At 70.9% G+C, this 40,375-nt stretch carries 34 protein-coding genes (1 of these 34 cut by a window edge); 10 read left to right on the top strand and 24 right to left on the bottom strand.

The window, feature by feature from the left end:
• Positions 1-133: 133 nt before the first annotated feature.
• From J5V96_RS07240 to J5V96_RS07230, 3 genes are all read right to left on the bottom strand, one after another.
• Positions 134-2,287, bottom strand: a complete 2,154-nt coding sequence (locus J5V96_RS07240) for a DEAD/DEAH box helicase (RefSeq protein WP_208502153.1) — start codon at positions 2,285-2,287, stop codon at positions 134-136.
• Positions 2,288-2,451: 164 nt separating this feature from the next.
• The gene (locus J5V96_RS07235) at positions 2,452-3,114 is read right to left on the bottom strand and encodes a hypothetical protein (RefSeq protein ID WP_208502151.1); all 663 of its coding nucleotides are present in this window, start codon (positions 3,112-3,114) and stop codon (positions 2,452-2,454) included.
• 36 nt (positions 3,115-3,150) lie between these two features.
• Positions 3,151-5,439, bottom strand: a complete 2,289-nt coding sequence (locus J5V96_RS07230) for a heavy metal translocating P-type ATPase (RefSeq protein WP_208502149.1) — start codon at positions 5,437-5,439, stop codon at positions 3,151-3,153.
• A 93-nt stretch (positions 5,440-5,532) separates the two neighbouring features.
• Here J5V96_RS07230 and deoC point away from each other — a divergent pair, with 93 nt between their 5' ends.
• Positions 5,533-6,252, top strand: coding sequence for a deoxyribose-phosphate aldolase (gene deoC, locus J5V96_RS07225; RefSeq protein ID WP_208502146.1), 720 nt, complete (start codon positions 5,533-5,535; stop codon positions 6,250-6,252).
• A gap of 73 nt (positions 6,253-6,325) precedes the next feature.
• Here the strand turns inward: deoC and J5V96_RS07220 are convergent, their stop codons facing one another.
• From J5V96_RS07220 to truB, 4 genes are read right to left on the bottom strand one after another with little or no spacing between them, the layout of a single operon-like run.
• On the bottom strand, positions 6,326-7,321 hold the full coding sequence (locus J5V96_RS07220) for a bifunctional riboflavin kinase/FAD synthetase (protein ID WP_208502144.1): 996 nt from the start codon (positions 7,319-7,321) through the stop codon (positions 6,326-6,328).
• Positions 7,318-7,782: a hypothetical protein gene (locus J5V96_RS07215; protein ID WP_208502142.1), complete on the bottom strand. Its 465-nt coding sequence runs from the start codon at positions 7,780-7,782 to the stop codon at positions 7,318-7,320. The genes J5V96_RS07220 and J5V96_RS07215 overlap by 4 nt, the downstream gene beginning before the upstream one ends.
• A gap of 57 nt (positions 7,783-7,839) precedes the next feature.
• The gene (locus J5V96_RS07210; protein ID WP_208502141.1) at positions 7,840-8,208 is read right to left on the bottom strand and encodes a hypothetical protein; all 369 of its coding nucleotides are present in this window, start codon (positions 8,206-8,208) and stop codon (positions 7,840-7,842) included.
• The gene (gene truB / locus J5V96_RS07205) at positions 8,205-9,122 is read right to left on the bottom strand and encodes a tRNA pseudouridine(55) synthase TruB (protein WP_208502139.1); all 918 of its coding nucleotides are present in this window, start codon (positions 9,120-9,122) and stop codon (positions 8,205-8,207) included. The genes J5V96_RS07210 and truB overlap by 4 nt, the downstream gene beginning before the upstream one ends.
• Before the next feature lie 107 nt (positions 9,123-9,229).
• Between truB and J5V96_RS07200 the strand changes: the two genes are divergently transcribed.
• Positions 9,230-9,673: a GNAT family N-acetyltransferase gene (locus J5V96_RS07200; RefSeq protein ID WP_208502137.1), complete on the top strand. Its 444-nt coding sequence runs from the start codon at positions 9,230-9,232 to the stop codon at positions 9,671-9,673.
• 22 nt (positions 9,674-9,695) lie between these two features.
• Positions 9,696-10,559, top strand: a complete 864-nt coding sequence (locus J5V96_RS07195) for an iron-sulfur binding domain-containing protein (RefSeq protein ID WP_208502135.1) — start codon at positions 9,696-9,698, stop codon at positions 10,557-10,559.
• Positions 10,560-10,562: 3 nt separating this feature from the next.
• Here the strand turns inward: J5V96_RS07195 and J5V96_RS07190 are convergent, their stop codons facing one another.
• From J5V96_RS07190 to J5V96_RS07160, 7 genes are all read right to left on the bottom strand, one after another.
• Complete coding sequence (locus J5V96_RS07190) at positions 10,563-11,579, bottom strand: NADPH:quinone reductase (protein WP_208502133.1); 1,017 nt, start codon at positions 11,577-11,579, stop codon at positions 10,563-10,565.
• 85 nt (positions 11,580-11,664) lie between these two features.
• The gene (rbfA, locus tag J5V96_RS07185; RefSeq protein WP_208502131.1) at positions 11,665-12,114 is read right to left on the bottom strand and encodes a 30S ribosome-binding factor RbfA; all 450 of its coding nucleotides are present in this window, start codon (positions 12,112-12,114) and stop codon (positions 11,665-11,667) included.
• Positions 12,115-12,282: 168 nt separating this feature from the next.
• Positions 12,283-15,066 (bottom strand): translation initiation factor IF-2, encoded by a 2,784-nt coding sequence (gene infB / locus J5V96_RS07180; protein ID WP_208502129.1) that lies wholly within the window; start codon positions 15,064-15,066, stop codon positions 12,283-12,285.
• 61 nt (positions 15,067-15,127) lie between these two features.
• The gene (locus J5V96_RS07175) at positions 15,128-15,337 is read right to left on the bottom strand and encodes a YlxR family protein (RefSeq protein ID WP_372439931.1); all 210 of its coding nucleotides are present in this window, start codon (positions 15,335-15,337) and stop codon (positions 15,128-15,130) included.
• 99 nt (positions 15,338-15,436) lie between these two features.
• Positions 15,437-16,426 carry a transcription termination factor NusA gene (gene nusA / locus J5V96_RS07170; RefSeq protein WP_208502125.1) on the bottom strand — a complete coding sequence of 330 codons (990 nt, stop codon included), beginning with the start codon at positions 16,424-16,426 and terminating at the stop codon, positions 15,437-15,439.
• Between the two features lie 142 nt (positions 16,427-16,568).
• Entirely contained in the window at positions 16,569-21,293 is a 4,725-nt protein-coding gene (locus J5V96_RS07165; protein WP_208502123.1) for an ExeM/NucH family extracellular endonuclease, read from the bottom strand.
• Positions 21,294-21,501: 208 nt separating this feature from the next.
• Positions 21,502-23,265: a proline--tRNA ligase gene (locus tag J5V96_RS07160; protein ID WP_208502120.1), complete on the bottom strand. Its 1,764-nt coding sequence runs from the start codon at positions 23,263-23,265 to the stop codon at positions 21,502-21,504.
• Between the two features lie 72 nt (positions 23,266-23,337).
• Between J5V96_RS07160 and J5V96_RS07155 the strand changes: the two genes are divergently transcribed.
• Positions 23,338-24,780, top strand: a complete 1,443-nt coding sequence (locus J5V96_RS07155) for an RNB domain-containing ribonuclease (protein WP_208502118.1) — start codon at positions 23,338-23,340, stop codon at positions 24,778-24,780.
• Positions 24,781-24,789: 9 nt separating this feature from the next.
• Here J5V96_RS07155 and J5V96_RS07150 read toward each other — a convergent pair whose 3' ends face one another.
• Genes J5V96_RS07150 through ispG form a run of 5 tightly spaced genes read right to left on the bottom strand, consistent with a single transcriptional unit; the run spans position 24,790 to position 28,210 of the window.
• Entirely contained in the window at positions 24,790-25,164 is a 375-nt protein-coding gene (locus tag J5V96_RS07150) for a type II toxin-antitoxin system death-on-curing family toxin (protein ID WP_208502116.1), read from the bottom strand.
• Entirely contained in the window at positions 25,164-25,370 is a 207-nt protein-coding gene (locus J5V96_RS07145; protein ID WP_236014542.1) for a hypothetical protein, read from the bottom strand. The genes J5V96_RS07150 and J5V96_RS07145 overlap by 1 nt, the downstream gene beginning before the upstream one ends.
• 39 nt (positions 25,371-25,409) lie before the next feature.
• A complete protein-coding gene (locus tag J5V96_RS07140; protein WP_208502114.1) occupies positions 25,410-26,333 on the bottom strand; it encodes an LLM class flavin-dependent oxidoreductase in 924 nt (307 codons plus the stop codon).
• A gap of 58 nt (positions 26,334-26,391) precedes the next feature.
• Positions 26,392-27,015, bottom strand: coding sequence for an SIMPL domain-containing protein (locus tag J5V96_RS07135; protein ID WP_208502112.1), 624 nt, complete (start codon positions 27,013-27,015; stop codon positions 26,392-26,394).
• Positions 27,016-27,058: 43 nt separating this feature from the next.
• Entirely contained in the window at positions 27,059-28,210 is a 1,152-nt protein-coding gene (ispG, locus tag J5V96_RS07130) for a flavodoxin-dependent (E)-4-hydroxy-3-methylbut-2-enyl-diphosphate synthase (RefSeq protein ID WP_208502109.1), read from the bottom strand.
• A 228-nt stretch (positions 28,211-28,438) separates the two neighbouring features.
• Here ispG and J5V96_RS07125 point away from each other — a divergent pair, with 228 nt between their 5' ends.
• Entirely contained in the window at positions 28,439-30,397 is a 1,959-nt protein-coding gene (locus J5V96_RS07125; protein ID WP_208502107.1) for an anthranilate synthase family protein, read from the top strand.
• Positions 30,398-30,423: 26 nt separating this feature from the next.
• Here the strand turns inward: J5V96_RS07125 and J5V96_RS07120 are convergent, their stop codons facing one another.
• Positions 30,424-31,713, bottom strand: coding sequence for a M50 family metallopeptidase (locus J5V96_RS07120; RefSeq protein WP_208502104.1), 1,290 nt, complete (start codon positions 31,711-31,713; stop codon positions 30,424-30,426).
• Positions 31,714-31,778: 65 nt separating this feature from the next.
• On the opposite strand from J5V96_RS07120, the gene J5V96_RS07115 reads away from it, so the two are divergent.
• The 3 genes from J5V96_RS07115 (at position 31,779) to J5V96_RS07105 (ending at position 34,825) form a co-directional block, all read left to right on the top strand.
• The gene (locus J5V96_RS07115; RefSeq protein WP_208502102.1) at positions 31,779-32,360 is read left to right on the top strand and encodes a hypothetical protein; all 582 of its coding nucleotides are present in this window, start codon (positions 31,779-31,781) and stop codon (positions 32,358-32,360) included.
• 93 nt (positions 32,361-32,453) lie between these two features.
• Positions 32,454-33,116 carry a YcnI family copper-binding membrane protein gene (locus tag J5V96_RS07110; protein ID WP_208502100.1) on the top strand — a complete coding sequence of 221 codons (663 nt, stop codon included), beginning with the start codon at positions 32,454-32,456 and terminating at the stop codon, positions 33,114-33,116.
• A gap of 80 nt (positions 33,117-33,196) precedes the next feature.
• A complete protein-coding gene (locus tag J5V96_RS07105; protein WP_208502098.1) occupies positions 33,197-34,825 on the top strand; it encodes a Mur ligase family protein in 1,629 nt (542 codons plus the stop codon).
• Positions 34,826-34,908: 83 nt separating this feature from the next.
• Here J5V96_RS07105 and dxr read toward each other — a convergent pair whose 3' ends face one another.
• Positions 34,909-35,988 carry a 1-deoxy-D-xylulose-5-phosphate reductoisomerase gene (gene dxr, locus J5V96_RS07100; protein ID WP_208502441.1) on the bottom strand — a complete coding sequence of 360 codons (1,080 nt, stop codon included), beginning with the start codon at positions 35,986-35,988 and terminating at the stop codon, positions 34,909-34,911.
• A 2-nt stretch (positions 35,989-35,990) separates the two neighbouring features.
• Positions 35,991-36,929 (bottom strand): FKBP-type peptidyl-prolyl cis-trans isomerase, encoded by a 939-nt coding sequence (locus J5V96_RS07095; RefSeq protein WP_236014541.1) that lies wholly within the window; start codon positions 36,927-36,929, stop codon positions 35,991-35,993.
• A 145-nt stretch (positions 36,930-37,074) separates the two neighbouring features.
• Here J5V96_RS07095 and J5V96_RS07090 point away from each other — a divergent pair, with 145 nt between their 5' ends.
• Positions 37,075-37,863 carry a lysophospholipid acyltransferase family protein gene (locus tag J5V96_RS07090; RefSeq protein ID WP_208502094.1) on the top strand — a complete coding sequence of 263 codons (789 nt, stop codon included), beginning with the start codon at positions 37,075-37,077 and terminating at the stop codon, positions 37,861-37,863.
• A 3-nt stretch (positions 37,864-37,866) separates the two neighbouring features.
• Here J5V96_RS07090 and J5V96_RS07085 read toward each other — a convergent pair whose 3' ends face one another.
• Positions 37,867-38,337, bottom strand: a complete 471-nt coding sequence (locus tag J5V96_RS07085) for an OsmC family protein (protein WP_208502092.1) — start codon at positions 38,335-38,337, stop codon at positions 37,867-37,869.
• A 23-nt stretch (positions 38,338-38,360) separates the two neighbouring features.
• Here J5V96_RS07085 and J5V96_RS07080 point away from each other — a divergent pair, with 23 nt between their 5' ends.
• A complete protein-coding gene (locus J5V96_RS07080; RefSeq protein WP_208502090.1) occupies positions 38,361-39,350 on the top strand; it encodes an asparaginase in 990 nt (329 codons plus the stop codon).
• Positions 39,351-39,356: 6 nt separating this feature from the next.
• Here J5V96_RS07080 and J5V96_RS07075 read toward each other — a convergent pair whose 3' ends face one another.
• Positions 39,357-40,375 carry the final stretch of a cation-translocating P-type ATPase gene (locus J5V96_RS07075; protein WP_208502088.1) on the bottom strand. The gene runs 1,714 nt beyond the window's last position, so 1,019 of the gene's 2,733 nt are visible here — the last part of the coding sequence; the start codon falls outside the window, past its right edge; it ends in the stop codon at positions 39,357-39,359.

Below are 40,375 nucleotides of genomic sequence, written 5' to 3'. Positions count from 1 at the left end.
TACGTGTGTTTACCTATTGACATTTTCCCAACCTCGCGGGAAGCGGCAGACCACCGTGGTGGTCTGCCGCTTCGTCCGGGTGTCTGCGATGGATCGTCGCCGGATCGCAATCCTGCGGGTCCGACGATCGGTGTCAGTCGCCCCCGAGCGCGGTGCGCAGCACGTGCTTGAGCGCCGCCAGCTGCACCGAATCGCTCGAGGCGGGGTCGACCGCCTCGCCGTCGAGAGCACGCGCGGCGAGACCCTGCTTCTGGTCGATCAGCTCGGCGATCTTGGTGTCGATCGTGTGCGCCGCGATGATGCGCCAGGCCGTCACCGGCTCGTCCTGACCGATGCGGTGGACGCGGTCGATCGCCTGCGTCTGCTCGGCCGCGGTCCACGACAGCTCGGCGAGCACGACGTTGGATGCGACCTGCAGGTTGACACCCACGCCCGCCGCGGTGAGCGAGCAGACGACGATGCCGACCTCGGGGTCGTTGTTGAACGCGTCGATCGCGGCTTGGCGCACCGTGCCGGTCTGCTCGCCGCGGATCGAGACCGCCTTGATGCCGACCGCCTTGAAGTGGGCCTCGGCCTGGTCCATGACGTCGATGTGCTTGGCGAAGAAGACCACCTTGCCGACCGAGCGCTGGAGCTGGGCGGTGTAGTCGGCCGCGAGGCCGGCCTTGGCCTGTCCGATGCGACGCACCATCGTGAAGACGTTGTCGCCGGCGTTCTCGGCGGCCTTCGACTCCTCGAGCTCGCCGTGGGCGACCAGGCGCACGATGTCCTCGTCGATCTCGCCCGGCGCGAGTCCCCGGTCGCCGCGCGCCTCGATGATCCGGCGGTAGCGCGCCACCAGGCGGGCCGCGAGCTCGCGCTCGGCCTCGCGGATCGAGCGGCCGAACTCGTCGTCCAGCTGCACGGGCAGATCCGCGATCAGCTTGTCGGGCAGGTCCTTGGCGACGTCCTTCTTGCGGCGGCGCACGATGCCCATCGAGATGACGGCGTCTCGGGCCTCCGGGTAGAACGCCTTGTCGGCGGGCGTGAGACCGGTGGCGTCGAGCTTCTCCATGAGCTCGGGCCCGGGCTTGTCACCCGTGGTCCAGCCGAGGAAGCGCCAGATCGCGTCGAAGTCCTCGACGTCGTTGATGAGCGGCGTGCCCGTAAGCGCGAGCAGCAGCGGATCGCCGCCCGGGGTCTGCTCGCGGATGCTCGCGGCGAGCGCCAGCACGTTCTGCGAACGCTGTGACGAGAGGTTCTTGATGAAGTGCGCCTCGTCGACCACCATGCCGCGCAGTCCCAGCTTGGCGAGCCAGCCGAGATGACGGTCCAGGATCTCGTAGTTCACGATGAACACGTCGGCGAACGCGTCGATGTCGGTGCCGTCGCCGTTGATCACGGTCGCACGGCGGTGCGGCGTCCAGCGCTCGACCTCGCGGGCCCAGTTCATCTTCACGACGTTGGGCACGACGACGACCATCGGGTAGGCGTTCGCGACGGAGGCGGCGAGCACCGACTCGGCGGTCTTGCCGAGTCCCGGCTCGTCGGCGAGGAGGAACGTGCGGTGACCCGCGCGCACCGCCTCGAGGAAGCGCGACTGGTGCGCCATGACCTCGAGGCCCTTGGGCGAGAGGCGGTCGAACTCGGGCAGCTCGGGAAGCGGCATCGTGGCGGCACCGCCGCCCGCGCCCTGCTCGAACGCCTTGTACAGGGGGCCCATGAGCTCCCAGTCGTCGAGGCGACGGCGCGGGGTGGGACCGCCGCGACGGTGCTCGAGGTCCGGCGCGAGGAACGGGTTCGACTCGATCCGCGACTCGATCTGCGGCGGCATGACCTGACGCTCGGCCGCGACAGGCGGCACGATCGTCTGGATAACAGCGGGCTTGACGTCGGCGATCACCAGCTCCTCGGGCGGCAGCTCGGCGCCCGACTCGATGAGCCAGTCGCGGCGCATGCGGCGCGCGACGGGAGAGGTGGCCTGGTCGACCTCCAGCAGCTGGATGAGCGACGTGTCGCGGGCGGCCGTCTTGGCCAGGATCGTCGCGACGCCGTCGAGGCGCTTGAGCAGCTCGGCCCGTGCGGCATCGGTGATCTCACCGTCGGCCTTCACACGAGCGCGCTCCTCGCGCACCAGGAACGCGATGACCTGGAACTTGGTGCGGTTCGTCGGACCGAGCTTGCCGCGCTGGGCCTTGGCCTCGACCTCGCGCACCTTGCGGGCGAGGATCGGGATGAGGGGTGCTTCGTCGTCGCGCCGCGCGGACGAGGACTTTCTGCGCTGTCGCGCGGGTGCCGTGGTCGGCATGCTCCTCCTGAGCGTAGAGACCGTCGCGGCCGAGGCATGCACCTGAGCGGCCGGAGTGGTGCAGGCCTCCGCCGAGTATTACAAGAGGATCTCTCGGACGTCGATGACGCGTCGGGCGGCGGGGAGCCTGTGAGGCCAGTCTACGCCATAGGGCCGCGCCGCACCTACGGGAGAATCGCCCGCATGTCGGAGATCGCGTCGTCGACGAGGGCCTTGTCGACATTGGCAGCGTAGGTGGTCAGCAGCAGGTCGCCATCGAGCACGACCCGCTCGTACTCGTGGAAGTCCTGCTGGCGGTCGAGCTCGCGCTGGCAGTCGACCACGGCGCCGGTGGCGTCGCAGCCGGGGAAGTCCCGCGTGAGCGCGTCGCGCACGAGCTGATCGTGCTGCGCCGGCGCGATCGCGGCGTTCTGCGTGAGGAACACGTCGCCCCCGGGCGACCAGTCGCAGTTCAGGTTCGGCGCGCCCTGGATGACATCGAGCAGATCGGCGATCTTCGAGCTCCAGGCATACGGGCGGCCGGGGTTGAGCTGGGCGAATGCGGCGTGCAGCCGATCCTGCATCCCGGGGCTGTACGCCTGCGCGCAATTCGCCGGCAACCCGGCGGGGCCGTCCGTGGCGGGCGGCGCCGGCTCGGCGGTCGGCTCCGTCGGGGCCGCGGACGGCGGCGCGCTCTCGGTCTCGGTCGGCGCGGGCGTCGTCGGCTTCGCCGGGGTGGACGCTGCCGGCGTCGGCGCGGTGGTCGGCTCCGGGGAGGGCTGCGGGCTGCACGCGGCGAGCGCGAGGGATCCGGCGAGCAGGACGACGGCGGGGAGGACGCGGCGCATGGCCCCATCCTCCCCTACCTTCGCGGCATCACCCGTTCATCGGAACGACCGCAGGCGCAGGCTGTTGAGCACCACGAACACGCTCGAGAACGCCATCGCGGCTCCGGCGATCATCGGGGTCAGCAGACCCAGCGCCGCGAGCGGGATCGCCGCGACGTTGTAGCCGAAGGCCCAGAAGAGGTTGCCGCGGATGACGCCGAGCACGCGCCGCGAGAGCCGGACGGCGTCGGCGGCCGCCGTGAGCGACTCGCGCACGAGCGTGAGGTCGCTCGCGTGCATCGCGGCATCCGCTCCCCCGCCCATGGCGATGCCGAGGTCGGCGGTGGCGAGGGCGGCGGCGTCGTTGACACCGTCGCCGACCATGGCGACGCGGCGTCCCGACTGCTGCAGGCGGTGCACCTCGGCGAGCTTGCTCTCGGGCGTCGCCCCCGCGATCACGGTGTCGATGCCGACGGACGCGGCCACCTCGCGCGCCACGGCCTCGCCGTCGCCCGTGAGCAGCACAACGTCCAGGCCGAGCGCCCGCAGCTCGGCGATCGCCGCGCGGCTGTCGTCGCGGACGGTGTCGCCGACCAGGATCGCCGCCCGCGCGGTGGCGCTCATCCCCGCGGCCGAGGCCCAGCCCACGAGCACGACCGTGGACGCCGCGTCGCGCGCGACGGCCTGCAGGTCGTCGTCGACGCGCGCCTTGCGGCCGAGCGCGAATGCGAGGTTGCCTGCGAATGCCTCGCGTCCGTCGACCGTGCCGGCCACACCGTGTCCCGCGAAGCTCTTGAAGCCGGTCACCGAGGGCGTGTCGATACCGCCGGCGAAGGCGACGATCGCCCGGGCGACCGGGTGCTCGGATCCGGCCTCGAGAGCACCGGCGATCCGCAGCACCTCGTCACGGTCGGCACCCCGGCCCAGCACCACGTCCTGCACGGACATGCGCCCGCTGGTGACGGTTCCCGTCTTGTCGAGCACCACCGTGTCGATGCGTCCGGCGGTCTCGATGGCCGCGGGACCGGTGATCAGGATGCCGCGCTGCGCGCCGCGCCCCGTGCCCACCAGGATCGCCACGGGCGTCGCGAGCCCGAGCGCACAGGGGCAGGCGATGATCAGCACGGCGACGGCCGCGATGAAGCCCTGCTCGACGCTCTGGCCGGCGAGCAGCCAGCCGACGAAGGTCAGGATCGCGAGCCCGATCACCACGGGCACGAAGACCCCCGAGATGCGGTCGGCAAGACGCTGGATCTGCGACTTGCCGGTCTGCGCGTCCTCGACGAGCTGCGCGATGCGCGCGAGGCGGGTCTCGGCGCCGACTGCCGTGGCACGCACGACCAGTCGCCCGTCGACGGCGATCGTGCCGCCCGTGATCGACGAGCCGGGTGCGACCGCGACCGGCACCGACTCGCCCGTGAGCATGCTCGCGTCGACGTCGGCCTCGCCCTGCTCGACCACGCCGTCGGTGGCGACGGTCTCACCCGGGCGCACCACAAAACGGTCGCCGGGGTGCAGCCGCTCGACCGGCACGGTGTCGCCGTCGCGCCCGTCGGCGTCGGCGAGGGTGACCTGCTTGGCACCGAGATCGATCAGCGAGCGCAGGGCGGCGCCCGCCTTGCGCTTGGAGCGCTGCTCGATGAAGCGGCCGAGCAGCAGGAAGGTGGTGACCACGGCCGCCACCTCGAAGTACACGTGCATCCCGCCGCTGACGGTTACCCAGGTGCTCCAGAGCAGGGCTGCCAGGGTGCCGAGCGTGATGAGGGTGTCCATGGTCATGGCGCCGTGCCGCGCATTGCGCAGAGTGGCGCGGTGGAACGGCCAGCCCGCCCACAGCACAACCGGAACGCTCAGCGCCAGCGTGACCCACTGCCATCCGGGGAACTGCAGCGGCATGATCATCGAGATCGCCAGGATCGGCACGCTCAGCACCGCCGCGACGATCAGTCGAGTGCGCAGCGGCGTCTCGCCGGCGACGTCCTCGATGTCGTGCACGTGCCCGGAGTGATCCGCGTGGTCGTCGTCTCCGCCAGCGTGACCGGCGTGGTCGTGACCGGCGTGGTCGTGACCGGCGTGGTCGTGATCCGCGTGGTCGCGGTGCGGGGCGGCGGCCGCCGGGCGACGCACGGAGGCGTCGTAGCCCGCCGACTTGACCGCCTCGACGAGCGCGATGTCGGGGATGCCCGCCGGCACGCGCACCTTCGCGGATTCGGTGGCGAGATTGACGGAGGCGTCCGCGCCCGGCACGAGCAGCAGGCGCTTCTCGACGCGTGCCACACAGCTGGCGCACGTCATCCCGTGGATGTCGAGCACGACATCGCGGTGGTCTTCGGTGGTGGAGGTCATGGTTGTACGATCCTTCCTGAGGCTCTCGCAGGGCCGGAACAAGGATACCCCCCTGGGGTATTCCCGGCCACCCCCACGACGTACGCTGGACCCATGACCATCGAACTGACCGAGCGGGGCATCGCCGCCACCATCGACCACGCGATCCTGAAGCCCGAGTTCACACGCGCCGATGTCGACAAGGAGCTGGACATCGCCGCCGAGTGGGGTGTGTTCAGCGTGTGCGTGCGCCCGTCCGACATCGCCTATGCCGTGGAGCGACTCGCCGGCACGGGCGTGGCGGTCGGCACCGTCATCGGGTTCCCGCACGGCACCACCTCGACCGCCGCCAAGGTGGCCGAGCTGGCACAGGCCCAGGCCGACGGTGCCGTCGAGTTCGACATGGTCGTCAACATCGGCGCGCTGCGATCCGGTTTCGACGACGTGGTCACCGCCGACATCGCCGCGGTCGTCGAGGCGGCCAGCGGCGCGGTCACGAAGGTCATCCTCGAGACGAGCCTGCTCGACCTGGAGCAGATCGAGCGCGGCTCCCGGCTCACCGAGGCCGGCGGCGCCACCTTCGTCAAGACCTCCACGGGCTTCGCCGGCGGCGGCGCCACCGTCGAGCACGTGACCCTCATGCGCCAGACCGTCTCCCCCGCCGTGCGGGTCAAGGCATCCGGCGGCGTCCGCGGCCTCGAGGCGGCGATCGCCATGATCGAGGCGGGCGCGACCCGCCTGGGCACCAGCGCGAGCGCGACGATCCTCGGCGAGCTGCGCGCCCGCGCCGAGGGACGCGAGGCCTCGCAGGCACAGGACACCACCTCGTACTGAGCCCCCTGACACGTGACGAAGGCGGGTCGGCCGATGCCGCCCCGCCTTCGTCACGAAACGGGTGGGATCTCCCTCAGAGCGTGGAGGCGTCGCGGATCCAGAGCGGGGCGGCCGTGAGGGCCTCGCGCGCGCGGGCGACGTCGTCGTGCATCTGCTCGATCAGCGCGTCGATCCCCTCGAAGGCGACCATTCCGCGGATCCGTTTCACGAAGGTCACCTCCACCTGGCGGCCATACAGGTCGAGATCCGTCTCGTCGAGCACATATGCCTCGACCTGGCGATGCTGGACGTCGTCGAACGTCGGGTTGGTGCCGACCGAGATCGCCGCCGGATAGCGCACGCCCGACCGCAGCACGTTCTCGGGCGTGCGGGCGACGAGCCAGCCCGCGTAGACGCCGTCGGCGGGGATGTAGCCCTCGGCGTCCGGCGAGAGGTTCGCCGTCGGGAAACCCAGCTCGCGGCCGCGCTTGAGACCGTGCACGACCTCGCCCACGATGGACGGCGGGCGTCCGAGAAGCTTCGTCGCTCGTTCGATGTCGCCCTGCTCGAGCAGCTCGCGGATCCATGTCGACGAGACGCGCCTGCCGTCGCCGGCGCTCGCCACGTCGGCCACGACCTCGACCTCGAAGCCGAGCTCGGCGCCCATCCGACGCAGCAGGTCGGCATCACCAGACCCCCCGCGTCCGAAGCGGAAGTCGGATCCGACGAGCACACGCCGCGCCTTCAGACCCTCTACGAGGATGCGCCGCACGAAGCTCTCGGCCTCCTCGCTCGCCTGCGCCTCGTCGAAGCGCAGCACGAGGGTCGCGTCGATGCCGGTGCGGCTGAGCAGCTCGGCCTTCTGCGTGACGCCGACGAGCGAGCGCGGGCAGCGATCCGGAGCGATGATCGCCAGGGGGTTCCGGTCGAAGGTGACCGCGACCGTGCGCACATCGGATGACGCCGCGTCGACGAGCATCTTCTCGATGATGGCGCGATGCCCCGCATGCACACCGTCGAACTTGCCGATGGCGACCACCGTCGGGCCGAAGTCCGCCGGGATCTCGGCGACGTCCTCGAAGAGGATCACTCTGCCGATCCGGTCTTCGCCGCGACGCGCGTGCGGTGCGTGAACAGCCACCAGAGGCCGAGGAAGGGCAGCACCAGCGGGATGAAGACGTAGCCGATGCCGAAGCCGGACCACACGGTCGCCTCGGGGAACAGCTCGGGCACCACGAGCGAGACCGTGCCGATCGCGAGAACACCGACGAGCTCGAACACGATCGCGACCCAGGCGATGCGGTACCAGGCCTCGCGACGCGAGAAGATCAGCGCCAGCGTGGCGAGGATGTACACGAGTGCCGACGCGGCCGACAGCGAGAACGCGAGCGGGGCGTGGTCGAAGCGCTCGACGATCTGCACGAACGAACGGCCGGTGGCACCGAGGGCCATCACCGCGTAGACGATCACGAGCACGCGGCCGATGCCGGTCATGCGCTTGGCGGCGACGGGGGCCGCGGTGTGCGCGGAAGGAGCGACGGGGGTGGTCATAGCGCCCTCCAGTCTAGGCGCGCCCGGCTGTGCCGCGCCTCGGCGCCGCGGCGGCGGTCAGGCCACTTGCACGGTCCAGATGATCTGCATGCGCCACACCATCACGGCGATCGACAGGGCGACCACGCCCATGATCACGGTGCTCCAACGGCTGCGCTCGATGAGGGCCCACGCGACGCCGGCCACGGGAAGCAGCACCGCCGAGACGAGGTAGACCCAGAACTCGAGCAGGCTGCCCGTGGGCGGATTGCCGGCGAGGGGCGCGACGATGGCGATGACGACCTGCGCGATCAGCAGCAGCTCCACCAGCACCAGGGATCCGACGGTGAGGTCGCTGGGACGACGCCCGGCGAGCCCCAGGATCACCGCGAGCAGCCCCGCCGCGATCGCGACCACCAGCTGCAGGATCGTGAACCACAGGATCACGCCGTCACCTCCGGCATGTTCATCGCGCTCTTGAGGGCCTCGCCCCGTCGCTCGACGACGCCGACCAGCACGCCCTCCGGGTCGACGGCGGCGGCGAGGTCTCCCTCGAGGCGACCGGCCTGCCCCGCGAGCTTCTTGCCGTGGCGCAGGTCGCGCGCCTCCCCCGCCGTGACATCGAGCCGCCCGAGCACGCGCGACGCAACCTCCGCTGGATCGAGCAGCGCGGGAGCCCCGTCGGCGAGAGCCTCGAGCGTGTGCGCATCGGCGAGCTCGAACGGGCCGATGCGGGTGCGACGCAGCATCGTGAGGTGCCCGCCGACGCCGAGATCGGCGCCGAGGTCACGCCCGAGAGCCCGGATGTACGTGCCCGAGGAGCAGTCGATCGTCGCGTCGAGGTCGATCACCTCGGTCCCGTCGGCGAGCGCCGTCCGCCGCGACTCGCCGACGGCGAAGCGCGAGATCGTGACCTCGCGGGCCTTCAGCTCGACGTCCTCGCCCGCCCGGGCGAGGTCATATGCGCGCCTGCCGTCGACCTTGATGGCCGAGAACGTGCTCGGCACCTGCGAGATCCGCCCGGTCAGCCGCGCGACGCCGTCGGCGATCCGGCTGTCGGTCACGGAGTCGAGCGCGCCGGCCGCCGCCGTCGAGACGGTCTCGCCCTCGGCGTCGTCCGTCGTCGTGGCTGCACCCAGGCGAATCGTCGTCTCGTACGTCTTGTCGAGGCCGACGAGGTAGGTCAGCAGTCGTGTGGCCCCCTCGATGCCGAGCACCAGCAGGCCCGTGGCCATCGGATCGAGCGTGCCGGCGTGGCCGATCTTGCGCGTGCCGAACGCGCGACGCGTGCGGGCCACCACGTCATGGCTGGTGATGCCGCCCGGCTTGTCGACGAGCAGGATGCCGGACGCAGGACTCATACCCTCCAGGGTACGTGTCCACCGCTCGGCCTCCGTGCGACGGGCTGCCTGCCGCGACGCTCGCCGTCGCCGGGCGATGACGCTCCCCGCGCCCGTACCCTGGATCGGTGATCTCGTTCCGCTCCGCCCCGACCGTCGACCTCTCGCCCCTCGATCTGTACGAGATCCTGCGTCTGCGCGTCGACGTGTTCGTCGTGGAGCAGGACTGCCCCTATCCGGAGCTGGATGGCCGCGATGTCGAGCCGGCGACGATCCAGTTCTGGGCGACCGACGGATCGGCGATGCTCGCGACGCTGCGGCTGCTCACGGATGGCCAGGATCGCCGGATCGGCCGCGTCGCGACCGCCGCGCAGGCACGCGAAAAGGGCCTCGCGGCCGAGCTGATGCGCGGCGCGCTCGCTGCGTGCGAGGGCCAGACGGTGCGGCTCGACGCCCAGTCTCACCTCACCGGCTGGTACGCGCGCTTCGGATTCGAGCCCGACGGCGCCGAGTTCGTCGAGGACGGCATCCCGCACACGCCGATGATCCGGCGGGCGACGCAGCGTCGGTGAGCTGCCGACCTAGGCTGGACGGATGCCCTCCGAGATCGCCGCGCGCCTGATCCCCTGGTACGCCAGGGAGCAGCGCGATCTTCCGTGGCGCGCGCCGGGCTTCGGCGCCTGGGGTGTGCTGGTGAGCGAGTTCATGCTGCAGCAGACGCCGGTGAACCGGGTGATCCCGCTGCTGGAGGCGTGGCTCGAACGCTGGCCGACGCCCACCGCCCTGGCAGCCGATGCACCGGCCGAGGCCGTGAGGCAGTGGGCGAACCTCGGCTATCCGCGGCGCGCGCTGTGGCTGCACCGCGCGGCCGTCGAGATCCGGGACCGCCACGACGGCGTGGTGCCGCGCGACGTCGACGCACTGCTCGCCCTCACCGGCATCGGCGACTACACCGCGCGAGCCGTCGCGACCTTCGCGTACGGCGACCGGCATCCCGTCGTCGACACGAACACCCGCCGCGTCATCGCCCGCGCGGTGCACGGGCGCGCGCAGCCGGGTCCGCCGCACCGCCGCGACCTCGACGACATGGAGGCCCTGCTTCCCGAGGGCGACGACGCCGCGGCGATCGTCAACGCCGCGGCCATGGAGCTCGGCGCCGTGGTCTGCGTCGCGCGCACTCCGCGGTGCGATGTGTGCCCCCTGCTCGACATCTGCGCGTGGGTGAGCGAGGGCCGCCCCGAGACCCCGGATCTGCGGCGCCGTCAGGCGAAGTACGAGGGCTCAGACCGACAGGCGCGAGGTGCGGTGCTGCGGGCCCTTCGCGAGTCCGGATCGCTGCCGCAGCAGGCGGTGATCGGCGACTGGCCCGATCGCCTGCAACGCGACCGCGCCATCCTGAGCCTGCTCGACGACGGCCTCATCGAGGCCGAGGACGGCGCCCTCCACCTGCCGCGCTGAGGCTCACTCGGGCGCGACCTCGATCAGCACCTTGCCGATGGCGCCGCCCTCGACCGCGTCGTGCGCGGCCGCGGTCTGCTCCAGCGGGAAACGGTGCAGGGGCACGCCGTGCTCTTCGCCCACCTCCAGCGCCCCGTCGGCGATGGCGGCGGTGATGTCCTCGGTCGCGGCGGCGAGAAGATCCGGATCGACCGTGTACAGCAGCACGAACTGGTAGCGCAGGTTCTTCGAGAACGTCGCGCGCACCGACAGCGTCATCTCGTCGCCGCCGTTGTTCGCGTAGACGGCGATCGTGCCGCCGAGTGCCGCGACCTCCCTGTCGAGCTCGGCGTTCACCGCGGGCGCCACCTCGACGATGAGATCGACCCCGTCGGGGGCGATCGCGCGGATCTGGCCCGCGGCGTCGCCGGTTGTGTAGTCGACGGTGTGCGCCGCGCCGGCCGCACGCGCGAGAGCGGCCTTCTCGTCACTGCTGATCGTGGCGATCACGGTGGCGCCGGCCCACACGGCGAGCTGGATGGCGGCGTTGCCGACCGCACCCGCGCCACCCTGCACGAGGATGGTCCGACCGGCGAGCGCACCGGGCGCGAGGCGGCTCACCGGCCCGGAGGTCAGCAGGCGATGCGCCGTGATCGCGGGCACGCCCAGCGACGCTCCGAGGTCGAAGGAGGCTCCCTCCGGCAGGGGGACGGCCTGCGCCACCGGCACCACCACGTACTCGCTCGCCGATCCGTACGGCCGGCCGTGCTGCGTCAGGTACGTCCACACGCGGTCGCCGACGGCCACACCGGTCGCGCCCTCGCCCCGGGCATCGACGACGCCGCTCGCGTCCTGGCCGGGCGCGATCTCGGCGAACGCGAGCTCGCCCATCGCGCCCTGGCGGAACTTCCAGTCGGTGGGGTTCACTCCCGCGCGCACCACCCGCACCCGCACCTCGCCGGCACCGGGCTCGGGAACGGGGCGCTCGACGACGCGGAGAACGGAGGACGGACCGGGCTCGGAGTAGATCGCAGCACGCATGACCTCACCGTAAACCGGCCCGGGTTCCATGGGGCCGGGAACGACGAAGGCCGCCCTCGCAGGGCGGCCTTCGGAGGGTCGAGGATCAGTCCTCGATCTCCTCCTCCTCGGGGATCTCCCGAGGCTTGACGTAGGGATCGGCGTCGCCGGCGTACGTGGCGCCCGCCGCGATGCCCGCCACTGCGGCATCGCGCTCGCGAGCCTCACGCAGCAGCGAGTCGAGCGTGCTGGCACTCTCGGGCAGCGCATCGGCGATGAACTCGAGCGACGGCGTCAGACGGGTGTTGAGCTTCTTGCCCACCTCGCTGCGCAGCATGCCGGTCGCCGCCCGCAGGGCAGCGCCGCTGGCCTCGCGCTCCTCGTCCGATCCGTAGACCGTGTAGAAGACCGACGCGTGCTGCAGATCGCCCGTGACACGCACATCCGTGATCGTCACGAAGCCGAGCCGCGGATCCCGCAGGCCCTTCTCCAGCCGCTCGGCCAGAATCACCCGGATCCGATCCGAGAGCCTCGCCTGTCGTTCCTGACCCGCCATGGAGTCCTCCTTCAATCTGCCCCGCCGAGGGGGCCGAATGGCCCTGTCGGGGATCGAAACCCCCGACAGGGCCATTCTTTCAGAACCTGAGCCGCGCGGATGTCCGCGTCTCGACTCGCTGTGCGCGCTCGGCGGCCGGATGGTGGCCGCCTCGCTCGCACCGTGGCATCACTGGCGAGGCTTCTCGACCATCTCGATGGTCTCGATCTCGTCGCCGATCTGGATGTCGTTGTACTTGCCGAGGCCGATACCCGCCTCGAAGTCCGTGCGGACCTCGGTGACGTCGTCCTTGAAGCGGCGCAGCGACTCGATCGCCAGGCCATCGGCCAGCACCACGCCGTCGCGGATGACGCGCGCCTTGGCGTTGCGCGTGATCGTTCCCGAGCGGACGATGACACCGGCGATGTTGCCGAACTTGGAGGAACGGAAGACCTCGCGGATCTCCGCGACACCCGACTGCTTCTCCTCGAACTCCGGCTTGAGCATGCCCTTGAGCGATGCCTCGACGTCGTCGATCGCGTTGTAGATGACCGAGTAGAACCGGATGTCCACACCCTCGCGCGAAGCGGCCTCACGGGCCTTCGTGTCGGGGCGGACGTTGAAGCCGATGACGATCGCGTTGTCGATCGTCGCCAGGTTCACATCCGACTCGGTGATCGCACCCACACCGCGGTGGATGATGCGCAGCTGGACGCTGTCGTCGACCTCGATCTTGAGGAGCGACTCCTCGAGCGCCTCCACGGCACCCGACACGTCGCCCTTGATGATGAGGTTGAGCGACTCGACCTTGCCCTCTTCGAGAGCGCGGGTGAAGTCCTCGAGCGACATGCGCTTGCGGGCCTTGGCGAGCTGCGCGTTGCGGGCGGCCGCCTCGCGCTTCTCGGCGATCTGACGGGCCGTGCGGTCCTCATCGGTGACGATGAAGGTGTCGCCGGCGCGGGGCACCGAGTTGAGACCCTGCACCTGCACCGGGCGGGAAGGCCAGGCCTCCTCGACCGCATCGCCGTTCTCGTCGATCATGGCGCGGACGCGGCCGTAGGCCTGACCCGCGACGATCGCGTCGCCGACACGCAGCGTTCCCGACTGGATGAGCACCGTGGCGACCGAACCGCGACCCTTGTCGAGCTTCGCTTCGATCGCGACACCGCGCGCCGCCTTGTTCGGGTTCGCCGTGAGGTCCAGACCCGCGTCGGCCGTGAGCAGCACGGCGTCGAGCAGATCCTGGATGCCGGTGCCCTGACGGGCCGACACGTCGACGAACATCACGTCGCCGCCGTACTCCTCGGCCACCAGGCCGTACTCGGTGAGCTGCTGGCGCACCTTGGCCGGGTTGGCCTCGGGCTTGTCGACCTTGTTGACCGCGACCACGATCGGCACACCGGCCGCCTGGGCGTGGTTCAGGGCCTCGACCGTCTGCGGCATGATGCCGTCGTCGGCCGCGACCACGAGGATCGCGATGTCGGTCACCTGCGCACCGCGGGCACGCATGGCGGTGAACGCCTCGTGACCCGGGGTGTCGATGAAGGTGATCGCGCGCTCGATGTTCTCGTGCTCGGTCCAGATCTGGTACGCACCGATGTGCTGCGTGATGCCACCGGCCTCGCCCTCGACCACGTTGGTCTGGCGGATGGCGTCGAGCAGTCGCGTCTTTCCGTGGTCGACGTGACCCATCACGGTGACCACCGGGGGACGGATCTCGAGGTCGTCCTCGTCCTCGTCCGCGAGCTCCTGCTCGAGGTCGAGACCGAAGCCCTCGAGGAGCTCCTTGTCCTCGTCCTCGGGCGAGACCATCTGGATCTTGTAACCCAGCTCGTCGCCGAGGATCTCGAACGTGGCCTCGTCGAGCGACTCGGTCGCCGTGGCCATCTCACCCAGGTTGAACAGGATGGTCACGAGCGTGCCGGGCTGCACGGTGTAGCCGCGCAGAGCCTCGAGCTTGTCGGCGAAGTCGGAGATCGAAGCGCCACGGCGCAGGCGGATGATCTCGCCGTTGCCCTTCTGGACGTTGACGCCGCCGACCACCGGCGCCGACCGCATCTCGAATTCCTGGCGCTTCGCACGACGCGACTTGCGCTGCTTCGACTTGCCGCCGCCCTTGCCGAACGCGCCGGCGGTGCCACCGCGGCCGCGACCGCCGGGACCGGGACGGCCCGGGAAGCCACCGCCGGGCGCGCCACCGGGCGCGCCGCCGGGACGGAATCCGCCGCCGCCGCCGGGGCGACCGGGGCCACCCGGACGCTGCTGGAACGGAGCGCCGGGACGACCGCCGCCACCGGGACGACCGGCACCGCCGGGCCGACCGGGGCCACCGGGACGCGGGGCGCCCGGACGGGGCGCACCGGGACGGGGCGGCTGGGGCTTCGGGATGTTGCCGGGCGACGGGCGCTGGCCCATGCCCTGCGCCGAGGCGAAGGGGTTGTTGCCCGGACGCGGGCCGGCGGGACGCTGTCCCATGCCCTGCGCCGAGGCGAACGGGTTGTTGCCCGGGCGGGGACCGCCGGGCTTCGGGGCGCCGCTCTGCCCACCGGGGGCTGCGGGGCGCGGACCGCCGGGCTTGGGGGCCTCGGTCGCGGCGGGCGCCTCGGCCTTGGGGGCCGGAGCGGCGGGCGCGGGGGCGGCCGCGGGCGCGGCGGGCGCCGGAGCGGCCGGAGCCTCGGCCTTGGCGGGCTTCGCCGGGGCCGGCTTCGGGCCGGGGGTCGGCGCGCCGGGCTTGGCGGCCGACGGGCGCGCGGGACCGGGGCGACCGGCGGGCTTCGCCGGAGCCGATGCCGCGGGGGCGGCGGGCTTGGCGCCCTCGGCCTCGAACGCCGCGCGCAGCTTGCGCGCGACCGGCGGCTCGATGGTCGACGACGGGCTCTTCACGAACTCGCCGAGCTCCTTGAGCTTCGCCAGGGCGACCTTGCTGTCGACGCCGATCTCCGCAGCGATCTCATGTACGCGTGGTTTTGCCACAATTCTCCTGTCAGGGGCGGTCTACCCCTGGACAGGGGCAGACCTCAAAGGCGGACGGGTCTCATTTCGAGCCGTTCACTTGGTTTCCATAGCCGTTCAGCCATTTCTCGAGGTTTTGCGTGTCGAGCACACCCGACACGCGCAGTGCTCGTCCGAAAGCGCGGCGCTTGAGGGCGTTCTCCGCGCACTCGCGTGTGGGATGCAGCCATGCTCCCCGTCCCGGCGCGGACTTCCGTTCGTCGATGACGAGCTCGAGATCGCGCAGAACCACTCGGATGAGCGAAGGTCGGGGGGCACGCGTGCGGCATCCGACGCACGTTCGTACGGCATCCATCCTACACCTCCGCGTGCGCGACCCGCCGGGCGGGGCTCAGTCGCCCTCGACGATGCTGTCGGGCTGGATGTCGATCTTCGCGCCGGTGAGCTTGGCGGCCAGACGGGCGTTCTGCCCCTCCTTGCCGATCGCGAGCGACAGCTGATAGTCGGGCACCAGCGCGCGGACGGCCTTGGTGTCGGCGTTGAGCACGAAGCTCGACGTGACCTTCGCGGGCGACAGCGCGTTCGCGACGAACTTGGGCAGATCCGGGTCGAAGTCGACGATGTCGATCTTCTCGCCCGAGAGCTCCTCGGTGACCGCGCGCACGCGGCGGCCGAGCTCGCCGATGCAGGCGCCCTTCGCGTTGATCGACGGATCCTTCGCGATGACGGCGATCTTGGTGCGGTGTCCCGCCTCACGGGCGAGGGAGGTGATCTCGACCAGACCGCCGGCGATCTCCGGCACCTCGAGCGCGAACAGCTTGCGGACGAGGCCCGGGTGCGTGCGCGAGACGGTGATCTGCGGGCCCTTGTTGCCCTTCGCGACGCTGGTCACATAGACGCGCAGGCGCGATCCGTGGGTGTACTCCTCGCCGGGGACCTGCTCCTCGGGGGGCAGGATCGCCTCGACCGAGCCGAGGTCGACGTGGATCATGCGCGGGTTCGGGCCCTGCTGGATCACGCCCGCGACGATGTCGCCCTCCTTGCCGCGGAACTCGCCGAGCACCGCGTCATCCGCGATGTCGCGCAGACGCTGACCGATGACCTGCTTGGCGGCGTAGGCGGCGATGCGGCCGAAGCCCTCGGGAGTGACCTCCTCCTCGCCGATCACCGCGTCCTCGTCGTCGGTGACGGGGACGTAGATGCCGACGTGGCCGGTCTTGCGGTCGAGCTCGGCGCGGGTGCCGGGAGTCACATCGCCGGTCTGCGAGATGTGCTTCTCATAGGCGGTCAGGATGGCCTGCTCGATGATCCGTGCAAGCTCCTCGAACGGAATCTCCTTCTCGCGCTCGACGGTGCGCAGCAGTCCCAGATCGATGTCCATGGTGACCTCCCTATTCAGCTCTCGCCGGCATGCATCCCGCCGGCATCCCTCCGAGATTACCCGACCACTCCCGGCGCTGTCCTGAGAGGACGGCGAGGCCCCGCCGTCCTCTGGACGACGGGGCCTCGGGATGCTCGGGACGTCAGCCGACGGGCTTGCCCGAACCGACCTTCCGCGCGATGCTCCGCTCGGTCACGGGCAGCCAGCCCTCGAGCGAGCCGGTCACCTCGACCGAGAGCGCCTTGCCCGCCTGCTTCGGCGTGATCTCGAACGTCTGGGACGTCGCCCCCTCGATGGCCTTGCCGTTCGCGAACCACTGGTACGTGAAGGTCGTGCCCTCGGTCCAGTCGCCGGGTTCGGCGGTGACGGTGCGCTTCACCTTCACGGTGCCCTCGATCGTCGGGACATCCGACTCGACGGGCACGGGCTCCGCCGCGGCCTCGACCGTGAAGGGCAGGCGCACGGTGGTTCCCGAGGGCGCCACCACCAGCTCGAGCGTCTGCGCGCCCGCGCTCGTGTCCGCAGGGACCGTGACCGCGCCCGAGACGGATCCGTCGGCCGCCACCGGGAGGGATCCGAGCGACGCGCCGTTCAGGCGCACCTCGGCCGTCGTGTTCTGCGGGGCGCCCCGCGAGGTGAGGTTCAGACCCGACACGGAGACCTGCGCCTGCTCCCCCGCCGTGACGGTGCCGATCTCGGTCGCGACCGCACGAGTGCGGGCGAACGAGGGCGACAGCGGCGAGTGCTCGCCGAGGTACTCGATCCAGGCGTCGCGGTCGACCAGCCCCGAGTCCTTCGCGTCCGTGCCGTGCTGGAAGGCGAAGAAGTTGTCGCCCGCCGTGGCGGCCGGTGCCGCGAGGAACGAGAAGGTGCCCACGCGGATCTCATCGGTCGGCTGCACGAGCTCGCCGTCGATGTAGATCGCGTCGACGTGGTCGCCGGGGGCGGCGTTGACGTCGGCGGTGTCGGCCACCCAGGTGACGTTCTCGGACAGGCCGAGCGCCAGGTAGGGACGCGACGGGCGCACCGTGCCGCCCTCCGTCGTCGTCTGCCACTGCTGCTCGAGCAGATCGTCGAGCTGCGCGCCCGTGAGCGTCGTCGTCCAGAGGTTGTTGACGAACGGCAGCACCGCGTTCGCCTCGGCGTAGGTGATCACGCCGTCCTCGGTCTCCGCGCCCGACTTCGCGTAGTACAGCTCGTTGCGCAGGCCCCCCGGGTTGACGACGCCGATCTCGGCCCCGCCGCGCTCGGGCGCGGACAGCGCATCGACCAGCGAGTTGGCGACGAGGTTGCCCAGCGCCGACTCGCTCATACGATCGTCGCGGGCTCCTCCCGTCCACCTGCCATCGACGTAGGAGCCGCCGGCGAACGCGGTCGTGATGTCGCCCGTGACCTTCGCGATCGGCTTGTCGCCGACCACGGCGGCGTAGGCGAGCGCCGACTGCACGATGTCGTTCACCTGCGTGAGCACCGGGCTGGCGAGGATCTGCTCGTTCGTCGGAGCCGCGCCGCGCTTGACGTTCTCGGCCGCGTAGTCGGTGACCTCGAAGGTCTCGGGGTCGAGGGTCAGCGACACGTGGCCGACGAACTCGCCGTAGTTGCCGGTCTGGATGACCGGACGCGTCGCGTCGGTGCCCGTGATCGGGGCATCCCACGCGTACTGCTTGTGCGTGTGCCCGGTCAGGATGGCCGCCACGCGCGGATCCGTCTCGGTGACGATGGATGCGAACGCGCGACCCGCGGCGATCTCCTCTTCGATCGTCGCGCCATCCGGAGTGCCGGCGCTCGCGCCCTCGTGCACGAGGGCCACGACGACGTCGGCCTCGCCGTTGGCGGCATCGCCGTCCTTGAGCTGAGCCGTCACGCGGTTGAGCGCGGCGACCGGATCGCCGAACTCGATGTCGGCGATGCCGGCCGGGGTGACGAGCGAGGCGGTCTCCTCCGTGACGACGCCGACGAAGCCGACGTCGACGCCGTTCACCTCGACGACCTCGTACTCGTCGAGCGCCGGGTCGTCCGTGCCCATCGCGTACACGTTGGCGCCCAGAAGGCTGAAGTCGGCCTCCGTCTCGACGCGACCCGTGAGGTCGGCGAAGCCCTGGTCGAACTCGTGGTTGCCGACGGCGGAGGCCTCGAGTCCGAGGGCGTTCAGCACGTCGATCGTCGGCTGATCCTGCTGCGTCGCCGAAGCGAACAGCGAGGCGCCGATGTTGTCGCCGGCCGACACGAACACCGTGCCCTCGGGATTCTGCGCCTTGAGATCCTCGACCGTCTTGGCGAAGGCGGTGGTGTTGGCGTCGATGCGGCCGTGGAAGTCGTTGATGTTGACGATGTCCAGGTCGATCGCGTCGGGAACCAGGTCGAGCCCCACGATCTCGGGGTTGTGGTCGCTCGCGCGGAACACCGACTCGTCGTAGAGGATCGTCGCGTTGTAGTTGTACCGGCTGTACTCGTAGCCGACCTGCTCCTGCGCGTTGATCTGCCAGACGTCAACGCCCGTGACCAGCTCCACGCCGGCCTCGTTCGCGAACACGTGGTCGAGCGAGCCCGCCATTCCGTCGAAGCTGTAGGTCGCCTCGCCGCCGTTGAACTCGCCGTTCAGCTCGGTGTAGCCCGCCTCCTCGATGAGCTGCACCGGGTCCTCGGACGAATAGGCGTTGAAGTCACCCGCGAAGAAGACCGGCTCGATGCCCGTCTCCTCCTGCAGCTGCGTCGTGAAGTCGAGCAGCGCCTGCGCCTGGCCGACCCGATCCGGGTTCGACAGGCCCTGGCCCGTGCCGTCGTCCGCTCCCGAGCCCTTCGACTTGAAATGGTTGACCGACACCAGGAAGGCCTCGTCATCCGGTGCGCCCGTGGCCTTGAAGGCCTGGAACAGCGGCTCGCGCGCGTTGTCGAAGTTGACCTCGTCGATCAGGATGCGCGACTCCCCCACGGGCGAGACGTCGGCCGGCTTGTAGATGAAGCCGGTGCGGATGACGTCCTCCTGGGCGATCTCGGGACGGATCTGCGGCGACGGGACGAACTCCCACACGTCGGATCCGGCTGCCGCGTTCAGCGCATCGACGAGCGTCGAGATCGCGAAGTCGCGGTCCTTGCCGAAGTGCGCCGAGTTCTCGAGTTCCTCCAGCGAGACGATCGACGCGTCGAGGCCGTTGATCGCGTTGACGATCTTGACCTGCTGGCGGGCGAGGTTCTCCGCGTTCGCCGCACCACGCGGTCCGTTCGGCTCGCAGGTGTTGTCGGTGATCGGAGCACCCGAGCGATCGGTGTAGTAGGTGCAGGTGCCCAGGCCCGAGGAGACGTACTCCTCGCCGGTCGTCGGGAAGTAGTTCAGCACGTTGAAGGTCGCGAGGCGGGCATCGCCCCCGACATCCTGCGGGGCGAGGTTCGGCGTGCGCTCGTCGCTGAACGTCACGAACGACGACCCGTCACCCGTGACCGGGGTCGTGGGCTGGAGGTTCCAGGCGTTGAAGCGGTACTCGAGCACGACGGGGGCGGTGAATGTCGCCGTGGATCCGATGCGCACCGGGTTCTCGGGCGTCAGATACGGCAGCGGCGTCGCCTTGTTGGCGTTCGCGTTGAAGTTGGTCGTGGATCCGTCGTCGAGCGTGATCTGGCGCGCCGCGTTGTCGGCGAGCACCTCGGCGATGCCCGCGGCGTCCTTGTCGTCCTTCAGCTCGGTCGGCGTCTGCAGCTCGGACTCGCCCTGGGCGAGCACGAACGAGCCGTAGTAGTTCGCGTCGTAGTTGTCGCTGACGGTGAAGCTGCCGGAGGGCAGGATGAGCTCGCCCTCGTGCGCCTCCTTCTCGGCGGCGGTGTCGATCGCGGCCCAGTCGGTGATCGGGGCGATGTCGCCCAGCGCGTCAGGCAGCACGGTGACGCCACCCGCAGCCGCGGTGATCTCGGTGGTGCCCTGGTACTCGCTCACGGCACCCGTGACGCGCACGCTCTGGCCGATCTCGGCGCGGGCATTCCCGCCGTAGACGAACAGGCCGTCGGAGCCCTCGCCCGTCGGCGTCGGGTCCTGCAGGTAGAAGCCGTTGAAGCCTCCCGAGCGGTAGTCGGCGGTGACGACGCCCTCGACGGTGACGGTCTGCCCGGCGACGGGGGATGAATCGCCAGGGCCCTGCACCGCCGAGATCTCGATGACCTCGGTGGGGGCCGGGGTCTCGGTCGGCGTCGGCGTCGGCGTCGGCGTCGGCGTCGGCGTCGGCGTCGGCTCGACCGTGCCGCCGGAGCTCTGCGGCGTGGGGGCCGCGACGGTGAAGTCGCCGGCGTTGCTGTCGGAGTCGGCGCCCGCGGTCGTGCGCGCAGCCGAGGCGGCGTTGCTGAGCGCGGGGGTGGCCGCGGTCTCGAACGTGGTCGCGCTGCCGAAGCCGACCGCGTCGATCACGCCCGGGTTCGCCTTGACATCGCCCGAGCCGACGAACGGAGTGGTCGTGGGGAGCAGCAGCACCTGGCCGTTGGTGCCGCCCATGTTGAGGGACCCCACCTGATCCGGTGTCGGGAGAGGAGTCGTGCCGCCCGTGCCCTTCGCCTGCTGCACGAGGAAGTGGCCCTTGGCGGGGATGGTGCCGGCGAGCGCGGTGACGCCGCCCGACCCGCCCGCAGCCGAGCGATACTCCAGGCCGAACCCGTCGAGGGTCACCGGCGCGTCGGTCGGGTTGTAGAGCTCGACGAAGTCGTGCGTGTAGGTGGCGCCGCTGTTGCCGCCGCCTCCGTAGACCTCGTTGATCACGACGGCGCCGCCGCCGGGCGCGGCGAAGGCCGCCGTGGGTACGAACGATGCGAGGCAGCCGGCAGCCAGGGCCGCGCTCGCGAGGGTCGCGACGCGCCTGCGCGTCGTGCCCGGACCGATGGGGGACATACGGGATCTCCGGTGTTCGAGGGGACTGACGGGTCGTCAGAGCATCAGGGAAACACGGCCCACCGACATTGCGGAGGGCAGAACTCCCCCACCCTCTTCTCCATCCGTGTCGCGCCCCTGGCGCGGCGGTGACGAACGCCTGAACGGACCGGGACAACGCAGGAGGGCCCTGTCCGATGCTCCGGACAGGGCCCTCCTGGTGAATGGGTCAGCGCTGCGTGAGGCGCGCGACGGCCTCGGCCGTCGGCACGACCTCGCGCTCGCCGGAACGGCGGTCCCAGAGCTCGACCTCGCCGTCGGCGGCGCCGCGGCCGACGACCAGCAGCTGGGGCACGCCGATCAGCTCGGCGTCGCCGAACTTCACGCCGGGCGAGACCTTGGGGCGGTCGTCGAAGAGCACGTCGAGCCCTGCCGCCTCCAGCTGCACCGAGATCTGCTCGCCCAGATTCAGGGCGTCCTCGCCCTTGCCCGTGGCCACCACGTGCACGTCGAACGGCGCGATGGCGGCGGGCCAGATGAGGCCCTTGTCGTCGTTGTTGAGCTCGGCGATTGCGGCCAGGATGCGCGTGGTGCCGATGCCGTACGAGCCCATCGTGACCGTGACGAGCTTGCCGTTCTGATCGAGCACCTTCAGGCCCAGGGCCTCGGCGTACTTGCGGCCGAGCTGGAAGACATGGCCGATCTCCATGCCGCGCTCGAGCGTGATGGGCGTGCCGTCGGGGGCGATGTCGCCCTCGCGAACGCTCGCCACGTCGACGACGCCGTCGGCCGTGAAGTCGCGGCCGTAGACCAGCGAGTGCAGGTGCTTCTCGTGCTCGTTGGCACCGGTGACCCACGCCGAGCCCTCGACCACGCGGGGGTCGACGAGGTAGCGGATGCCGCTGGTGGACTCCTCACCGAGCACCGCGCCGTCGGCGGTCCAGGGGCCGATGTAGCCCTTCACCAGCGCGGGATTCGCGGTGAAGTCGTCCTCGGTCGCGGGCGACACCTCGGCCGGCTGGAAGGCCACCTCGACGCGCTTGTCGTCGACGTCGCGGTCACCGGGCACGGCCACGACGACCAGCTCGCGCGTGCCGTCGAGGTGCGTGAGCGCCAGCACGACGTTCTTGAGCGTGTCGGCCGCGGTCCACTCGCCGCCGCCCGGCTTCTCGACGTGCGCGTTGAGGTGGTCGACGAGCGTCTGGATCGTGGGGGTGTTCGGGGAGTCGAAGACGACCGGAGCGCCCTCGACGATCGGCAGGACGGCCGGGGGCTGCGTCTCGAACGCCTCGACGTTGGCGGTGTAGCCGCCCTCCGAGCGCACGAAGGTGTCCTCGCCGATGGGGGTCGGGTGCAGGAACTCCTCCGACTTCGAGCCGCCCATGGCACCCGCATCGGCCTTCACGATCGCGTACTCGAGGCCGAGGCGCGTGAAGATGCGCTCGTAGGCGTCGCGCTGCGCCTGGTACGAGGCGTCGAGCCCCTCGTCGGTGTAGTCGAACGAGTAGGCGTCCTTCATGGTGAACTCGCGACCGCGCAGGAGGCCGGCGCGGGGACGGGCCTCGTCTCGGTACTTGTCCTGGATCTGGTAGATCGTCAGCGGCAGGTCCTTGTACGACGAGTAGAGGTCCTTCACCAGCAGCGTGAAGGCCTCCTCGTGCGTGGGCGCGAGGAGGTAATCGGCGTCGTGACGGTCCTTGAGACGGAAGATGCCGTCGCCGTACTCGGTCCACCGGTTCGTGGCCTCGTAGGGCTCACGGGGCATCAGCGCCGGGAAGTGCACCTCCTGCGCACCCGCCGCGGACATCTCGTCGCGCACGATCTGCTCGAGCTTCGCCTTCACGCGCAGGCCGAGCGGCAGCCACGCGAACACGCCCGGCGCCTGGCGGCGGATGTACGCCGCGCGCACGAGCAGCTTGTGGCTGATGACCTCGGCGTCAGCCGGGTCCTCCCGGAGGGAGCGGAAGAAGAAGGAAGAGAGCCGCGTGACCATAAGGACTCCAGTCTAGGGAAGGCGCATCCGAATCCCTCACCGTCCTGATCGGGCCACACGTAGGCTGACGCCATGCCGGCCCGCCTCCCGCACCTGTCGCCGTCCGCCGTCCGCAGCGAACTCGCCGCCTCGCTCGCCCAGCTGCGGGCGGACCTCGAGCTGCCCGCGGAGTTCCCCGCCGACGTCCTCGCCGAGGCCGAGGCCGTCGTCGCCTCCGGCGTCGCGGTGGACGGGTCGGATGAGGCCCGCGTCGACCTGCGTCACCTCGAGTTCCACACGATCGATCCCGAGGGATCCCGCGATCTCGATCAGGCGCTCGCGATCGCCCGCGATGGATCCGGATGGATCGTGCACTATGCCATCGCGGATCTCGCGGCCTTCGTCAAGCCGGGGGGCGCGCTCGACGCGGAGACCCGTCGGCGCGGGCAGACCCTCTTCGCGCCGGACGGGTCCGTGGCCCTGCATCCGGAGGTGCTGTCGCACGGCGCCGCCTCGCTGCTTCCCGAGCAGGATCGCCGCGCATACGTGTGGCGGTTCGTGCTGGATGCAGAGGGCGTCCAGCACGATCCCGCGCAGCCGCCTGTGCGCGCCTGGGTGCGCTCGCGCCGGCAGTGGACCTACGTCGGCGCGCAGGCGGCGATCGATGACGGCACGGCTCCCGAGCCGATCGCGCTGCTCGCCGAGGTCGGCCCCGTGCTCGTCGCGCAGGAGTCGGCCCGGGGCGGCGCGAGCCTCAACTCGCCCGAGGAGGAGATCGTCGAGACCGGCGACGGCGGCTATGACCTGCGCGCCCGCGTGACGCTGCCGATCGAGAACTGGAACGCGCAGGTCTCTCTGATGACCGGCATGGCGGCGGCTGCGATCATGCTCCGCCGCGGCGCGGGCATCCTGCGCACGCTCCCACCCGCCGAGCCGGAGAAGATCGCCGAGTTCCGCCGCCGGGTGGGGGTGATCGGCCGCCCGTGGGCCGAGGACATGCCCTACGGCGAGTACCTGCGCCGGGTCGATCTCGCCGACCCTTCTGCGCCCGCGATCATGCAGGCGGCGAGCGGGCTGTTCCGCGGCGCCGACTACGACGCCTTCGATTCGGCCGCGGGCGTCCCCCTGCCGGAGGACCCCGTGCAGGCGGCGATCGGCGCCGAGTACGCGCATACCACGGCGCCGCTCCGCCGCCTCGTCGACCGGTTCGTGCTGGCGATGTGCACCGGTGCCCCCGCCTGGGCGCGCGAGGCGCTGCCCGAGCTGGCGGAGGCGATGCGCCGATCCGGATCCCTCGCGAGCCGTCTCGAAGGGGGCGCCGTCGACCGGGTGGAGGCCGCCGTGCTCGCCTCCCGCGTCGGCGAGGAGTTCGACGCGGCCGTCGTGTCGACACACAAGGGCGGGTCGCGGATCCAGATCGCCGACCCCTTCGTCACCGCGACGATCGCCGACGACCGCGCGCCCGGATCCGCCATCCGCGTGCGCCTCACCGCGGTCGACATCGCCAAGGGCGAGGTGTCGTTCGTCGCTCCGTGAGGTGCGCTGTCAGGACGGGCGGGGCCGGATGCGCTCGGCGAGCCAGGATGCCGAGGCCTCGAGCTCGGTCTGCCCGCTCGCTACCCCGAGAATGAGCGCGAACGCGTTGTCCTCATCGGCGTCCAGGACAGAGTCGTTCAGCCAGAGGAACACCTGCGTCAGCGTCCAGGCGGTGCGCTTGTTCCCGTCGAACAGCGGATGATTGCGCGCGAGTGATTCGAGGAGCGCGGCCGCCTTCTCCGCGCGCTCCGGATAGATGTCGACTCCGGCGAATCCCGACTCCGCTCGCGAGAGCGCCGACGCGAGGAGACCCGCGTCGCGCACATGCAGCCCCATCCGATCCACCACGGCCAGAGCGTTCTCGAGGCTGAGGTACCGGGTCATCAGGCGTCTTCGAGCCTCTTGAGCAGACCTGCGTCGCGTTTGAGGACGAAGTCGAGCGCCTCGGCGACCTGGGCTGCTTGAAGCCGTTCGCGGACGAGCTGCTCGACGCCGCTCAGGATCAGCGCGTGCTTCGACGTGTGCTCGGCTTCAGCGATCGTGACGAGGGCCGCGTCGAGCTCCTCGGGAAGACGAAGGGTCATGGGCATGACCCGATGGTACCAGAGTGATACCACGGATAGCCGGTGTCACGGCACGAGCGCGGCCACCTCTGCGAGGAACCGGTCGCCCAGATCGTTGAGCTTCGCCACATCGCCGATCGAGGTCAGGGGCAGGATGAACTCGTCCACGCCCGCCTCGGCGTAGGCACCCATGAGATCGACCAGTTCCGAGGCGCTGCCGCCGATCGCGGGCCGTCCCTTGGCGTTCACCGCGTGTGCCTTGGCCGCGTCGTCGAAGAAGACGAGGGCCTGCATCGTGCGCCAGAGCGACGCCGACGCCCGCCCCTCCCTCTCGAGCGCCTCGCTGAAGATCCGGTTCTTCGCGGCGAAGACATCGGGCGTCGACCACATGTTCCACTCGTCGGCATAGCGCGCGACGAGCTTCGGCATCACCTTCTCGCCCTTGCCGCCGATCAGGATCGGCAGCGTCGCGTGGGGCTTCGGGTTCAGGGAGGCGTGCTCCAGCCGGTAGCGCTCGCCCTCGAGGTCTACGAACCCGTCGCCCTCGCGCGCGCCGTCCCGCAGAAGGGTCCACACCTGCAGCGCTTCGCGGAACCACCGGATGCGACTCGGCACGTCGCCGAACTCCAAGCCGAACGCGCGGTGCTCGTTCTCCTGCCAGCCCGCACCCACGCCCAGCACAAAGCGTCCGTCGGCGATGTTGCTGATCGCGGCCGCCTGCTTCGCCACGACCGCGGGATGCCGGTACGTGTTGCCGAGCACGAGGGATCCGATCCGCACGTCGCGCACCGTCGCGGCGAGCGCCGTCAGCTGCGTGAGGCACTCGCCGCGCTCGCCGTCGTTGGGCTCGGCGGTGTTGTCCATGAAGTGGTCCTCGAGCCACAGCCCGCGCCACATCCCTGCCCCGCTGTTCGCGCCTGCCGCATGGACAGCGGCGGCGTGCAGGTCGCGCCAGGGCAGATTCGCGGGGAGCCAGAGACTGAACTTCATGCTCCGAGCGTATGCCGCCCGTTCGCCTGCGGTCAGAAGTCGACCCGGAGAGCCGCGCTCAGACCTCGAACACCGCGACGATCGCGGCCTCGACCTCGATCTCGGGGGTGGTGAACTGGATGCCGGCGCCCATATCGGCTCGCGCGAACATCGGCGTCGGACCCCCTCCCCCGTGCACCTGGCGCTCGGTGATGCTCACGAGCGCCGGCTCGGCGTGCACACCCGGCCGGATCGCGGCGGCATACGAGCGCGCGCGGCGGGCCGCATCCTGCACCGCCAGCACCCGCGCCGCATCGAGCAGCCCCTCGCGCGTGGCCTCCGACAGCTCCCAGCGCACCTGCTGCACCTGCAGCTCCGGGCGCAGCGCGAAGGCCGCGACGTCGGCGGCCAGCGCCTCGAGGTCGGCGTAGGTGGCGGTGATCGTGGAGGTCGCGTGGTGCTGCGGCACGGATCCGTCCGGGTTGCCCGGTGACAGCACGTCGCTCCAGGTCCACGGGCTGCCGACCTCGAGCGCGAGCGTGCCGCGCGCGCGGAGCTCGGTGACGACCTCGGTGTGCAGCTCGGCGTGACGCCGCACGACGGCATCGCGGTCGGACCCATGGAGCGCGACCTCGATGCCGAGCACGCCGTGCTCGGCCTGCTGCGTCAGGCGATGGACGCCCTCGACGGTGATGGCGGTCATGCTCGGAGCCTATGCCGGATCACCCTCGTGCGGGAGCGAGGCCTCAGGAGGTGACGACCTGCGCGGTGCCGATCTGGGCATCCGGGCCCATCTCATCGGCGATGCGGCGCGCCTCCTCGATGAGGGTCTGCACGATCTCCGACTCGGGAACGGTCTTGATGACCTCGCCCTTGACGAAGATCTGGCCCTTGCCGTTGCCGGAGGCGACGCCGAGGTCGGCCTCGCGGGCCTCGCCCGGGCCGTTGACGACGCAGCCCATCACGGCCACGCGCAGCGGCACCGTGACGTCCTTGAGCCCCTCGGTGACGTTCTCGGCGAGCGAGTACACGTCGACCTGGGCGCGGCCGCACGACGGGCACGACACGATCTCGAGCTTGCGCTCACGCAGGTTGAGTGACTGGAGGATCTGGTGGCCCACCTTGACCTCCTCGGCCGGCGGGGCCGAGAGCGAGACGCGGATGGTGTCGCCGATGCCCTCCGAGAGCAGGATGCCGAACGCCGTGGAGCTCTTGATGGTGCCCTGGAACGCGGGACCGGCCTCGGTGACGCCCAGGTGCAGCGGCCAGTCGCCGCGCTCGGCGAGCAGGCGGTAGGCCTTGACCATCACGATCGGGTCGTTGTGCTTGACCGAGATCTTGAAGTCGTGGAAGTCGTGCTCCTCGAACAGGCTCGCCTCCCACACGGCCGACTCGACCAGGGCCTCGGGGGTCGCCTTGCCGTACTTCTCGAGGAGACGGCGGTCGAGCGATCCGGCATTCACGCCGATGCGGAGCGAGACGCCCGCGTCCTTGGCGGCCTTGGCGATCGCGCCGACCTGATCGTCGAACTTGCGGATGTTGCCGGGGTTCACGCGCACGGCGCCGCAGCCGGCGTCGATGGCCTGGAACACGTACTTCGGCTGGAAGTGGATGTCGGCGATGACCGGGATCTGCGACTTCTTCGCGATGATGTGCAGCACATCGGCGTCGTCCTGGCTCGGCACGGCCACGCGCACGATCTCGCATCCGGAGGCCGTCAGCTCGGCGATCTGCTGGAGGGTCGCGTTGATGTCCGTCGTCGGCGTGGTGGTCATCGACTGGACGCTGATGGGAGCGTCACCGCCGACGAGGACCTTGCCCACCTTGATCTGGCGGGTCTTGCGACGCGGGGCGAGCGTTTCGGGGACGCGGGGCATCCCGAGATTCACGGCTGGCACCCTTCCAGGGTAGTGCGCCCATATGAACCCCGGCTGTGCGCGGCGATGTCACACGATGCCTCGGGCGCGGGCCGGATCCTGCTCCTGTGGTACCTTTCCGGCATGTCCGCGAACCTCGCCTTCTGGTGGCCCGCCTCCTAGGCGGTGCTTTTTCGCGAACTCGAAGAACAGACCGCCGCTCAGGCGGTCTTTCTGTGTCAGGCCGCCGTTTCTCCAGGAGTGACCCCTATGCCCGGGACCGCCAACGTCGACCTGATCCACCGCCTCGCGGCCGATCCGGACGCGCCCTTCGCCCTGATCGCCCGTGCCGACGACTCGGGTGTCGTGTCGCGCGTCGAGGTGCTGACCGGCGAGATCGCGGATGTCGAGCTGCTCGCCGACATCCCCCTGCACGACGCGTCCGGGACACCGCGCGAGGTGCTCGCGCTCGTGCCGTACCGCCAGGTGCGCGAGCGCGGCTTCGAAGCCCACGACGACGGCGCGCCCCTGCGCTGCCTGCTCGTCGAAGACCGCGCGACGGTCGACGTCGCCGAGGTTCTCGAGGGGCTGCCGCGCGAGCCGATCACCCTCGAGGATCCGGGCTTCGACATCGCCGACGACGACTACGCGGACATCGTGCGCCGGGTGATCACCGACGAGATCGGCCGGGGCGAGGGCGCGAACTTCGTGATCCGTCGCGACTACACCGCGGGCGTCGACGCCGACCCCCGCCTTGCCGCTCTCACCTGGTTCCGAGCGCTGCTGCAGCACGAGCGCGGCGCGTACTGGACCTTCGCGATCGTCACCCCCGGTCACGTCGCGGTCGGCGCGAGCCCCGAAGCGCACGTCACCGCGGTGGCCGGCGGCGACGGCGAGCCGAGCACCGTGACGATGAACCCCATCTCCGGCACGTTCCGACACCCGGCCGGCGGCGCGACGGTCGAGACGCTGAGCGCCTTCCTCACCGACACCAAGGAGACCGAGGAGCTCTTTATGGTCGTCGACGAGGAGCTCAAGATGATGAGCGCTGTCTGCAGCGACGGCGGCCGGATCACCGGCCCGCATCTCAAGGAGATGTCGCGCCTCACGCACACCGAATACATGCTGCGGGGCATCAGCCGGCTCGACCCGCGGGACATCCTGCGCGAGACGATGTTCGCCCCCACCGTGACCGGCTCGCCCATGCAGAACGCGTGCGCGGTGATCCGCCGCCACGAGACCACGCCCCGCGGCTACTACTCGGGGGTCGCGGCCCTGTTCACGCCGCGCGCGGATGGCGGACACGACCTCGACGCCCCGATCCTGATCCGCACCGCCTACCTTGTCGACGGCCGCCTGCGCGTGCCCGCGGGCGCCACCCTGGTGCGCCACTCGAGCCCCCAGGGCGAGGTGTCAGAGACCCACGGCAAGGCCGCCGGCGTGCTCGGCGCGATCGGCGCGGTGCCGCGCGATGTGCCGGCCCCGGCCGCCGCCGATCCGGATCAGCCCACCCCCGAGCGCCGCCCGCTCGCGGAGGATCCGCGGATCGCCGAGCTGCTCGCGTCCCGAAACGCGCGTCTGGCGCCGTTCTGGCTCGAGCCGCAGGGCTCGGACGCTGGGCCGCTGGACGGACGCTCGGCTCTCGTCGTGGACGCCGAGGACCGCTTCACGACGATGCTCGCGCACCAGCTGCGTCACCTCGGTCTCGATGTGACGATCGCGCATTGGTCGGAGGTCACCGACGCTCAGCTCGATGCGGCCGAGATCGTCGTCTCCGGCCCCGGCCCCGGTGACCCGCGGGATGAGGCGAACCCGCGCATCGCGCGGATGCGCGAGGTCGTGCAGCGGCGCCTGGAGGCGGGCACTCCCCTGCTCGCGGTGTGCCTGAGCCACCAGATCCTCGCCGACCGGATGGGGATCGCGCTGACTCCGCTCGCGAGCCCGCACCAGGGCCTGCAGAAGACCGTCGACGTCTTCGGCGAGCCCGCCTCGATCGGGTTCTACAACACCTTCACGGCACGTGTGCTGCCCGGGGTCGGAAAGCTCACTCCGAGCGAGACCCGCTGCGGGAAGGTCGGCACCGTCGAGGTCGCCGCAGAGCCCACGACAGGCGACGTGTACGCGCTGCGCGGCCGCGGCTTCGCCTCGGTGCAGGGTCACCTCGAGTCGATCCTGTCGCGCGACGGGATGCGCACGCTCGAGCGTCTTGTGCTGCACGCCGCCGGCTGAGACCGACCGCCGGGGCGGAGCCCGCGTCAGCCGCCGAGGGTGATGGGGTTGAACAGGTCGGCGGCCATCAGCAGCGCGCCCATCGCGACCATAAACACCACCACGAGCAGCGCCACCGGCACGAACTTCGTCGCGTCGGCGGGAGCGGGCTCTGGCGCCCCGCGCAGCTTCGCCCAGGCGCGCTTGAGACCGTCCCACAGCGCGATCGCCACGTGCCCGCCGTCGAGCGGCAGCAGCGGGATCAGGTTGAAGACGAACAGGGCGATGTTGACCGATCCGAGCAGCCCGACCATCGCGCCGACGCGATCCAGGATGGGCGCCTCGGCGGCGGCCACCTCGCCCGCGAGGCGGCCCACGCCCACCACGCTGAGCGGACCGTCGGCGTCGCGCGGCTGACCCGTGAACAGATCGACCGCCGTGTCCCACAGGCGCACCGGCAGCTGCACGATGATGCCGGCGACCCGCACGAGGCTGTCGCCCGTGGCCTGGGCCCCCGACCAGAGGGGCTGCTGCACGCGGGCCACCTGCGCCGTCATGCCCGCGAAGCCGACGCTCTGTGTGGTGACCTCGCCGTCGTCACCGGCGATCTCGCGCTCGGCGAGGACGGGGGTGAGACGGAGCTCCTGCTCCGCTCCGTCGCGCCGCACGACGACCGAGAGCTCCTCGTCGGGGTGCGCCTGGATGATCTCGGACGCCTCTGCGAAGGTCGCGACCTGCGCGCCGTCGATCGAAACGAGCGTGTCGCCCGGGAGCAGACCTGCGGCCTTGGCGGGCGACGCGGGATCATCCGTCCCGCACTCCGCAGCCTCCGTGCCGGCGGGCACCACGCACTCGGCGACCGCCGCGACCGTCGTGGTGGTCTGCTGCAGGCCGATCCCGCTGTAGAGCACGGTGAACAGCACCAGCGCGAGCAACAGGTTCATGAACGGGCCGCCGAGCATGATCACGATGCGCTTCCACACCGGCAGACGGAAGAACGCCCGGGAGGTGTCGACGCCCTCGAGCGACTCGTGGTTCGCATCGCGCGCATCCTGCACGAGCGTGCCGAGCACACCGCGAATCCGGGTCTTCTGCCGCACCGGCGCGTACATGCCCGCCATCGAGATGTAGCCGCCGATCGGAAGCAGCTTCAGGCCGTACTCGGTCTCACCGACCTTCTTCGACCACAACACGGGACCGAGGCCGATCATGTATCGGCTCGTCTCGACATTGAAGCGCTTGGCCGGGGCGAGGTGCCCGATCTCGTGCAGACCGATCGAGACGCCGAGCCCCACGACGACGACGAGCACACCGATCACGAACGCGAGAACTGCCACGCGGCAACGGTACTGCGCCGCGGCTATGAATCCCGTCCTCCCGGTCGCGCGGGTACATTCTTAGGGTGACCTCCCGGCAGCAGCGTGTCCTCCGCGGCGCGCTCGTGGCGTCGGTGGCCACCCTGCTGGCGGCGACCTCGCACACCCTCGGAGGAGCAGCCGCCCCCGCACCCCTGCTGATCGCGCTGATCGCCGCCCTCGCGACGCCGGTGGCCGCGGCCCTCGTCGGTCCGCGCCCGCACCTCGGTCGTCTCGCCGCCGCCGTCACGATCAGCCAGGTGGCCTTCCACGCCGCCTTCCTGCTTCTGGGGTCGCCGACCGGTGACCGCGTCACCGCAGCGCATGCGCACGGACAACTGGATCCCGCGCTGATCGCCGCGCGACCGGCCGTGGCCGAGGGTCTCGCGATGTACGTCGCCCACGCGATCGCCGCCCTGCTCACCGTCGCCCTGCTGTGGCGCGGCGAGCGGGCCGTGCGCGCCATCCTCGGCGCGGTCCTCGCGGTGCTTCGCCGTGCGGTGACAGGCCGGATCCGTCCCCGCACGGCTGCACGCACGCGCCCTGCGGCGCGCGCGGCGCACCTCCGCCCCGCCCTCCTGCCGGGGTCGCTGACGCGGCGCGGGCCCCCGACCCTCGCCGGCGCCTGAACGGCGCACGCGTCCCCTTACTTCCGCGAGCACTCCGTGCGACGGCGCCTCTCCGCGCGCCCGTACGCCGCTCGCCCCTTCTCAGGAGCAGTCATGAACATCCGCACCCGCATCACCGCCGGCCTCGTCGCCGGCGGAGTCCTCGCTCTCGCCGTCCCTCTGGCGGCCAGCGCCCACGTCACCGTCACCCCGAGCACACCCGTGGCCGGCGGCTACGACGTGCTCACCTTCGCCTTCAGCCACGGCTGCGACGGATCGCCGACCACCGCGATCCGGATCGACCTGCCCGAGCAGATCGCCTCCGCCACTCCCACCATCACGCCCGGGTGGGACATCGCGGTCGAGCGCGACCCCGAGACCGCCCTTCCCGCGACCATCACCTACACCGCGACGGAGCCCGTCGCCGACGGCATGCGCGCCGCCCTGGAGGTCGGTGTGAAGTACGCCGATGACGCGAGCGGCACGCTCGCCTTCCCCGTCGAGCAGATGTGCGCGGAGGGGTCGTCGTCGTGGTCGGAGGAGGTGGCCGAGGGCGCCGACCCGCACAGCGTCGACTACCCGGCGCCGACGGTGACGCTGGCGGAGGGGGCCGCGGCGTCCGGGCACGGCGACCACGAGGCGGCGTCGTCCGAGGAGACGGACAGCGCCGCCGCCGATCCCCTGCCGGTCGCGCTCGGCGCCGGCGGCCTCGTCGCCGGCATCGCGGCGCTGGTCGTGGCGATCGCCGCGTTCCGCCGCACGTCGCGCCGGGCCTGATCCGGCACATCCCGCCGGGCGGGGCCGCACAGGCTCCGCTCGGCGGGTCATCCGGGGGCGCGTGACAGACTGGAGACACCATGACGAAGACTGGCTCGAACATCCCTCCGGTCCTGCGTCCGGCACAGACGCCCGCGCGCAGCCTGACCGAACTCGCCGAGCGCTTCGCGCGCGACACCCGCGGATCGCTCGATGGCGTCACCGTCACCGGCATCACGATCGCCACGAGCGACCTGAACCCCGGCGAGGTGTTCGTGGGCATCCACGGCCGCAACCGCCACGGGGCCGAGTTCGCCCAGCAGACCGCCGAGCTGGGTGCCTCCGCGATCCTCACCGACGCGGAGGGCGCCGGCATCGCGGCCGGTGCCGGCCTGCCGATCCTGATCGTCGACGATCCGCGCGGCGAGCTGGGCGAGATCGCCAAGTGGGTCTTCGACACGAGCCACGACCTGCCGCTGCTGTTCGGCACCACCGGCACCGACGGCAAGACGAGCATCACACACCTCCTCGACGGCCTGCTCGGCCAGCTGGGCGTCGTCACCGGGCTGTCCTCCTCCGCCCTGCGCGTCGTCGCGGGTGAGCGGATCATGGCGCGCCTGACGACACCCGAGGCGTACGAGATGCACGCCCTTCTCGCGGTGATGCGCGAGCGCGGCGTCGAGGCGGCGGCCATCGAGGTGAGCGTGCAGGCGATCATGCGCCACCGCGTCGATGCCGTCGTGTTCGACGTGGCGATGTTCACGAACCTCTCGCACGACCACATGGACGACTTCTCGGGGATGGACGAGTACCTCGAGGCGAAGCTGCCGCTGTTCCAGCCGGATCGGGCCCGCCGCGCCGTCGTCTCCCTCGACACCCCGGCCGGCGCCACCGTCGTGGAGCGCGCGGGTGTGCCCGTGGTCACGATCGCGACGCCCGCGATCGCCGTCGACCAGGATCTCGCCGCCACCGCCCAGTGGACCGTCACCGTGAACGAAGAGACCCTTGAGGGCACCGGCTTCACGCTGACCAACAACGAGGACGGCCGAACGCTCACCTCGTTCGTGCCCGTCATCGGCCCGCATATGGCCGCCAACTCGGGTGCCGCGATCGTCATGCTGCTCGAGGCCGGCTACGACTGGGAGCGCATCTCCTCGGCGCTCGCGCGCGACGAGGGCATCAAGGCGCACCTCCCCGGGCGCGCGGAGAAGATCCACGGCGAGGGCGGCCCCGCCGTCTACGTCGACTTCGGTCACACGCCCGTGGGCATCGAGAAGACGCTCGAGGGCCTTCGCCGCGTCACCGCCGGCAAGCTCGTGGTGATGCTCGGCGCCGACGGCAGCCGTGACACCACCAAGCGCTTCGCCATGGGCAAGGCCGCCGGTGACTACGGCGACATCGTGATCATCACCGATCACAACCCGCGCATGGAGGATCCGGCGATCGTGCGCCGGATGCTGCTCGAGGGCGCGCGCTCGGTGAAGTCCGAGGAGGAGGCCTACGAGATCTCGCCCCCCGAGACGGCCATCGTCGAGGCCGTGAAGCTGATCGGCCCCGGCGATGCGCTCATGTGGTTCGGCCCCGGCCACCAGGACCACCGCGACGTGCAGGGTGTGCGCCTGTTCTACTCCGGTCGCGAGCTTGCCCGCCAGGCGCTCATCGACGCCGGCTGGCCCGTGGGTGAGCGCCGCTGGAAGAACCCCTACGCGGACGACGGCTCGCACCACTGAGCGCCCGCTGACACGCAGACGGCCCGGATCTCCGATGGAGGTCCGGGCCGTCTTGTTCGGCGAAGCGGTGAGGCCGCCGCGGATTACGCGGCGATGATGCGGTCGGCCTCGGCGCGCGCCCAGTTCTCCGCCTCGGCGAGCGACTCGCGCGTGAGCTCGGAGGGGGCATCGTGCGCGTCGACGACACGACGAACCGTGTCGACGATGCCGAGGAAGGGCAGCCGGCCCTCGTGGAACGCGTCGACGGCCTGCTCGTTGGCGGCGTTGTAGACGCCGGGGAAGGTGCGCCCGGCGGATCCGACCTGCTTCGCGAGCGCGACGGCGGGAAAGGCCTGCTCATCCAGCGGCTCGAACGTCCAGGCCGAGGCCTTCGTCCAGTCGAGCGGCGCGCCGACGCCCGCGACGCGGTGCGGCCAGTCGAGACCGAGCGAGATCGGCAGGCGCATGTCCGGCGGCGACGCCTGCGCGATCGTCGAGCCGTCGACGAACTCCACCATCGAGTGGACGATCGACTGCGGGTGCACGACGACGTCGATCCGGTCGTACGGGACGTCGAACAGCAGGTGCGCCTCGATCACCTCGAGGCCCTTGTTCACGAGGGTCGCCGAGTTGGTCGTGACGACCCGCCCCATGTCCCAGGTCGGGTGCGCGAGCGCCTCGGACGGTGTGACATCGGCCAGCGACTCGCGCGAGCGCCCGCGGAACGGGCCGCCCGACGCGGTCAGCACCAGGCGACGCACCTCGTCCGCGGTGCCGGATCGGAGGGCCTGCGCCAGCGCGGAGTGCTCGGAGTCGACGGGCACGATCTGCCCGGGCTTCGCGATGCTCTTCACCAGCTCGCCGCCGACGATCAGCGATTCCTTGTTCGCCAACGCCAGCGTGCGCCCCGTCTCGAGCGCGGCCAGAGTCGGGCCGAGGCCGACGGATCCGGTGATCCCGTTGACGACCACGTCGGCCTCCACGGAGCGCACCAGGCGCTCCGCGTCGGCGGCGCCCAGGGCGGTGTCGGCGACGCCGAACTCCTTCGCCTGAGCGGCCATCGCCGCGCCGTTCGAGCCTGCCGACAGACCGACGACCTCGAATCGCTCCGGGTTCGCCCGGATGACGTCGAGAGCCTGGGTGCCGATGGATCCGGTGGATCCGAGGATGACGACGCGGCGCACGGTCACTGCTGGATCTGCTGGACCGGCGTGCCCGCGTCGAGGATGTCCACGACGAACGTCAGCGTCTCGCCGACGAGGTTGTCCGCGTTCTTCTCGCCCTCGCCGTAGCCGTCCTTCGGGGGCATGGTGACGAGCACCTGCGAGCCGATGGTCTGACCCTCGATGGCCTTCGTGAAGCCGGGGACCACGCCCGCCGTGTTGAACGGCGCGGGCGTGCCGCGCTCCCAGCTGGAGTCGAAGACGGATCCGTCCGACCACTTCACACCCGTGTAGTGGACGATGACGTCGCTGCCGGCCTCGACGACGTCGCCGTCGCCCTTCTTCAGCGTCGTGACGACGGTCTCGGCCGGGGCGTCGGTGTCGGGGAGCGTGATCGTGGGCGCGCCCTTCTTGTCGAGCTTCACCGTGGGCTCACCCTCGACCGGCTCCTGGTCCTCACCCCACGCCTTCTCGGGGAGGTCGACGATCTTGTTCACGTCGAGCACGTACACGGCCGCCGAGCTCTGCTCGCTGCCGGGCACGGTGATGGCCACGCGTGTGCCCTCGGTGGCACAGCCGAGCATCTGGCCGACACCCGTGGTGGAGACCGCCTGGATCGGCGCGAGACGCTGGTCGAACCCGCCGACCGCGCCGAGCTTGCCCGTTGTGGCGTCGAAGATCGCCATGTCGTACTCGAACCAGTCGCCCTCTTCGAGCTTGTCGCCGTCGCCCTCCGAGACCACGGAGCGCGCCGGGGCGGAGATCTCGAGCGGGAACTCGCCCCCGAGCGTCGGCTGGGCGCCGGCGTCTCCCTCCACCTTGACGGCGTCGGACACGTCGTCCGAGGCGAGGGCGACGTCGCAGAGGTCGCCGGCGGCGGCCGAGGAGGTCGGCGTCGACTCCGGCGCGGGTTCGCCCGAGCAGCCCGCGAGGGCGAGCGCGGCCAGCGCGAAGGAGGACATGATGACTGCGGGGCGAAGACGCACGGAAACACCTCGTTCTGGATGGGGTTCGTCCCATCCTGCCCCATGTGCTTACGAGCGCGCTGAGGGTGGCTCTCCCCCGCCATGCCGGGCTGGGCATGGATCCGCCGATAAGCTCGGAGGAATGATCACCTCTGCGGACGCCGTGGCACCCGAACCCGGCGAGACCGAAGGCGCCGAATCCCCCTCGCGCCCGAGCTGGTTCTACAGCTTCGGTCGCGCGGTGCTGACCCCGCTGGTGCGCATGGTCTACCGTCCTCGCATCGAGGGGCGCGAGAACATCCCCGCCGAGGGGCGCCTGATCTTCGCGTCGAATCATCTTTCCTTCATCGACTCCGTGGCCATCCCTGTCGCCGCGGCGCCCCGCGCGGTCAACTTCCTCGCCAAGTCGAGCTACTTCGAGGGCACGGGCGTGAAGGGCTGGTTCTCACGCGTCTTCTTCACCGCGGTCGGGGCCATCCCCGTGCGGCGCGGCGCCGGCCAGGCCGCGCTCGACGCGCTCGACCAGCAGCGGCAGCTGCTCGAGGACGGGGCCGCGGTCGCCCTCTATCCCGAGGGCACGCGCTCGCTCGACGGGCGGCTCTACAAGGGCCGCACCGGGGTCGCCTTCCTCGCCCTGCAGACGGGTTCGCCCGTGGTGCCGGTGGGCCTCGTCGGCACCGACAGGGCGATGCCCGTCGGCGCGAAGTTCCCCTCCCTGCGGCACCGTGTGACCATCCGGTTCGGCGCGCCGCTGGACCTCTCGCATCACGGTCCCGCGAACTCCGGCAAGGCCCGGCGCACGGCCACCGACGAGATCATGGCGGCGATCCACGCCCTTTCCGGGCAGGAGCTCGCCGACGCGTTCAACGAGTCGCCGGCCCAGGGAACCGTCGAGAAGATCCGGCGCGCCCTGCCGCACGAGCGGCGCTGACTGTCAGCCCACGGTCACCGTGGGCTCGTGCCGCACCGGGAAGTTGACCGAGCGGGCGATGAAGCACCACTCGTGGGCGGTGCGGTGCGCGGCCTCTGCGGCCTCGATCATCGATTCGGAGGCGACGGTGACGCGCGGGTGGAGCACGACCTCCTCGAACTTCGCGCTGCTCGACGAATCCTCGCGGAGCAGCCCGGTGGCCTGATCGACGTAGGACGTGACGACCACTCCTGCCTGCACGCATGCGTGGAGGTACGAGAGCAGATGGCACTCCGCCAGCGCCGCGACCAGCAGATCCTCCGGGTTCCAGCGCGTGGGATCGCCGCGGAACGGCTTGTCCGACGATGCGAGCAGGGCGGGCTTCCCGGCCACCTCGAGCGTGACGTCGCGCGAGTAGTCGCGATAGCCCGAGGTGCCCGATCCGAGATCGCCGGTCCACGTGGCGGTCAGGGCGTAGCGGTGCTCTCCGTTCATAGGCCCAGATTAGGGTTGATCGGGTGACGGAGACATTCGGGGTTCAGGATTCGGTCGAGCTGGCAGTCGTCGAGCGTGGAGGCTTCGTCGAGTCGCGCCATGCGGGCTCCGCGGTCGTGCTGAATCCGGGCGGCGACATCGTCGCCCGTCTCGGCAACCCGGATGCGCTGATCCTGCCGCGCTCGTCACTGAAGCCGCTGCAGGCCGTCGCCGTCGTCACGGCGGGCGCCGCGCTCGAGGGCGAGCGCCTCGCGCTCGCGACCGCGAGCCATCACGGCACCGACCGCCACGCTGCGGTCGTGCGCGACATGCTCGCCGCAGTGGGGCTCACCGAGGATGTGCTCGGCTGCCCCGCGAGCTGGCCCAGCGACACCGCCGCGCGAGACGCGATGGTGCGCGACCACCTCGAGCCCGCCGCGGTGCGCCACAACTGCTCCGGCAAGCACGCCGCGATGCTGAGCGCCTGCGTCGCGACCGGGTGGGACACGCACGGCTACCTCGACCCCGTGCACCCGCTGCAGCTGCACATCCGCGAGGTGATCGAGCGCCTCACGGGCGAGAAGATCGCGGCGACGGTGATCGACGGCTGCGGCGCTCCCGTGCACGCGCTCACCCTGACCGGACTCGCGCGCGGCATCCACCGCGTCGGCACGTCGTCGGAGCGCTCGCCTTTCGCTTTGCACCGCGTGGCGGGCGCCCTCGTGCGCACGGTGCGGGAGAACCCCTGGACGATCCACGGCCCCGGCCAGTCCGACACGGTCATGATCGAGCGCTACGGGGTGTTCTCGAAGCTCGGCGCCGAGGGCGTGCAGATCATGGTGGCGCCCGACGGCACCACGGTCGCCCTCAAGACCCTCGACGGATCCCTCCGCGCCGCTCCCCTGGTCGCCCTGCAGCTGCTGGCGAATGCGGGCGCGATCACCTCCGCGGACGCCGTGGAGGCCGCGGCGCTGCCGATGTTCGCGGTGCAGGGCGGCGGTCAGGACGTCGGACGCATCCGCGCCACGGTCTGATCCGGCTCAGCGCGTTCGCTCGGGGACGATCCGCCAGATGCCCTTCACACCCTCGATCAGCAGGAAGAGCGCGATCGCGTACGCGAGCGGGATCAACCAGGCCTCGTAGGGCATCGGACGCGAATCGAACAGGCCGTTCATAAACGGCGCGTACGAGTAGACCGCCTGCAGCACCATCAGCGCGCCCGCCGACCACCAGACGACCGGGTTGCCGCGCAGCACGTCGAGGGTGAAGCTCGACCGCTCGAGGATGCGGCAGTTGAACAGGAACACGAGCTGCCCCAGGGCCAGCATCAGGACCGCCTCCGTGCGCGCCATCTCGACCGCCTCGCCACGGGCGACCGCGCCGTAGAAGACCGCGAGGGTCGCGCCGCCGATGAGGAGCGAGACGAGCAGCACGAACACCAGCTCGCGGACCGAGATGATCGAGCCTCCGGGCGCCCGCGGCGGGCGCTGCATGATGCCGCGCTCGGCGGGTTCGTAGGCGAGCGAGAGCGACAGGGTCACCGCGGTGATCATGTTCACCCACAGCACCTGCACCGGTGTGAGCGGCAGCGTCAGGCCGAACAGCACGGCCACCAGGATCACCAGCGACTGCGCGCCGTTGGTGGGCAGCAGGAAGACGACCGACTTGCGGAGGTTGTCGTAGATGCGGCGACCCTCGCGGATGGCGGAGCGGATGGTCGCGAAGTTGTCGTCGGCGAGGACGATCTCGGCCGCCTCCTTCGTGGCCTCGGTGCCCTTGATCCCCATCGCGACGCCGACGTTCGCGCGCGTGAGCGCGGGAGCGTCGTTGACCCCGTCTCCAGTCATCGCCACGACCTCGTGATGCGATTGGAGGGCTCGCACGATGCGGATCTTGTGCTCGGGGCTCGTGCGGGCGTAGACGTCGACCTCATGCGCGACTGCGGCCAGCTGGTCCTGGCTCATCGTCTCGAGCTCGGCTCCGGTGAGCACTCGCGCGTGCGGGTCGTCCACGATGCCGACCTCGCGCGCGATCGCCAGGGCGGTGCCCGCGTGATCGC

The sequence above is a fragment of the Microbacterium stercoris genome, from assembly GCF_017592545.1.
In the GTDB taxonomy this organism is placed as follows: Bacteria; Actinomycetota; Actinomycetes; order Actinomycetales; family Microbacteriaceae; genus Microbacterium; species Microbacterium stercoris.
The sequence above is the reverse complement of the archived record's forward strand: the minus strand, read 5'-3'. Positions and strand labels throughout refer to the sequence as shown.

Bases quoted from the DNA above. Each gene is read 5' to 3' on its own strand.
- J5V96_RS07095 (WP_236014541.1), bottom strand. From the start codon at position 36,929: ATGTCCTCCTTCGCGCTGGCCGCGCTCGCCCTCGCGGGCTGCTCGGGC.
- J5V96_RS07215 (WP_208502142.1), bottom strand. From the start codon at position 7,782: ATGACCACCCCCGTCGCTCCTTCCGCGCACACCGCGGCCCCCGTCGCC.
- J5V96_RS07105 (WP_208502098.1), top strand. From the start codon at position 33,197: ATGACGAAGACTGGCTCGAACATCCCTCCGGTCCTGCGTCCGGCACAG.
- J5V96_RS07150 (WP_208502116.1), bottom strand. From the start codon at position 25,164: ATGACCCGGTACCTCAGCCTCGAGAACGCTCTGGCCGTGGTGGATCGG.
- J5V96_RS07090 (WP_208502094.1), top strand. From the start codon at position 37,075: ATGATCACCTCTGCGGACGCCGTGGCACCCGAACCCGGCGAGACCGAA.
- J5V96_RS07160 (WP_208502120.1), bottom strand. From the start codon at position 23,265: ATGGTCACGCGGCTCTCTTCCTTCTTCTTCCGCTCCCTCCGGGAGGAC.
- deoC (WP_208502146.1), top strand. From the start codon at position 5,533: ATGACCATCGAACTGACCGAGCGGGGCATCGCCGCCACCATCGACCAC.
- nusA (WP_208502125.1), bottom strand. From the start codon at position 16,426: ATGGACATCGATCTGGGACTGCTGCGCACCGTCGAGCGCGAGAAGGAG.
- J5V96_RS07230 (WP_208502149.1), bottom strand. From the start codon at position 5,439: ATGACCTCCACCACCGAAGACCACCGCGATGTCGTGCTCGACATCCAC.
- J5V96_RS07135 (WP_208502112.1), bottom strand. From the start codon at position 27,015: ATGACCGCCATCACCGTCGAGGGCGTCCATCGCCTGACGCAGCAGGCC.
- J5V96_RS07140 (WP_208502114.1), bottom strand. From the start codon at position 26,333: ATGAAGTTCAGTCTCTGGCTCCCCGCGAATCTGCCCTGGCGCGACCTG.
- J5V96_RS07085 (WP_208502092.1), bottom strand. From the start codon at position 38,337: ATGAACGGAGAGCACCGCTACGCCCTGACCGCCACGTGGACCGGCGAT.
- J5V96_RS07110 (WP_208502100.1), top strand. From the start codon at position 32,454: ATGAACATCCGCACCCGCATCACCGCCGGCCTCGTCGCCGGCGGAGTC.
- J5V96_RS07125 (WP_208502107.1), top strand. From the start codon at position 28,439: ATGCCCGGGACCGCCAACGTCGACCTGATCCACCGCCTCGCGGCCGAT.
- J5V96_RS07165 (WP_208502123.1), bottom strand. From the start codon at position 21,293: ATGTCCCCCATCGGTCCGGGCACGACGCGCAGGCGCGTCGCGACCCTC.
- rbfA (WP_208502131.1), bottom strand. From the start codon at position 12,114: ATGGCGGGTCAGGAACGACAGGCGAGGCTCTCGGATCGGATCCGGGTG.
- J5V96_RS07240 (WP_208502153.1), bottom strand. From the start codon at position 2,287: ATGCCGACCACGGCACCCGCGCGACAGCGCAGAAAGTCCTCGTCCGCG.
- truB (WP_208502139.1), bottom strand. From the start codon at position 9,122: ATGAGTCCTGCGTCCGGCATCCTGCTCGTCGACAAGCCGGGCGGCATC.
- J5V96_RS07195 (WP_208502135.1), top strand. From the start codon at position 9,696: ATGCCCTCCGAGATCGCCGCGCGCCTGATCCCCTGGTACGCCAGGGAG.
- J5V96_RS07155 (WP_208502118.1), top strand. From the start codon at position 23,338: ATGCCGGCCCGCCTCCCGCACCTGTCGCCGTCCGCCGTCCGCAGCGAA.
- J5V96_RS07145 (WP_236014542.1), bottom strand. From the start codon at position 25,370: ATGCCCATGACCCTTCGTCTTCCCGAGGAGCTCGACGCGGCCCTCGTC.
- J5V96_RS07235 (WP_208502151.1), bottom strand. From the start codon at position 3,114: ATGCGCCGCGTCCTCCCCGCCGTCGTCCTGCTCGCCGGATCCCTCGCG.
- J5V96_RS07190 (WP_208502133.1), bottom strand. From the start codon at position 11,579: ATGCGTGCTGCGATCTACTCCGAGCCCGGTCCGTCCTCCGTTCTCCGC.